Source organism: Chryseobacterium sp. HNCC26DJ241, from assembly GCF_057180505.1.
The window spans coordinates 1-57,671 of record NZ_JBXUGL010000014.1 but is presented as its reverse complement, the minus strand read 5'-3'; the positions used below and the strand labels follow the sequence as shown (position 1 = coordinate 57,671).

Annotated in this window: 53 protein-coding genes and 1 tRNA gene (1 of these 54 running past the window's edge); 37 read left to right on the top strand and 17 right to left on the bottom strand. The window is 33.2% G+C overall.

Annotated features, from left to right (window positions below; all coding sequences use genetic code 11):
* Positions 1-1,496, top strand: the 3' portion of a protein-coding gene (locus AC2A1C_RS08575) for a S46 family peptidase (RefSeq protein ID WP_484025283.1). The gene continues 649 nt to the left of window position 1, outside the view; 1,496 of the gene's 2,145 nt are visible here — the last part of the coding sequence; the start codon falls outside the window, past its left edge; its stop codon occupies positions 1,494-1,496.
* Positions 1,497-1,606: 110 nt separating this feature from the next.
* Positions 1,607-2,113 (top strand): transposase, encoded by a 507-nt coding sequence (locus AC2A1C_RS08570; protein WP_484025281.1) that lies wholly within the window; start codon positions 1,607-1,609, stop codon positions 2,111-2,113.
* A gap of 99 nt (positions 2,114-2,212) precedes the next feature.
* Here the strand turns inward: AC2A1C_RS08570 and AC2A1C_RS08565 are convergent, their stop codons facing one another.
* Both AC2A1C_RS08565 and AC2A1C_RS08560 read right to left on the bottom strand, forming a co-directional pair.
* A complete protein-coding gene (locus AC2A1C_RS08565; protein ID WP_484025279.1) occupies positions 2,213-3,427 on the bottom strand; it encodes an acetyl-CoA C-acyltransferase in 1,215 nt (404 codons plus the stop codon).
* Positions 3,428-3,490: 63 nt separating this feature from the next.
* On the bottom strand, positions 3,491-4,528 hold the full coding sequence (locus tag AC2A1C_RS08560; protein WP_484025277.1) for an MBL fold metallo-hydrolase: 1,038 nt from the start codon (positions 4,526-4,528) through the stop codon (positions 3,491-3,493).
* A 237-nt stretch (positions 4,529-4,765) separates the two neighbouring features.
* Between AC2A1C_RS08560 and AC2A1C_RS08555 the strand changes: the two genes are divergently transcribed.
* The 12 genes from AC2A1C_RS08555 to AC2A1C_RS08500 all read left to right on the top strand — a co-directional run bounded on the left by AC2A1C_RS08555 (position 4,766) and on the right by AC2A1C_RS08500 (position 13,441).
* Positions 4,766-5,191, top strand: coding sequence for an SRPBCC family protein (locus AC2A1C_RS08555; RefSeq protein ID WP_484025275.1), 426 nt, complete (start codon positions 4,766-4,768; stop codon positions 5,189-5,191).
* Between the two features lie 195 nt (positions 5,192-5,386).
* Positions 5,387-6,409 (top strand): glutaminyl-peptide cyclotransferase, encoded by a 1,023-nt coding sequence (locus AC2A1C_RS08550; protein WP_484025273.1) that lies wholly within the window; start codon positions 5,387-5,389, stop codon positions 6,407-6,409.
* A 60-nt stretch (positions 6,410-6,469) separates the two neighbouring features.
* On the top strand, positions 6,470-7,231 hold the full coding sequence (locus AC2A1C_RS08545) for a hypothetical protein (RefSeq protein ID WP_484025271.1): 762 nt from the start codon (positions 6,470-6,472) through the stop codon (positions 7,229-7,231).
* A gap of 100 nt (positions 7,232-7,331) precedes the next feature.
* Positions 7,332-7,946, top strand: a complete 615-nt coding sequence (locus tag AC2A1C_RS08540) for a deoxynucleoside kinase (RefSeq protein ID WP_484025269.1) — start codon at positions 7,332-7,334, stop codon at positions 7,944-7,946.
* 89 nt (positions 7,947-8,035) lie between these two features.
* Positions 8,036-8,383, top strand: a complete 348-nt coding sequence (locus tag AC2A1C_RS08535; RefSeq protein WP_484025267.1) for an ArsC/Spx/MgsR family protein — start codon at positions 8,036-8,038, stop codon at positions 8,381-8,383.
* Positions 8,384-8,443: 60 nt separating this feature from the next.
* Positions 8,444-9,655 carry a TCR/Tet family MFS transporter gene (locus AC2A1C_RS08530; RefSeq protein ID WP_484025265.1) on the top strand — a complete coding sequence of 404 codons (1,212 nt, stop codon included), beginning with the start codon at positions 8,444-8,446 and terminating at the stop codon, positions 9,653-9,655.
* Positions 9,656-9,749: 94 nt separating this feature from the next.
* Positions 9,750-10,508: a YHYH protein gene (locus AC2A1C_RS08525; protein ID WP_484025263.1), complete on the top strand. Its 759-nt coding sequence runs from the start codon at positions 9,750-9,752 to the stop codon at positions 10,506-10,508.
* Positions 10,465-11,055, top strand: a complete 591-nt coding sequence (locus AC2A1C_RS08520; RefSeq protein WP_484025261.1) for a toxin-antitoxin system YwqK family antitoxin — start codon at positions 10,465-10,467, stop codon at positions 11,053-11,055. The genes AC2A1C_RS08525 and AC2A1C_RS08520 overlap by 44 nt, the downstream gene beginning before the upstream one ends.
* A complete protein-coding gene (locus tag AC2A1C_RS08515) occupies positions 11,033-11,671 on the top strand; it encodes an SCO family protein (protein ID WP_484025259.1) in 639 nt (212 codons plus the stop codon). The genes AC2A1C_RS08520 and AC2A1C_RS08515 overlap by 23 nt, the downstream gene beginning before the upstream one ends.
* Before the next feature lie 70 nt (positions 11,672-11,741).
* A complete protein-coding gene (locus AC2A1C_RS08510) occupies positions 11,742-12,074 on the top strand; it encodes a Sec-independent protein translocase subunit TatA/TatB (protein WP_484025257.1) in 333 nt (110 codons plus the stop codon).
* A gap of 1 nt (position 12,075) precedes the next feature.
* Positions 12,076-12,639 (top strand): phosphatase PAP2 family protein, encoded by a 564-nt coding sequence (locus AC2A1C_RS08505; protein WP_484025256.1) that lies wholly within the window; start codon positions 12,076-12,078, stop codon positions 12,637-12,639.
* 58 nt (positions 12,640-12,697) lie between these two features.
* On the top strand, positions 12,698-13,441 hold the full coding sequence (locus tag AC2A1C_RS08500; RefSeq protein WP_484025254.1) for a tetratricopeptide repeat protein: 744 nt from the start codon (positions 12,698-12,700) through the stop codon (positions 13,439-13,441).
* A 3-nt stretch (positions 13,442-13,444) separates the two neighbouring features.
* On the opposite strand, the gene AC2A1C_RS08495 is transcribed toward AC2A1C_RS08500, so the two are convergent.
* The gene (locus AC2A1C_RS08495) at positions 13,445-13,918 is read right to left on the bottom strand and encodes a 23S rRNA (pseudouridine(1915)-N(3))-methyltransferase RlmH (RefSeq protein WP_484025252.1); all 474 of its coding nucleotides are present in this window, start codon (positions 13,916-13,918) and stop codon (positions 13,445-13,447) included.
* An 82-nt stretch (positions 13,919-14,000) separates the two neighbouring features.
* Here AC2A1C_RS08495 and AC2A1C_RS08490 point away from each other — a divergent pair, with 82 nt between their 5' ends.
* Positions 14,001-14,951, top strand: a complete 951-nt coding sequence (locus AC2A1C_RS08490) for a YihY/virulence factor BrkB family protein (protein ID WP_484025250.1) — start codon at positions 14,001-14,003, stop codon at positions 14,949-14,951.
* Positions 14,952-14,957: 6 nt separating this feature from the next.
* Here the strand turns inward: AC2A1C_RS08490 and nhaA are convergent, their stop codons facing one another.
* Together nhaA and AC2A1C_RS08480 are read right to left on the bottom strand one after the other, a co-directional pair.
* Positions 14,958-16,121 (bottom strand): Na+/H+ antiporter NhaA, encoded by a 1,164-nt coding sequence (gene nhaA / locus AC2A1C_RS08485; protein ID WP_484025248.1) that lies wholly within the window; start codon positions 16,119-16,121, stop codon positions 14,958-14,960.
* The gene (locus AC2A1C_RS08480; RefSeq protein WP_484025246.1) at positions 16,118-18,328 is read right to left on the bottom strand and encodes a RelA/SpoT family protein; all 2,211 of its coding nucleotides are present in this window, start codon (positions 18,326-18,328) and stop codon (positions 16,118-16,120) included. The genes nhaA and AC2A1C_RS08480 overlap by 4 nt, the downstream gene beginning before the upstream one ends.
* A gap of 863 nt (positions 18,329-19,191) precedes the next feature.
* Between AC2A1C_RS08480 and AC2A1C_RS08475 the strand changes: the two genes are divergently transcribed.
* Positions 19,192-21,150 (top strand): SPFH domain-containing protein, encoded by a 1,959-nt coding sequence (locus tag AC2A1C_RS08475; protein WP_484025244.1) that lies wholly within the window; start codon positions 19,192-19,194, stop codon positions 21,148-21,150.
* Between the two features lie 33 nt (positions 21,151-21,183).
* Here AC2A1C_RS08475 and AC2A1C_RS08470 read toward each other — a convergent pair whose 3' ends face one another.
* Positions 21,184-21,879, bottom strand: a complete 696-nt coding sequence (locus tag AC2A1C_RS08470) for an ABC transporter ATP-binding protein (RefSeq protein ID WP_484025243.1) — start codon at positions 21,877-21,879, stop codon at positions 21,184-21,186.
* Positions 21,880-22,028: 149 nt separating this feature from the next.
* On the opposite strand from AC2A1C_RS08470, the gene AC2A1C_RS08465 reads away from it, so the two are divergent.
* A complete protein-coding gene (locus tag AC2A1C_RS08465; RefSeq protein WP_484025241.1) occupies positions 22,029-22,217 on the top strand; it encodes a hypothetical protein in 189 nt (62 codons plus the stop codon).
* A 38-nt stretch (positions 22,218-22,255) separates the two neighbouring features.
* Here AC2A1C_RS08465 and AC2A1C_RS08460 read toward each other — a convergent pair.
* Positions 22,256-22,329 (bottom strand) — tRNA-Arg (locus tag AC2A1C_RS08460).
* 51 nt (positions 22,330-22,380) lie between these two features.
* Here AC2A1C_RS08460 and AC2A1C_RS08455 point away from each other — a divergent pair.
* On the top strand, positions 22,381-23,421 hold the full coding sequence (locus tag AC2A1C_RS08455) for an ABC transporter substrate-binding protein (RefSeq protein WP_484025240.1): 1,041 nt from the start codon (positions 22,381-22,383) through the stop codon (positions 23,419-23,421).
* Positions 23,422-23,475: 54 nt separating this feature from the next.
* Positions 23,476-24,132, top strand: coding sequence for a monofunctional biosynthetic peptidoglycan transglycosylase (gene mtgA / locus AC2A1C_RS08450; RefSeq protein WP_484025238.1), 657 nt, complete (start codon positions 23,476-23,478; stop codon positions 24,130-24,132).
* Here the strand turns inward: mtgA and AC2A1C_RS08445 are convergent.
* From AC2A1C_RS08445 to AC2A1C_RS08420, 6 genes are all read right to left on the bottom strand, one after another.
* Positions 24,122-24,415: a hypothetical protein gene (locus tag AC2A1C_RS08445; protein ID WP_484025236.1), complete on the bottom strand. Its 294-nt coding sequence runs from the start codon at positions 24,413-24,415 to the stop codon at positions 24,122-24,124. The two genes, mtgA and AC2A1C_RS08445, sit on opposite strands and share 11 nt — an antisense overlap.
* Positions 24,416-24,453: 38 nt before the next feature.
* Entirely contained in the window at positions 24,454-24,828 is a 375-nt protein-coding gene (locus AC2A1C_RS08440; protein WP_484025234.1) for a four helix bundle protein, read from the bottom strand.
* A 128-nt stretch (positions 24,829-24,956) separates the two neighbouring features.
* A complete protein-coding gene (gene recF / locus AC2A1C_RS08435; RefSeq protein WP_484025232.1) occupies positions 24,957-26,066 on the bottom strand; it encodes a DNA replication/repair protein RecF in 1,110 nt (369 codons plus the stop codon).
* Positions 26,063-26,371, bottom strand: a complete 309-nt coding sequence (locus AC2A1C_RS08430; protein ID WP_484025230.1) for a type II toxin-antitoxin system RelE/ParE family toxin — start codon at positions 26,369-26,371, stop codon at positions 26,063-26,065. Before AC2A1C_RS08430 ends, recF begins: the two co-directional genes overlap by 4 nt.
* Entirely contained in the window at positions 26,359-26,601 is a 243-nt protein-coding gene (locus AC2A1C_RS08425; protein ID WP_484025228.1) for a hypothetical protein, read from the bottom strand. The genes AC2A1C_RS08430 and AC2A1C_RS08425 overlap by 13 nt, the downstream gene beginning before the upstream one ends.
* Before the next feature lie 12 nt (positions 26,602-26,613).
* Positions 26,614-27,384, bottom strand: a complete 771-nt coding sequence (locus AC2A1C_RS08420) for a UbiA prenyltransferase family protein (protein WP_484025226.1) — start codon at positions 27,382-27,384, stop codon at positions 26,614-26,616.
* A gap of 86 nt (positions 27,385-27,470) precedes the next feature.
* Between AC2A1C_RS08420 and AC2A1C_RS08415 the strand changes: the two genes are divergently transcribed.
* The 7 genes from AC2A1C_RS08415 (at position 27,471) to dnaE (ending at position 40,724) form a co-directional block, all read left to right on the top strand.
* Positions 27,471-33,335, top strand: a complete 5,865-nt coding sequence (locus AC2A1C_RS08415) for an alpha-2-macroglobulin family protein (protein ID WP_484025224.1) — start codon at positions 27,471-27,473, stop codon at positions 33,333-33,335.
* Between the two features lie 88 nt (positions 33,336-33,423).
* A complete protein-coding gene (locus tag AC2A1C_RS08410) occupies positions 33,424-33,879 on the top strand; it encodes a DUF1569 domain-containing protein (protein WP_484025222.1) in 456 nt (151 codons plus the stop codon).
* Between the two features lie 11 nt (positions 33,880-33,890).
* A complete protein-coding gene (locus AC2A1C_RS08405) occupies positions 33,891-34,373 on the top strand; it encodes a hypothetical protein (RefSeq protein WP_484025221.1) in 483 nt (160 codons plus the stop codon).
* Positions 34,374-34,453: 80 nt separating this feature from the next.
* Positions 34,454-34,825, top strand: coding sequence for a VOC family protein (locus AC2A1C_RS08400; protein WP_484025313.1), 372 nt, complete (start codon positions 34,454-34,456; stop codon positions 34,823-34,825).
* Positions 34,826-34,914: 89 nt separating this feature from the next.
* Positions 34,915-35,361 carry a VOC family protein gene (locus AC2A1C_RS08395; protein WP_484025220.1) on the top strand — a complete coding sequence of 149 codons (447 nt, stop codon included), beginning with the start codon at positions 34,915-34,917 and terminating at the stop codon, positions 35,359-35,361.
* Between the two features lie 72 nt (positions 35,362-35,433).
* Complete coding sequence (locus AC2A1C_RS08390; RefSeq protein WP_484025219.1) at positions 35,434-35,850, top strand: DUF1801 domain-containing protein; 417 nt, start codon at positions 35,434-35,436, stop codon at positions 35,848-35,850.
* Between the two features lie 218 nt (positions 35,851-36,068).
* Positions 36,069-40,724: a DNA polymerase III subunit alpha gene (dnaE, locus tag AC2A1C_RS08385; protein WP_484025217.1), complete on the top strand. Its 4,656-nt coding sequence runs from the start codon at positions 36,069-36,071 to the stop codon at positions 40,722-40,724.
* Between the two features lie 65 nt (positions 40,725-40,789).
* On the opposite strand, the gene AC2A1C_RS08380 is transcribed toward dnaE, so the two are convergent.
* Entirely contained in the window at positions 40,790-42,085 is a 1,296-nt protein-coding gene (locus AC2A1C_RS08380; protein ID WP_484025215.1) for a DUF937 domain-containing protein, read from the bottom strand.
* Between the two features lie 143 nt (positions 42,086-42,228).
* Positions 42,229-43,704 (bottom strand): proline--tRNA ligase, encoded by a 1,476-nt coding sequence (gene proS / locus AC2A1C_RS08375; protein WP_484025213.1) that lies wholly within the window; start codon positions 43,702-43,704, stop codon positions 42,229-42,231.
* A gap of 143 nt (positions 43,705-43,847) precedes the next feature.
* Between proS and AC2A1C_RS08370 the strand changes: the two genes are divergently transcribed.
* Positions 43,848-44,894, top strand: a complete 1,047-nt coding sequence (locus tag AC2A1C_RS08370; protein WP_484025211.1) for a prolyl-tRNA synthetase — start codon at positions 43,848-43,850, stop codon at positions 44,892-44,894.
* An 18-nt stretch (positions 44,895-44,912) separates the two neighbouring features.
* Positions 44,913-46,322: an OmpP1/FadL family transporter gene (locus tag AC2A1C_RS08365; protein ID WP_484025209.1), complete on the top strand. Its 1,410-nt coding sequence runs from the start codon at positions 44,913-44,915 to the stop codon at positions 46,320-46,322.
* A 58-nt stretch (positions 46,323-46,380) separates the two neighbouring features.
* Here AC2A1C_RS08365 and AC2A1C_RS08360 read toward each other — a convergent pair whose 3' ends face one another.
* Positions 46,381-47,070, bottom strand: coding sequence for a ZIP family metal transporter (locus AC2A1C_RS08360; RefSeq protein WP_484025207.1), 690 nt, complete (start codon positions 47,068-47,070; stop codon positions 46,381-46,383).
* 14 nt (positions 47,071-47,084) lie between these two features.
* Positions 47,085-47,816 carry a class I SAM-dependent methyltransferase gene (locus tag AC2A1C_RS08355; protein ID WP_484025205.1) on the bottom strand — a complete coding sequence of 244 codons (732 nt, stop codon included), beginning with the start codon at positions 47,814-47,816 and terminating at the stop codon, positions 47,085-47,087.
* A 289-nt stretch (positions 47,817-48,105) separates the two neighbouring features.
* Between AC2A1C_RS08355 and AC2A1C_RS08350 the strand changes: the two genes are divergently transcribed.
* The 9 genes from AC2A1C_RS08350 to AC2A1C_RS08310 all read left to right on the top strand — a co-directional run bounded on the left by AC2A1C_RS08350 (position 48,106) and on the right by AC2A1C_RS08310 (position 57,638).
* Positions 48,106-49,260, top strand: a complete 1,155-nt coding sequence (locus AC2A1C_RS08350; protein WP_484025203.1) for a THUMP domain-containing class I SAM-dependent RNA methyltransferase — start codon at positions 48,106-48,108, stop codon at positions 49,258-49,260.
* A gap of 124 nt (positions 49,261-49,384) precedes the next feature.
* Positions 49,385-50,053 carry a hypothetical protein gene (locus tag AC2A1C_RS08345; RefSeq protein WP_484025201.1) on the top strand — a complete coding sequence of 223 codons (669 nt, stop codon included), beginning with the start codon at positions 49,385-49,387 and terminating at the stop codon, positions 50,051-50,053.
* Positions 50,054-50,055: 2 nt separating this feature from the next.
* Positions 50,056-51,180 carry a hypothetical protein gene (locus AC2A1C_RS08340; RefSeq protein ID WP_484025199.1) on the top strand — a complete coding sequence of 375 codons (1,125 nt, stop codon included), beginning with the start codon at positions 50,056-50,058 and terminating at the stop codon, positions 51,178-51,180.
* Positions 51,181-51,211: 31 nt separating this feature from the next.
* Positions 51,212-53,026: an OmpA family protein gene (locus tag AC2A1C_RS08335; protein WP_484025197.1), complete on the top strand. Its 1,815-nt coding sequence runs from the start codon at positions 51,212-51,214 to the stop codon at positions 53,024-53,026.
* 51 nt (positions 53,027-53,077) lie between these two features.
* Positions 53,078-53,848: an ABC transporter permease gene (locus AC2A1C_RS08330; protein WP_484025195.1), complete on the top strand. Its 771-nt coding sequence runs from the start codon at positions 53,078-53,080 to the stop codon at positions 53,846-53,848.
* Positions 53,849-53,851: 3 nt separating this feature from the next.
* Positions 53,852-54,682: an ATP-binding cassette domain-containing protein gene (locus tag AC2A1C_RS08325; protein ID WP_484025193.1), complete on the top strand. Its 831-nt coding sequence runs from the start codon at positions 53,852-53,854 to the stop codon at positions 54,680-54,682.
* Positions 54,683-54,694: 12 nt separating this feature from the next.
* Positions 54,695-56,212, top strand: a complete 1,518-nt coding sequence (locus AC2A1C_RS08320) for an AAA family ATPase (RefSeq protein WP_484025191.1) — start codon at positions 54,695-54,697, stop codon at positions 56,210-56,212.
* Positions 56,213-56,224: 12 nt separating this feature from the next.
* Complete coding sequence (locus AC2A1C_RS08315) at positions 56,225-56,626, top strand: branched-chain amino acid ABC transporter substrate-binding protein (RefSeq protein WP_484025189.1); 402 nt, start codon at positions 56,225-56,227, stop codon at positions 56,624-56,626.
* 4 nt (positions 56,627-56,630) lie between these two features.
* A complete protein-coding gene (locus AC2A1C_RS08310; protein ID WP_484025187.1) occupies positions 56,631-57,638 on the top strand; it encodes a glycosyltransferase family 2 protein in 1,008 nt (335 codons plus the stop codon).
* Positions 57,639-57,671: the final 33 nt, after the last annotated feature.

Genomic DNA, 57,671 nt, shown 5'->3' with positions numbered 1-57,671 from the left:
CCGGAGATTTTTCGATGTTCAGGATTTATGCAGATAAAAACAACAAGCCTGCAGAATATTCTAAAGAAAACATTCCGTACACTCCAAAATATTTTCTTCCGGTTTCTATTAAAGATAAGCAGGAAAATGATTTTACTTTTGTATTTGGATTTCCGGGAAGAACTACAGAATACCTTCCTTCCGTTGCTATCGAAAAAGTTATGAACGAAACAGATCCCGCAAAGATTGCAGTTCGTGATATGGCTTTGAAAACTCTGGATGAAAAAATGCGTGTTGATAATGAAACCAGAATCAAATATGCTTCTAAATATGCTACCGTTGCCAATTATTGGAAAAAATGGATCGGTGAAGTGGAAGGTTTAAAAAAATCCAATGCAATTGCAAAAAAGAAACAGTACGAACAGAGTTTGGCTTCCAAAAATCCGGCGATCAAAACGACATTGGACGAATTGACAAAACTTTACAATGAACAAGCGCCTTATGCTTTAAATAATGCATATTATGGAGAAGTTTTTAGAAATGCGGAAACTCTGACTCTGGCCAATCTTTATCTGAATTTTTTGAATGCCTTAGAATCAGGGAAAGCTGATGCTAAGATGATAGAGAATTTTCGAAATAGGCTTTCTGGATTTTATAAAGATTACAGTGGCGAGTTGGATGCGAAAGTAACTGCAAAACTTTTGACACTTTATGCAAACAAAACTCCACAACAATTTCTTCCTGAAAATTTCAAACAAAATTTTGCAAATGAAGCCAAAAATCTTCAAGTTATTGAAGACTGGTCTAAAAATTCAATAATTACAGGGAGAGCTTCACTGAACGGAGCTACCGTATATTCTGATATCAATAAGGTTTTTGAAAATCAACAGGAACTGATTAAAAATTTGAAAGCAGATCCCATTGTACAGCTGGCTTCTCAGTTGAAACAGGCTTATACATCCACGACTGATTCCAAATATATCAGCTTGCAACAACAAATTGATGCAAATCAGAAACAATATATGAAGCAACTGATGGAAACAGACAAAGAACGTAAATTTTTTCCTGATGCCAATTCTACATTGCGTGTAACTTATGGAAAAATAAAAGGCTCTAATCCGAGAGATGCGGTTTCCTATAATTATCAAACTCATATTTCAGGAATTATGGAAAAATACGTTCCCGGAGATTATGAATTTGATGTTCCGAAAAAACTAATTCAGCTTTATAATTCTAAAGATTATGGAATTTATAAGGATAAAAGCGGGGAAGTTCCGGTAGCTTTTACGGCAACTAATCATACAACCGGAGGAAATTCCGGAAGCCCGGCTTTGGATGCTTATGGGAATTTGGTTGGGTTAAATTTTGATAGGCAATGGGAAGGAACAATGAGTGATATCAATTATGATCCTAAACTTTGTAGAAATATTATGGTTGATACAAAATATATTCTTTTTGTCATTGATAAATATGCCGATTCTAAATGGCTGATTGATGAGATGAAGATTGTGAAATAATTTTTGATATTCTTTAATGTAGGAACGCGCCAAGAGGCGCGATCTTTTTTTGGAATTTTAATTATATTTGTTGAACACGCCTCTTGGCGTGTTCCTACATTTACACAAATATGAAATTTAAATATCACAAACAATATCGTCTTCCAGAATTTGACTATTCTTCTAATGGAGGTTATTTTATAACGGTATGTACAAAAAATAGGGAGCATTATTTTGGAGAAATTATCCACAATGAAATGTATTTTACGGAAATTGGATTAGAAGTTGAAAGACTTTTTATAACACCTAATGAAAAATTAAACCATATTAAAGTTTATCATTATGTAGTGATGCCAAATCATTTGCATTTTATAGCTGTAATCAATAACCCAGATCATGTAGAAAAGGAAGTTCCGAATAGTATCCATCCATTAGTTCCAAAATCTATTTCTTCTTTTACGAATCATTTTAAAGGGAAAATCAAACGTTGGTGCAATGAAAACGGTTTTGAAAATTTTGAATGGCAAAGCAGATTCCATGACAGAATTATCAGAGATAAAGAAGAATATCATGCAATACGTTTCTATATTAAAAATAATGTTGAGAATTGGGACAACGATAAGGAAAATCTAAAATAAACGATGTAAATGTAGGAACACGCCAAGAGGCGTGTTCAAAATGTAAAAACCGTATGCATTTAAAATCTGAATGTGCCTCTTGGCACATTCCTACAATTTTTAAAAATTTACATTCTCCAAAACCACCGCATATCCTTGTCCGACACCAATACACATGTTTGCCAAAGCATATTTTTTTCCGGTTTTCTGAAGTTCCAAAGCAGCAGAATATGTAATTCTTGTTCCGCTCATTCCGAGAGGATGCCCAAGAGCAATTGCACCGCCATTTGGATTTACACGTTCATCATTATTGGAAATTCCGAGTTCTTTCAGGCAGGCTATACTTTGTGCAGCAAAAGCCTCATTTAGTTCTATAATATCAATATCATTCAATGAAATTCCGGCTCTTTTTAAGGCTAATCTTGATGCTTCCACAGGTCCGATTCCCATAATTCTGGGTTCTACACCTACAACTGCGGAACTCACGATTTTGGCAAGAGGCTTTAAATTGTAATCATTCACTGCGTTTTCGGAAGCGATAAGAACAGCAGCAGCTCCGTCATTCAATCCTGAAGAATTTCCGGCAGTTACACTTCCGTTTTCTTTTAAAAAGGCAGGCTTTAATGCGGATAAAATTTCTAATGTAGTGTTGGGTTTTATGAATTCGTCTTTATTGACGATAATTGATTCTCCTTTTTTTTGCGGGATTTCAATGTTGGAAATTTCTTCGGCAAGTCTTCCTCTTTCCTGAGCTTTTTTAGCTTTCATTTGAGAATGATAAGCGAACTCGTCCTGTTCTTCTCTTGAAATTTTATACATTTCTGCAAGATTTTCGGCGGTTTTGCCCATAGCTTCAGTTCCGTACATTTTTTCCATTTTCGGGTTGATAAATCTCCATCCAAAGCTACTGTCATACATTTTTTGTCCCGTATCAAAAGATTTTTCCGCTTTTGAAAGAACGTAAGGACCTCTTGACATTCCTTCCACACCGCCGGAAATAAACAAATCACCTTCTCCGGATTTTATAGCACGATATGCCTGAACAATAGCACTCATTCCGGAAGCGCAAAGACGATTTACCGTTTCACCCGGAACAGAAACCGGAAGTCCGGCTAAAAGAAGTGCCATTCTTGCAATATTTCGGTTATCTTCACCGGCTTGGTTTGCACATCCGATAATAACATCATCTATTTTATCTAAAGGAATTTCAGGATTTTTTTCGATAAGATTTTTGATAATGGAAGCCATTAAATCATCAGTTCTTAACGATGCCAAACTTCCGTTGAAATTTCCTATTGCGGAACGAGTTCCACTTATAATAAATGCGTCTTTCATAGTACTTTCGGATAAATTCTGAATTTTACAGACTTCCCAAAAATACAAATTTAAATTCTTTAATTATGGATACTCTTCCCACCATTTTTTTGTGACGTGGTTTTCTTTGTCTAAAGGGAGCTTTTCTCCAATAGCAGGAGTTAGAATTTTGTAATTTCCTTTTTGATGTTTGAAAATGCTTTTCAAAGGTTCATCCCAAGAATGAGAAGCCAGTTTGAATTTGGAATTGTGAACCGGAACTAAAGTTTTTGCTTTCAAGTCGGTCATTGCTTTATCATGTTCTTCCGGAAGCATGTGGATATAACACCAGTCTTTGTTGTACTGTCCGTTTTCAAGAAAGGCGAAATCGACTTCAAACTGTTCCCCTATTTTTTTGAAATGATCGTCATATCCGGAATCTCCACCAATGTAAAGGGTTTTGGATGGTGTTTCCAAAATGAAACTTGCCCAAATTGCCTGTCCACGCTTAAATCCTCTTCCGGAAAAATGGCGAGAAGGTTTAGCTGTAATTCCGAATCCGTTTTCTAAATCTGTACTTTCATGCCAATCAAGCTCGGTGATAATTTTCGGATCATATTTCCAATGTTCAAGATGTTCTCCGGTTCCGAGTCCGGTAATTACTTGTTTTACTTTTGGTAGAATTTTAGTTACGGTTTGATGATCCAAATGATCCCAATGATCGTGAGTGATGATAAGATAATCCAATTCCGGAATATCATCTGTAGTATAAATATCACTTCCAGCAAAAGATTTCGTAGTAAAACGTACAGGTGAAGCTGCACCGCTTAAAACTGGATCTACCAGAATTTTTTTTCCGTCAATCTGAATAAAATAAGAAGAATGTCCCATCCAAACGTACACATTTTCCGAAGGATTTAGATTTTTTAAGTCTGTTTTTTTGAAATTAAAACTTTCTAAAGGTTTTGTCCTTTCCATTTGTTTGAAAAGAAATCGGTACGTCGTTCCCAAAAAAGTAGAATTTTCATTTATTTCAGGTGTATGATGGAGATTCTGGAATTTTCCATTTCTATAATTTGGAGATTTCAGTATTCGTTCCAGACGTTTTCCGGAGGGCGCTTTTCCAAATTGTGGCTGTTGCATGAAAAGATAAGTGGCAGTTATTATGAAAATTAAGATTAAAATAAAATAGATCATTCCTTCAGTAAACGGTATTTCAATATGTAAAAATAGACTTCTTTTTCTCCTTTATTTTGTTGAGACGGAAATATTATGATTTTACTTTAAAAAAAATGAAAAAATATGATAATTATCTATTCAAAATAATTTCTCATAAATGAAAAAATTTATACCTTTAAGTAAAACAAAAAACCTTCAATTATGCATGATAACATAATAGTTAAGCAGAGAGTAAGTGCATCTGTAGACAAAGTATGGAGTGCAATTACTGATAAAAGCAAAATGAAAGAATGGTATTTCGATATACCTGATTTTGAGCTAAAACAACACAACGAATTTAATTTTTATGAACCCGGTGATCAGCAAAAATATCATCATCATGGTGAGATTTTAGAAATTATTCCGGAGCAGAAACTGAAACACACTTGGAGCTATCCTGAATTTTCCAAAGAAAAAACCATTGTAAAATGGGAGCTAGAACCTTATGGAAATGAAACAGAGGTAACGCTTACCCATAAAGGAATCGAAAATTTTGAACATCTCGGAAATGACTTTTCGAAGCAGAATTTTGAAGAAGGTTGGAACGAAATTGTCAAACAATCTTTAAAAGACTATATTGAAAAATAGTAATCAATAAACATAGGAAGCATTTCTATACAGAGAAGTTGCCTTTTGCATTCAATCCCGCTCTTTTTAATGTAGTCGGGAAGTTGGATTATTTTTCAGAAAAGTGGAATTATCAATGCCAAATTAAAAATTTGTAATGATTTTGTTTTCAGCAGAATGCTAAAAAAACGTATTTTTGAAAAATTTTTAATCCAGATGAAAAACAAACTTCTGATCTTTTCTGTTGCGCTATTGCTTTTGAGTTCCTGTAATAAGGATGAAAAAATTCTTAATTCCTTGAATGACTATAATACATCAATGGAATCCACAGGTTATCATTTTGGAGACAAACTTCAGCTTCCGAAAGAAGTAACAGAAAATGCGGAAAGTATTTCCATAAGTTTTGGAGATAAGGAAACAAGCGATCTTACTATTGACCCTAAATTTTTTACTTTAGGAGATAATGCAGTAACATTCAATATCAAAAAGAAAAATGGGGAAGTCCTAAATCAGGATGCAACGATCAATATTTTTGCAAAAAATCCCGAAGCCAAATTGTCTTATCAGTTAGTAAAGGAATATCCTCATGATCCTAAAAATTTTGTTCAGGGGTTTCAGTTGGAGGGCAATACAATTTATGAAAGTGATGGACAGAGAGGAAGTTCCAGAATTTTGAAATATAACTTGGGAGATACCAATCCGATAGTTTCTGTAGCACAACCAGATGATGTTTTTTCTGAAGGTTCTGCAATTGTAGGAAACCAAGTTTTTCAATTGACGTGGCAAAATAAAAAAGGATTTGTATATGATAAAAGTTCTTTGAAACTTTTAAAGGAATTTGATTATCCAAATCTTATTGGTGAAGGTTGGGGTTTGACTTATGATGGAAAATATCTTTTGGTTTCTGATGGAACCAAAAATGTTTATTTTCTTGATCCTGCAAAACCTTCTGAAGTGGTAAAATTTATTTCTATAGCAAGTAATAAAGAGGTTTATGATAGCATAAATGAACTTGAATACCACAAAAACTACCTTTATGCAAATGTTTGGCAAAAACCTTATATTTTAAAAATTAATCCTAAAAATGGGGAAGTAGTAGGTAAATTTGATTTTTCTGCTTTGGCAAAAGAAAATACAAAAGGAGATGATGATGTTTTGAATGGTATTGCTTTCAAGGGAGATAATATGTTGGTTACCGGAAAATACTGGTCAAAAATTTATGAGGTACAAATAAAATAATTAGATAATAAAATCTGTTTTAAAGATGTGGATTCCCACATCTTTTTTTATTTTTATGAAATGAAAATCTTGCGTTTTATTTTTCTGTTTCTTTTCTGTTTGCTTTCTGCACAGAAAAATTTTCCTTTTGATTCTCTGAAATTAAAGGAAACACAGGATTTTTTTGCAGACGATTACGGAAATATCTACCTCTATAAAGACAAGGATTTCAGTTTTACAAAGTATAATTCCTCCGGAAAATCGCTGGGTAGAGTGATGATGACGGTTCCGTTTCGTGTTCAAAGTGTACAGAATCCGCTTAATATTATTCTTTTTTCAGAAAATGCACAAGAATTGAAATTGCTGGATCAAAACCTGAACGAAATACAAAAAATAGATTTTCGTCAAAAATTTGGATTTGTAAAAGCCGCTTATACTGAAGATCTTCAGCAGATCTGGCTTTTGGATGAAAGCACTAAAAGATTAATTCAATACAACTACAGACAAGATGTGATGATTAATTCTTATCCGTTCAATTTTGATTTCGGGGAAATTATTGCGATGCTTGTTTTTGAAAATAATTTGTACACCATTACCAAAGATTTTTTCTCAGTATATAATTTCAAAGGTGAAAAGCTAAAGGAATTTGCTGTAGAAAATCCCAAAAAACTCTATCGTGAAAATGAAAATATTTTTGTGATCTCTCAGAGTAAAATTCAGAAATTCCGTTTTCCTTCCGAGCTGGAAATGGTTTTTGATAAAAGAAATTCACAGATTGTGGATAAAAACTCTTCCTCATATTTTGAATTGAAAGCAGGTAAACTCTATATTTACACACCATAAATGATTATTGATGAACGATGACTGATAATTGATTTTCAGTGTATTAAAAATTCTGATATTCTCATTTATCTTTTATACATCACAATTATAACAGAAATTCATGCACATCGCCATCACAGGAAATATCGGAGCCGGAAAAACCACTCTTACCACAATGCTTTCTAAACACTATGGTTGGGAAGCGCAATTTGAAGACGTAGATGAAAATCCTTATTTGGGAGATTTTTATGCAGATATGAGCAAATGGAGCTTTGCACTTCAGATTTATTTTTTGGGAAGCCGTTTCCGTCAGGTGAAAGAAATCCGTGAAAGTGGCAGGAATATTATTCAGGATAGAACAATTTATGAAGACGCTCATATTTTTGCAGAAAATTTATTCGACATGAAATTGCTTTCTGAAAGAGATTTTAACAATTATTTTTCAGTTTTTCAATTGATGAAAGATTTTGTTTCTGCTCCGGATTTATTGATATATTTAAAATCTGATGTTCCGAATTTGGTGAAAAAAATCTACAAAAGAGGTCGTGAATACGAAACTTCCATTAGTATCGAATATCTCTCCAAGCTGAACCAAAAATATGAAAAATGGATATCCAACTATGATGAGGGCAAACTCTTGGTGATCGAAGTAGACGATTTAGATTTTGTGGAAAAACCTCAGGATTTCGGATACATTTTGGAAAAAATTGAAGCTGAGCTTCATGGTCTCTTTTAGTCAGGAAAGGAATAAAAATTGATGCATATATATACATTGTATTTTGAAAATAACATTTTCAAAATAATGCAAATCAAATTCTTAGTAAAATGATCAAAGTCTTACATAATAACAATTGTTCCAAATCCAGAGCTATTTTGGAATACTTGGATGAAAACAACGTTCAGTTTGAAATTATTGATATTGTAAAAGATCCTTTGTCTAAAACGGAAATCAAAACGTTATTGAAAAAACTAGGAGCAGAACCTTTGGATATAGTTCGGCAAAATGAAACGCTTTATCTTTCTAATTTTAAAGATAAAAATTTATCAGAAGAAGAATGGATTAACATTCTTGCAGAAAATCCATCTCTTATACAAAGACCTATTCTGATAAAAGGCTCTGTCGCAATGATTGGAAGACCGATAGAAAATGTAAAATTTTTCATTGAAAAGTAAAGAATATTTTTTCAAATAAATTTGAATATCTAAGCCGGTAATTCGATTATCTTTGTAGACATGGAGAAATCAAAAAAATCTGCGGCTATTGGTTTTATTTTCATTACGCTTCTTATTGATATTACAGGTTGGGGAATTATCATTCCGGTTATTCCTAAATTAATTGAAGAACTGATCCATGCAGACGTTAGCGAAGCTGCAAAATATGGAGGTTGGCTGAGTTTTGCGTATGCTTTTTTTCAATTTATTTTTTCGCCTTTGGTAGGAAATCTGAGTGATAAATTCGGAAGAAGACCTATAATTCTGATTTCGCTTCTTGGTTTTGCCATAGATTATATTTTTCTTGCACTTTCTCCAAATATTTGGTGGCTTTTTATCGGTAGAATTGTTGCCGGAATTACCGGAGCAAGTGTAACGACTGCAAGTGCTTATATTGCAGATGTTTCTACAGATGAAGACCGTGCTAAAAATTTTGGACTTATTGGAGCAGCTTTTGGTTTAGGTTTTATTATTGGTCCCGTTATTGGTGGAGTTTTAGGACATTATGGTTCCAGAGTTCCTTTTTATGCGGCTGCAGCTTTATGTTTACTGAATTTCTTATATGGATTATTTATCCTTCCGGAAAGTTTATCAAAAGAAAATCGTCGAGAATTTGATTGGAAACGGGCAAATCCAGTTGGATCTTTAAATTTATTACGAAAGCATCCGGAAATTTCAGGATTGGTCATTTCTCTGATTTTGATCTATATAGCCGGACATGCTGTACAAAGTAACTGGAGTTTTTTCACGATGTATAGATTCGATTGGGACGAAAAAATGGTCGGAATTTCTCTTGGAGTTGTGGGTGCTTTGGTTGGTTTGGTTCAGGGATTATTGATCAGATGGATCAATCCGAAAATCGGAAACGAAAAAAGTATATATTTCGGATTGGCGTTGTATGCATTCGGAATGTTGCTGTTTGCTTTTGCAACACAGAGTTGGATGATGTTTGTATTTTTGATTCCGTATTGTTTAGGCGGAATTTGCGGCCCTGCTTTGCAGTCTATTATTTCGGGGAATGTTCCTGCGAATGAACAAGGTGAATTGCAAGGAGCATTAACAAGTTTGATGAGTGCTACTTCCATTGTTGGTCCTCCGTTAATGACCAATTTATTTTTTTATTTTACTCATGATGAAGCACCTTTTATTTTTCCCGGTGCACCGTTTTTTCTGGCAAGTTTATTAATGATTACGAGTATTGTTTTTGTGTATATCAATTTCAGAAAAAAATAATTTTTTTTAATGTTTAAGTAACTGTAAAGAATTTTAGGATAAAACTAATAATACTGATTATTTTTTATACATTTGATAAGAAATAATTTGTTCTATGGAAATTACTAAAATGCTAATAAGCGTATTGATGATAGGCTTATTTATTGGTTGTGGAAGTGATGACAACGATTCAAATAATGATAATACCAATACTGCAGAAGTTCCGGCTATTTATAAAAAAATTTACGGGGCATCAAGTATTACCTCAGATGGAACGTATGTTTATATAAAAACCATAGGTTCTCCAGATCATAAAAGTGTATATTACCCGACAAGTAACAGTTTATATGAAAATTTTTCAGGAACTACTTTTGGAGGACATACTTTTTCAAAAAATCCAAACAGTATTTCTTCTAAAAATTATACTTTTAAAATTCCGGTAAATCCTGCCGTTGCTTCTACACATGCTGCAACACCTTTAGGCCCGATTGGTGTGTCTTTGAACGGAGTTCCTTTTTTTAATCAATATGCAGGTCCAAATCAGCCACTTTCCGGTGAAATAGTTTCTTTTGACCAATGGTGGGGTCATCCTGCACAAGGTGGAGATTACCATTATCACGTAGAACCAAAATATCTTACAACTGTAAAAACTTCAAAATCTGCTCTTTTAGGATTTTTGCTGGATGGTTTTCCTGTTTATGGTCCAGAAGAAAATGGGGCTGTTGTAAGCAATAGTTCTTTGGATGAATATCACGGCCATATTTCTGCAACTGCGGATTATCCGAATGGTATTTATCATTATCATATCACTGATACAGATCCTTATATTAATGGAAATGGTTTTTACGGAACAGCAGGTACGGTTAGTTATTAGTTTCTTATTCTTTATACTTATCTTTTCTTGTCAATCTTCTGAAAAAGAGGAAAAATCGAAATATTATAATTCTGAAAATTTATTTTTAGAAAATAGAAATGGCATATTGGTTAATCACGACAAACCTTTTACCGGAATAATTTATACGTTATTTCCCAATAAAAAAGATACTTTGGAAATAATGAGTTTCCAAGATGGAAAGGAACATGGAGTATGGAAACAATTTTTTGCCAACAAAAAATTGCGCCAACAAAGATATTTTGAAAAAGGCTCAAAAATCGGAACATTAAAAGAATGGTGGGAAAATGGAAAACCAAAATTAGAATGTTCTTTTTACAAAGGAGAAAATCATGGAATATACAAAGAATGGAATCGGGCAGGATTTTTAGTAAAAGAAATGCATTACAATCTTGGATATGAAGAAGGAAGCCAAAAACAATTCTATGATAATGGAAAAATAAGATCCAATTACGTTATGAAAAATGGAAAACGTTACGGACTTTTAGGAACAAAAAATTGTGTAAATGTTAAGGATAGTATTTTCTAGCATCATTTTCTTTTTAATAATATTTTCCTGTAAAAAGCAGGAGAATATTGAGCTTCCGTATTATAACACACCGGATTTTAGTCCTCATTTTATATCAAAAAAAGAAGCGGGAATCCAAATTACACATACAATTTCACCTTTCTCATTTATTGATCAGAATAAAAAAAACATTACGGATAAAGATATAGAAGGAAAAATTCATGTAGCAAGTTTTATTTTTACATCATGTGGAAATATATGCCCAATTATGATTAAAAATCTTGGTTTGGTCAGCAATGTTTACAGTAAAAATCCAAATGTAGTCATGCTTTCTTTTTCCGTCACACCATGGATAGATACTCCTGAAAAGCTCAAAAATTTTGAAATTTCCAATAAAATTAAAAACCCGAACTGGCATTTTTTAACAGGGAAAAAGGGCGAAATTTATAAACTTGCCCGTCAATCGTATTTTGCAGAAGAAGATTTGGGATACACGAAAGACAGCACCAAATTCCTTCATACGGAACATATTATTTTGGTAGACAAAAACAAAAAATTGAGAGGGATTTATAACGGTACTTTACAAACGGATATGGAACAGTTGGTAGAAGATATTGCAATTCTTGGCAAAAACTAATTTTAAGATTATGAAAAATTTATGACTAAAATCTGATTCTGCTTATCATAATCTTTGTAATTTTGCAAACATGGAATTGAGTATTGGAGAAATGCTGATGATTGCAGTCGTGATCATTGTTCTTTTTGGCCCGGATAAACTTCCGCAGATTGCCCGTGAATTGGGACAAGGCGTGAGAAAAATGCGTGGCGCAGTGGAAGATATTAAAACCGAAATTCTGAAAGAAACTGATAATCCTGTTTCCGAAATCAAGAAAGAAATTGAAAAAGTAAAGGAAGCGGCAAAAGATGCTAATCCTATCAATTCCTTGAAAGATGATCTTCTTTCTACAAATTCTAAACCTGAAATTCCGACTGTAAAACCTTCCGAAGACGAAAACTACGAAGGACCAGTAAGCAGATAATATGCACGAACTGATTCAGGAAGATAAAGAAGTGTTTCTTTTTCTCAATAATTTGGGAAGCGCACCTTTTGACCAATTTTGGATTATGGTTTCAGGAAAATGGGTGTGGATTCCGTTGTATATTATTTTTTTGTATTTGCTGTACAAAAACTATAAACTGAAATCCCTTATTTTCATCCTTATTTTTGTTGCAATCGGAGTTACCGTTTCGGATCAGATTTCACAAATTTTTAAATTTGGAATAGCACGTTTGCGTCCTTGTCATGATCCTTCATTAGACCATTTGATGCGGGAAGTACAATGTGGCGGACAGTTTGGGTTTTATTCTGCGCACGCTTCCAATACGTTTTTCATTGCCACTTTTATGAGTTTTATGCTAAAGAAAAGATACCGATTTCTTCCATTTCTTATATTTTTCTGGGCGGCATTTGTTTCCTATAGCAGAATATATTTAGGAGTGCATTTTCCTTTGGATGTTTTATTTGGAGCAATGGTCGGTTTTCTGTTGGGTGGATTTTTTAGTACCTTGAGCTTAAATGTTAATAAAAGAATTAACAATGAATAAAAATTTCTTTTTCTTTTTCTTTTTCTTTTTTTTAAACTATAGTTTTTCACAAGATTATTTGAGTCTAAGTAATGATTGCTATGTAAAAGAAGATTATGCTTGTGCAGAAATCTATGGGCTTAAAGCAATTAAAGTTGAAAACGAAATAAAAAAACTGCCTAAACTTTATTCAAATATGGGTGTTATTTATAGAAGGATGGAAAAATATGCTGATGCAATTAAGTATTTCGAAAAAGCAATAGAGTTAGATACTCAATTTGTATTTGTTTACATTAATTTGGGAATTGTTTATGAAGAATTAGAAGTTCCAAAAAAGTCATTAGAAATGTACACAAAAGCGATAGAATTGGATAAAGAAAATAGTGATATTTACCTTTTTAGAGCAGGCATTTATAGGAAATCGGATAAAATTGAATTAGCAGAAAAAGATATTGAGACTGTTTTTAAGTTATCACCAAATAACAGAAAAGCTTTATTTGAAGCAGCAAGGATTAAAACCAAAAAAGGAGATTTAGAAGGAACTTTGAATTGTTATAATCAATTGATTTCTAAAAAGAAAGAAGCCTATTTGCTAAACAATAGAGCAGATGTTTATTTCAAAATGAAAAAATATGATGAAGCACTTTTGGATATAAATAATGCAATATCAAAGGATAAAAAATATTCAACATCTTACATTACTAAAGCTGAAATACTTTTTGAAACCGACAAAAAAAGTGAAGCATGCGAAAATCTGAATAAGGCAATATCTTTAGGCTTTGATAAAAATAAAATAAAAGATTTGATAGCTAAATGTGAATAATTTTCAATCATTATGATAAGGTTTTCCCTGCAAAATCTGGTCAGCGCGATAGATTTGTTCCACAAAAAACAGACGGATCATCTGATGTGTAAATGTCATTTGGGAAAGCGATAGCTTTTCATTGGCTTTAGTATATATTTCTTCTGCAAAACCATACGCTCCGCCAATCAGAAAATTTACTTTTTTCACGGAAGTATTTTGCCAATTGTCAATTTTTGAGGCAAATTCACGACTGGTAAATTGTTTTCCTTTCTCATCCAGAAGAACATTATGATCCGAATTTTCGATATGGTTGAGAAAAAGTTTTGCTTCTTCTTTTTTTAATAATTCGGGGGAAAGATTTCGTGCATTTTTCACATCCGGAATTTCTATCAGTTCAAAATTCCAGTGTTTTGGTAAACGATTTTGATAATAGATAATCAGATTTTTGATTTCCTTGTCGTCAGTTTTTCCTATGCAGAGTAAATTGATTTTCATGTGGATTTTACAATAAGATTTTTAAAGGTCACATGTAACCTTCAGTTTCATTTCATTATCTTTGCTTTGCAAATATAGATGAATGGTGCTACGAGTTCCTAAATTTCTGATAAAAATTAAGAATTTTCTGGATAATATACACATTCCTTTTTTGGGAATTTCTTTGTGGAAAATGTTCGGAATCTACGGAAAAGGTGTATTCGGAAATCAGATTGGGAAACAGGCAGCCTCTATTTCATGGGCATTTTTTCTGAGTTTGTTCCCGTTCATCCTTTTTATGCTTTCATTATTGCCCTATCTTCCGCATTATGATAAACTTCAGTTTTATATTTTTGAAGTTTTGATGCCGAATATTTTGCCTGCTAATATTCTAAAAGATGTTACAGGATATATCCAAAACTACATTATCCCGAATCTGAAAGGAGTGAATAACCTTTCCATTATTCTGGCTTTGATTTTTGGAACAAACGGAACACATTCACTGATTAATGGCTTTAACGCTAATACAGATCTCAAAAGAAATTTTTTTAAAGAATATGTTGTTTCCATTGCGATTACTATTGCTTTCATTGTTTTGATTGTTCTTACAATTTTGGGAATCTATTACAGTGAAGTTGTTCTTAAATTATTTACGCCAAAATATAATATTTCGTGGTTTGTAGATAATCTTACAAAGATTATTGGGTATTTTTCATTTCCTTTTTTTTATTTTATTCTTTTAAGTCTTTTTTATTGGGTAGGCTGTTTGAAAATTACAAAATGGAAACAAGCAGTTCCCGGTGCAATTCTTACTACGGTACTTTTTATTTTGCTTACATATTTTTTTGCGATTTATCTCACCAATTTTGCCCGATATAATGTATTTTATGGTTCAATTGGCTCTATTATTATCGTAATGGTTTGGGTGAATATTAATATTATCCTCATGCTTTTGGGAAATGAGCTGAATCTCGCCATCAAAAAAATACGGATAGAGAAAATGATGGCCGATGAAATTGAGCATGATTTTGCTGATTTAAAAAAGAAAAAATAAACAGGGCTATAGTTTATTTTTAGTAAAAAATTTTAAAATTAAAAATCCTGTTGTTCCCGATAAAACAGACGATACAATAATGGCAAGTTTTGCTTCATCCTGAATTTCAATGGAGTTCCGAAACGAAAGCAAAGCAATAAAAATAGACATAGTAAAGCCAATTCCTGCAAGAAAACCAATGCCGATCATTTGCGTCCAGTTGCTTTTTTTAGGAAGCTGGCTGATCCTTAATTTTACGGCAAGAAAAGAAAACATATTAATTCCCAAAACTTTTCCTAAAAAAAGCCCCAAAATAATTCCCAAACCTAAAGTAGAAGAAAATGTACCTGAAAGATCAGATTTCAGAATAATGTTGGTATTGGCAAGTGCAAAAACAGGCATGATGAAAAAATTGACGGGTTTGTGCAGTCCTTGTTCAAGTTTTTCTAATGGAGAAATTTCGGATCTTGAGACGTTGGTAGGAATGGTAAAAGCCAGTAATACACCTGCGATTGTAGCATGAATTCCGGAATGATGCATGAAAAACCAAAGAAAAAATCCGGGAATCAAATAATAAATATGTTTTTTGACATTAAAAAAATTCAGGATTGAAAGCAAAATAACTATCAAAGCACAATATCCGAGATAATTCCAGTGAATTTCGCTGGTGTAAAAAATGGCAATTATAATGATAGCTCCCAAATCATCTACAATAGCAAGAGCTGTAAGAAAGACTTTTAACGAGGTAGGAACTTTTTTTCCGAGAAGCGAAATGACAGCAAGAGAAAAAGCAATATCTGTAGCCATCGGAATTGCCCAACCTTTGGAATATTCTGTATTGCTATTTAAGCATCCGAAAATTACAGCCGGGATAATCATTCCGCCAATTGCAGCAACAATAGGCAATGAAGCACGCCTGAAACTGGAAAGTTCGCCTTCCAACAATTCACGTTTGATTTCTAAACCGACAAGAAGGAAGAAAATTGCCATCAATCCGTCATTGATCCAGGTAGAAACTGAATATTTTAAATGAAGATTTTCCGAACCAACCTGATAGTTAAGAATATTCTGAAAAGAATTTCCCCAAAAAGAATTGGCAATAAATAAAGAGATGATTACACAGAAAATCAAAATGACCCCGGAAAATTGACTGCTGTGAAAAAATTTTTTAAAATATTGAGTCAGAATCATTTTTGAAGTCTTAATACTTTGGAGACACCATTTATATTTTTAAGCTGTTTAAAGGTTTCTTCAAGCTGTACCTTATTTTTAACTTCAAGGTTGATAGTTCCGGTAAAAATTCCGTCATTGGAAGCTATTGACATACTTTTCATGTCCATATTCATGGAGTTGGAAATTACTTGGGTAATATCATTGATCATTCCTAATCTGTCCAGACCTTCAATCTGTATTTTTACCCTGTTTTTGAAACTTTCCGCATTTACCCATTTTGCAGCAATTACCCGATAATCATATTGTGCACGGAGATTAATAGCATTCGGACAGTTATCATTATGTACTTTTATTCCGTCAGAAATAGTGATAAAGCCAAAAATTTTGTCTCCCGGAATCACGGTACAACATTTAGCATAAGAATAGTTGAGTTTTTCTTCATCTTTTCCAAAAACGATCATATCCAGATTGGTTTCCGGAGTTTCTTCAAAAGCAGTGTTTTTAGTTGGCGATTTTCGGAATCTGGAAATAAGATTATTGAAAACGTTTTTACTTTCTACATATTTTCGGATATCACCTGCATCATACGTTCCGTCCTGAAAACCAAGGAAAAGCTCTTGAGAAGTTTTGAGATTGAAAAACTTTTGCATCTTATTGATTTCCTCATCATTGTAGGTTAATTTGGCATGGCGAAGTTTTCTTTGAAGAATTTCTCTTCCTTCTGCTACCAAATTGTTTTTTTCAGAATTCAGATAGTTTTTAATCTTAGATTTTGCTTTGGAGGTTACCACAAAATCCAGCCAATCAGTTTTGGGTTTTTGGTTTTGAGAAGAAAGAATATCTACCTGATCGCCATTTTGTAGAGCATAAGAAATAGGGACTAGTCTGCCATTCACTTTTGCACCAAGACATTTCATTCCCAAATCGGTGTGCACGGAAAATGCAAAATCCAGCGCAGTGGAATTTACTGGTAGAATTTTAATTTCACCTTTTGGAGTGAATATGAAAACTTCTTTGGAATAGAGATTTAATTTAATATTGTCTAAAAGTTCTGTCGTGGAAAGATTTTGTTGATGTTCTAAAACTTCACGGATTTCTTTTACCCAGACTTCAAAATTTTTATCGTCGCTACTCTGTCTATATCCTTCTTTATATTTATAGTGTGCAGCAACACCTTTTTCTGCAATATCATCCATTCTTTCGGAACGGATTTGGACTTCGATCCATTTTTTGTCGGGACCAAGAACTGTTAAATGCAGACTTTCATATCCGGTAGCTCGTGGTTGTGTAATCCAGTCACGCATTCGGGAAGGATTGCTGTGATATAGATCGGTTACAATGGAATATATTTTCCAAGCCAAGAATTTTTCGTTTTTTGCATCTGATTTGTAGATGATACGAATGGCATAATTATCAAAAACTTCTTCAAAAGAAACTCCCTGTTTCAGCATCTTTCGATAAATGGAAGAAATAGCTTTTGCACGACCTTTTATGGTGAAATTAAGCCCTTCTTCTTTTAGTTGTTCAGAAACTTCTTTCTTAAATTCTTCAACGTATTTTTCCCGTTGTTCTTTTGCTAGCTCCAGTTTTGTTACAATTTCATTGTAAACTTCCGGATTGTTGAATTTCATCGAAAGATCTTCAAGCTCGGATTTAATATTATAAAGCCCAAGTCTATGAGCAAGAGGAGCATAAATGTAAACGGTTTCTGAAGCAATTTTTTTCTGCTTATCCGGAGCCATACTGTCCAGAGTACGCATATTATGAAGACGATCTGCAATTTTGATGAGAATTACCCTGAAATCTTCCGAAAGAGTAAGAAGTAGCTTTCTATAGTTTTCCGATTGAATCGAGATGTTTTGGTGATTCATAATCGAAATTTTCGTAAGACCGTTCACAATATTGGCTATTTTTTCGCCGAACATTTTTTTCAGATCTTCATAAGTGTATTCAGAATCTTCAATTACGTCATGCAAAAGAGCACATGCAATGGAAGTAGCACCCAAACCAATTTCTTCTGCAACAATTTTTGCAACGGCAATAGGATGATAGATATAGGGTTCTCCGGATTTTCTTCTTTGATCTTTGTGCGCATCCAAAGCTATATCAAAGGCTTTTCTGATAAGTTTGTTATTGTTTTCGTCAAGCGTTCGATAGGTGTTGGAAATCAGGTCTTTATATCTTGCGAGGATTTCTTTATTTTCTAATTCTAAATCGTAAACCATCTTCTAAATAAAAGCATTATAATCACGAAAATACTAAAAAAATAAGGAAAAAGCAATGATTTGGATTATGTTTTAGGAATTGGGTTCAATGTTTTTTTCAAATAATGCTAGTTTGAATTTAAGTGTACAAATGGAAATATTAATTTTTGTTCAAATACTTTGAAGGTGTAGAAATTTTTTATATATTTAATAGGAAAATAAATGATTAAATGCAAAACAAGTCTAAATCACAGAAAAGATTTAAAATCCGTGTGAAAATTGCTCCCAAAAGAATCCAAAAAAAACATTGATTTTTTAGTAAAGTTTGTCTGGAATAATTTTTTAGGGAATTTTTTCAACTATAATATCAGATAAAATGTCTTGAATTTCAAGACAAAGTTCTTTATCTCCATAAAAAAAGTATAGAAACAGAGGAGAAGAATTATCTGATTAAGGAATTACAGACATTATTTTTTGCATTTCTCAGCATCATAATAGTTTCATTAATTTCAGCATACTTTATTTGGGTTCTTTCGTATACTTATTCTTTTGGAGTTGCTGTTTTGATATTATTCATGTTAGAGGAAAAAAAATATTATTTTTTGTAACCAAAATATATTTCCTGGCGTATATATGTGTGTAAAGAGGAAAAATGTGCTTCTTTTTTATATTCAAAAATGAAACTAATAAATATTAAGTTTTTTCTATTAAAAGTGTCTGAAATTATTTTTACGATTTTCAACACGTCTCCACCTGCCTCATCATTGTACTAATTTTTTTGAAAAAATTAGGATTAATATTTCATGTACTCAGTTGATAAGAAAGATAAACTGAGCATATATTTTATTTGCATAATCAAATAATTATTATAAAATTTTTAAACTATGAATTTAGAATTTCAGGGCTGGATGATTCCTGCCGTTATTGCACTTTTGTGCATTGTTTTATACAAATTTGTGTTAAGAGTATTCTTCGGATTAGTCATTGTTCCGGAAGACAAGATTGGTCTTGTTACCAAAAAATTTGTTTTATTTGGTAAGCAGACACTTCCGGAAGGAAGAATTATTGCAACCAATGGGGAAGCCGGATTTCAAGCTCAAACGTTAGCTCCGGGAGTTTATTTTGGAAAATGGATATGGCAATATTCCATAGATTTTCAGCCTTTTACAGTCATTCCAACAGGAAAAATAGGATTGCTGCTTGCAAAAGACGGTATGGAATTAGAGACCGGAAGAATCCTTGGTAGAAAAGTAGATTGCGATTCTTTTCAGGATGCGGAGGCTTTTTTAAAAAATGGAGGAAGAAAAGGACGACAGACAGCCATTATTACACCAGGTTCTTACAGGATAAATACTTTACTATTTAATATAGAATTGGCGGATATGATGATGATTCCGGATAATGCAGTGGGTATTATTACAACATTAGAAGGACATCCTTTGGATGAAGGGCAAATTGCAGGGAAAATAGTGGAAGGACACAACAAGTTTCAAGATGTAGACGCATTTTTACAAAGTGGAGGATATAAAGGTCTTCAGGAACAAGTAATCCTTGCTGGTTCTTATTTCCTTAATCCTTGGTTTGCAAAATTGGAAATGGTAAATATGACCGAAATTCCTATTGGACATGTAGGTGTTGTAATTTCGTATGTAGGAGAAGAAGGAAAAGATCTGAGCGGAGCAGAATTCAAACATGGAAATATCGTGGAAAAAGGAAATAAAGGAGTTTGGGCAGAACCTCTTGGTCCGGGTAAATATCCTATCAATCCGTACATTATGAAAGTAGAATTGGTTCCGACTACTAATTTAGTGTTGAACTGGGCATCAGCTAGAAGCGAATCTCATCAGTTGGATAAAAATCTTTCCACTATTACTGTAAGAAGTAAAGATGGATTCCCGTTTAATCTGGATGTTTCACAGATCATTCATATTCCTACCAACGAAGCTCCGAAAGTAATTGCACGTTTTGGAAATATGGTAAATCTTGTAAGTCAGGTATTGGAGCCAACAATTGGTAACTATTTCAGAAACTCAGCACAAGGAAGTGACGTAATTGCTTTCCTCGGAACAAGAAAAGAAAGACAACAATCTGCAAAAGAACATATAGGGAATGTATTAGAACAATATAATGTAAATGGTGTTGATACTTTGATAGGAGACATTGTTCCTCCAGAAAGTTTGATGAAAACGCTTACAGACAGAAAATTGGCGGAAGAACAGAAAATAACGTATGAAACCGAAAAATTAGCACAGGAAACGCGCCAAACTCTGGAAAAAGAAACAGCAATTGCCGATATGCAGAAAGAGATTGTAAAGGCAGATCAAGGAGTGGTAATTGCAGAAAGAATAGCTGATGCAAGTGTGAAAAAAGCAACGGGTGATGCAAATTCTGTGCGTTTGCAAGCTACAGCGGAAGGAGATCGTTTAAAATTATTAGCAAATGGTGAAGCGGAAAAGACAAGATTATTAGCAAAAGCTGAGTCTGAAAAAATAGAACTTTTAGCAAAAGCAAATGCAGAACAGATTTCATTAACAGGTAATGCGGAAGCAGAAAAAATATTGGCAATTGGTAAATCTAATGCAGAGTCTTATAAACTTTCTGTAGAAGCAATGGGAGGAAACAACTTTACCCAGCTAAAAATAATGGAAAACATAGCTTCTCAAAATGTGAAAATAATGCCGGATATTTTGATTGGTGGAAATGGTGATTCTGCAAACGGAGGAATAAGTGGATTATTAGGATTGCAACTTTTAGAACAGCTTCAAAAGAAAAATATAGATATTTCTCAGTCTATTGAAACCAAACCAACGAATGAGACACCAAAAACGGATACACCACAATAAAAAATCAAATGCTCCAAAATTTTGGAGCATTTTTTATGTAGTATAGCTGCTAAACGCTTCTTCTAAAGTTTCAAACCTGCCTTTAAATTCATCAATAGGGCAGTCCTGTAAAATATTACCTTTATGAATTAAGATTACTCTGGAACAGAGAGCTTCTACTTCCTGCATAATATGAGTGGAAAGAATAACGATTTTTTCTTTTCCGATTTCTTTTATCACATTTCGGATTTCGATAATTTGGTTGGGGTCTAATCCGTTGGTCGGTTCGTCTAAAATTAAAAGATCAGGAGCATGCAAAATAGCCTGTGCTAAACCAACACGTTGTTTATATCCTTTGGAAAGTTGTCCGATTTTTTTTGATTTTTCGGGAGTAATACCTACAAGATCAATTACTTCATCGATTTTTTCTTTTGAAACTTTATGAATGTCAGCCACAAAACTTAGATACTCTTTTACATACATTTCATTGTATAAAGGGTTATTCTCCGGTAAAAAGCCAATTTTTTTCTTGCTTTCGGTTTCGTTTTCCGTAATATCGTTTCCATTGAACAAAATTTGTCCTTCATCAATTTTCAAAACACCAACTACGGACTTCATCAGAGTAGATTTTCCGGCACCATTTGGTCCAAGAAGACCAATGATTTCATTATTTTTAATGCTGATCGTAATGTCATTCAGAGCGGTTTGTTCCCCGAATTTTTTGGTAAGATGAATGATTTCTAAAGACATAGTAAAACCTTGAAGTTGAATGCAAAAATAATTATAATAATCTTACAGGAAAGAATGTTTTTATAAGAACGAAATTATTTTTCTATTTTAACAAAATTTAAGGCTTAAACGGCATTTTTCTTGTTGCTTAAAAAAGTAAACACATAATAATGACAACAGAAAAAAAATTAGAACAGGCTACTCAAAAAATTTACAAAAACGTAGAATATATATACCTATATTTTGAAGATGTTTTTGCTCCCGGACTGAAATGGATACGAGAAGGTAATATGATGCATCTTACAACTAACAAAAATCTGACGGTAAATTACGATCACAAAATATTCAAGGAGGTTTAGAATAAAAAAAGATTGAGAAATTTCTCAATCTTTTTTTGTGAACGCGGAAGGAGTCGAACCCTCAACCTTCAGAGCCGTAATCTGACGCTCTATCCAATTGAGCTACGCGTCCGTTTTTAGGTTTGCAAATATAGCATAAAATTATTTTCTTTGAAAGATGAAAATGAAAATCTTTTTATTATTTCCTGTTTTTTTTCTTTTTTCCTGCAAAAAGCAATCAAAAATTTCAGAAAAAAACTGGGTGATAATTTCCAATACTATTCATTATCAGCAAAATAAAGACTTTTTTGAATTTAAATCGGGAAAATTCAGTTACAAAATCCCAAACGCCAAATTACCATACAAAAAAGTAATGCTACTGAATGCAAGTTTGGTCGGGTATTTCACAGAATTGGGAGAGGAAAATAAAATTGTAGGAATTTCCAGCCCGGAATATGTGTATTCTGAAAAAATTCGCCAATATATTTCCGAAAAAAAAATTCAGAATATCGGAAATGAACAGAAATACGATATCGAAAAAATCATTGCATATAAACCGGATGCTGTTTTCACCAACTATATACAGAGTTTTGAGAATACATACAATATTCTGAAGAAAAACGGAATTGAAGTGATTTTTATTGATGAATATTTGGTTCAGAAACCTTTGGAAAAAACAAAAATTATTTTGCTTTTCGGAGAACTTTTAGGGGTAAAAGAAAAGGCGAGAAAAAAATATTTGGAAATTGAAAAAAACTATAATGAATTAAAAAATATAGTTTCAAAATCAAATGAAATTCCGGAAGTTTTGGTAAATGAAATGTATGGAAATCAATGGTTTTTGCCGGGAGGAAAGACTTTTGTAGCAGAATATATCAGGGACGCAAAAGCGAATTATATTTTAAAAAACAATGCTGATGAAAAAGCCGTTCCGATGAGTTTTGAAGAGGTTTTTACAAAATCTGAAAATGCAAAATATTGGATCAATGTAGGAAATCATAAAACTAAAAGCGAGCTTCTTTCCGTCAATCCCAATTATGCAAAAATGAAGGTTTTTCAAAATGGGAAATTATACACTGTTAATGCAAAAGAAAAAGGGAGCAGCAACGATTTTTTTGAAAGCGGAATTGTACATGCAGATTTGGTGCTGAAAGATTATATCAAAATATTTCATCCTCAGCTTTTTCCCGATTATCAGCTTACATATATGAAAGAGCTAAAATAAAAATTGTAGAAAACCGTTATCTTTGCACGAAATAAAATTTAATCATTCAAGCCTATGTGGAAGAAGATTAAGAAGATTGTCTACATTATCATTTTGGCAAATATTCTATTTATTGTTTGGGGAAAATTCTTTAACCCACCTATTACCATTACGCAAATCGAAGGAATTATCAAATACGGAAAACTTCAGCGAGATTATGTTTCTTATGACGAAATGGGAACCAATGTGAAAAAAGCGGTCATTGCTTCCGAAGACCAGAAATTTTTTGAACATAATGGTTTTGATTATGAAGCCATTCAGAAAGCATACGAACATAATGAAAAAGGCAAAAAAGTAAGAGGAGGAAGCACAATTTCCCAGCAAACAGCAAAAAATGTATTTCTTTGGCAAGGAAGAAGTTGGATCAGAAAAGGTTTTGAAACGGTTTATACTTTTATCATAGAATTGATTTGGGGAAAAGATGTGATTCTTGAAAGATATTTGAATTCCATAGAAATGGGACAAGGTGTTTTCGGAGTAGAAGCGGCTTCTGAATATTATTTCGGAAAAAAATCAAAAGATCTTACAAAAAGTGAGGCGGCTTGGATTGCAGCCATTCTTCCGAATCCTCAAAAATATGACCCGAAAAATCCGTCTTCATATCTTAATAGAAAGCATAATTGGATTATGAGACAGATGAAAAATGTATCACTGGAAGGCTCTATAAAATAAGAAGATCGGTAAATTTTTCTTCTCCGAATTTTTCCTGAAATTTTTTCAGAAAGAATGTTTTCCGCATTCTGAAATCATTTTTCAGCAAGGGTGAATGTATTCTGATTTCGAGGATTTTATCTTTAAGATTTACGCTTTCAATTTCATTAAAAAGAGTTTCATCCAAATAATCTTGAAGAAAATCCTTAACTTCAAAAGCCAAAAGTTTATCTTCAAATCCATAGATTCTGGCAAACGATTTTACTAATTCGGAAGATTGAAATTCGCGTTTCTTTTTTTTCATTTTGAGTTTCGGGTTTCGAGTTTCGAGTTTTTGTTTTTTTAGGGTTGATTGTTATTCCAATTTTCTCTTACCCATTTCAGGTAATTGTTTATTTTTCCTCCAAGCAAATTATAGCTATTTTTAAGTTGGTCAAATTCCGAACTTATATCAGGATATAGAATGATGATTTTTTCTAAATGATTAATGGTCTCATCACAACTGGAATGACTGAAAATTAGAAATCGTTCATATTCTTTTTTGTAAATTCTTCTTCCGTAGCCTTCAACAATATTGGTAACGACAGAATCTGAAGATCTTCTTAATTGGCTTCCCAACTCATACAATTCATATTTTGGCAGAAAAAAAGAAATTTTGTGTGTTTTGATAAATAATTCAAAACTGATTTTATAAATATCAAGACTTCGATAGCTCATTAAAATATTTTTATAAAATTACTCAAACCATTCTAAATCCCAAATCCCAACCCCCAAACCTCGCACCTCGCAACCCGAATCTCACCTCTCGAATCTCGCAACCCGCACCTCGTATCTCACAACCCGAATCAAATTTCAAAAATTTTACTTTCTTCATTTATCCGTTTCACTACATTTTCTGTACGTTCTTTGTGAGTATCGGTAATGAACATCTGTCCGAAATTTTCTTTGTTCACCAATTCTATTAATTGTGAAACTCTTGTATCATCCAGTTTATCAAAAATATCGTCGAGAAGAAGAATCGGAGATTTTCCTGTAAGTTCTTTAATTCGGTTGATTTGTGCCAGTTTCAAAGAAATCAAAAATGATTTTTGCTGACCTTGAGAACCAATTTTTTTGAGAAGATTTCCATTCATTTCAAAAAGCAGATCGTCTTTATGAATTCCTTTGGAAGTGTAGGTTAATTGCCGGTCTCTTTCCAGATTTTCTTTCAGTAAATTTTCAAAAATATCTTTTCCGGAGCTTTCAGCTTGGGCAAAATCGTCTAAAAGATGAGACTCATAAATGACTGAAACTTTTTCTTTCCCTCCCGAAATGATTTCATAAAAATACTGAACGGTTGGATTTAGTTTTTCTACAAATTCTTTTCTTTTTTCAAAAATTTTGGCACCGAAAGAGGTAATGGGTTCATCATAAATTTCAAGAGAATCTTTATCGAATGTTCTGTTTTTGGCAAAATATTTTAAAAGGGCATTTCTTTGTTGTAAGGTTTTTTGGTACTGAATCAGATTAAAAAGATAGTCTGAATCAGTTTGTGAAATCATCGCATCCAAAAATTTTCTTCGGCTTTCTCCGGAATCTGAAATCAGATTGGAGTCATAAGGAGAAATAATGACACTCGGCAAATATCCAATATGATCGGCAATTCGGTTATACGTTTTGTCGTTTTTTTTGATGATTTTTTTGGAATCTTTAGGCTGAAGAATTTTAATGATTTCTTCCTTTTCTTCATTTCGGATTTCAGATTCTATGCTGAAAAAATCTTCATCAATGAGAATATTATTGAAATCGGAATTTCCGAGAAAACTTTTCCCGACGGAAAGATAATGCAGTGCATCCAGAATATTGGTTTTTCCGACTCCGTTATTTCCCACAAAACAGTTGATTTGCGGAGAAAAGTCAAACGATTTTTCCGGATGATTTTTAAAATTGATAAGCGAAAGTTTTTGCACCATCATAAGCCGAGAATGGTTTTTAGTTTTTCAGGATTTTGCCGGGTATCCCAAAAAGATACAATGTAAATTATTTGTAAATCAATTTTATAAACTAATCCATAATTATCAAAATGCAAAACTCTGTAATTTTTAAAATCAGTTTCAACACCTGCATAAGGATTAGATTTCAGCAGATCAATTTTTTTATAAATCTTTAGATTTAATTTTTTAGAATAAGAATTGGTTTTATTTCGGAGATTCCAGTATTCAAAAATTTTATTTCTCTGTTTTATAGCAAGAGATGCCCAGATTATTTTTATTTCATCCATTCTTCATCCATTTTTCTCAAGTCTTCATCAGAAATCACCCTGTTGTATTGTATATCTTCTTCTGCTAATAAAATCATTTGTTTTTGAGATTCTGAAAGAAAAAAATCCTTGTCTTTTTCTTCTGTTTGTACAGAAGAAAATATGTTTTCAATAGCTTGTAATAAGTCAATATTTTTTGTTGAAAAAATTCTCTGAACAAGTTTGCTTCTTAAAATTTCTATATTTTCCATCGCTCAAAAATTTTAGTAAAGATAAAACTTTTCCAAAACAATTAATGCCAAAAACGGAAGTCCGCAGCAACTTTCCACCCAAAAAGAAAAATAGGAATCCTTGTTGGAATTTTCCGAAAAATGAATCAAAATAAAGGTAATAACCGAAGTAAGAAAAAAAGCAATGGCAAATTCTGTTTTCAGATAAAAAATACTTACCAAACAAGCGGCAAAAACCATTAAATAAGCCAGATATTTTGTATTCTGAATACCGATTATTTTTGGAAACGTTATCACATTTTCATGATCCTTATTCATGTCTCGAATGTCAAAAGGAAGAACCAAAGCAGTCACAAAAAGAAATGAGATCAGAAAAATAGGAACATCTAAACTGGGAAAACCAAGCCAGGAATTCATCAAAGCCCAAACAAAACCGACATAAAAAACTTTCAGAAAAGGAATTTTACGAATATAATTTTCCAGAAAAAAACTATTGTACAACAAACCCAATACTGAAATAATCAACCATTTGTAAAGTAGTGAAACGGCATGATTTTGAATAATAAAAACGACACAAATAATTCCCACTAAAATATTCAGGATGAGAATTTTTTTCAAATTTTTAGAATGCTGGTACTTGGTGTACAAATATCCGCAGAAATACGTTGCGAAAATCAGAAATAATGTAGAAAAACGGAACGTATTTTGTTCCAGCATAAAAAATGTTGCCAGCAAAGTTCCCATCAAGGAAACAAAAAGCTGACTGTCAATTATATATTTTTTTAGTAAATTTAAAAAGTTCATTTCAGAGCGTTGTTTGAGCTTTAAGCTCTAACAACGCTTACCAAAAATATAAAATCAAAGACGTATAAACACAAAAAATCAATAAAATGGTTCATAAAAAAATTATTCTCATTCTCATCTTTTTACTTTCTATTCCTGCTTTTTCGCAGAATTATTACGAGCAGCAATGGAAAAAAATTGAAGACAATTACAAAAAAGGAGAATATAAAAGCAACCTTTCTATTATTTCAGATATCCAGAATCAAGCTATGAAAGACAATAATGCGATGCAAATTATCAAATCGCTGAAAGCGGAATTCAGTATTATTAATCTTACTCAAGACGATACACAAAATGATACCGCTTCCAAAACATTTGCAAAACTAAAAACTATTGAAAACCAACTGAAAGGCGAAGAAAAACTTTTATATAAAGTGCTTCTCGGAGAATTTTTCAGGGAATATTACGAGAATAATTCTTGGGAAATAGACGGAAGAACCAATATTAATAATCAGGATTTTTCCCAAATTGAAACGTGGAGCAAATTGGATTTTAAAAATTTCCTGTCTGCAAATTATTCAGAATTAGAGAAAGAAAATGCAGCTTTGAAGAAGATCCAAATGCAAAAATATAAAGAAATTTTTGAAGGCCACGAAGATTTTGAATATTTCCCGACTTTATTTGACTGGAATTCTTATCACCAAATTGCTTTTCTGCAAAATGGGCAACTTTTTACACCCAATGAACTGAAAACCAATCATGCAAAAATTAATTCTGTTTATGATGATTTGATTGCTTTCAATTCCGGAAATCCCAAATTGTATTTTCAGCAGGAAAAAATTAATTACAATTGCGAATTTACGCTTTGCAAAGACCGTTTTGCACAATTGGAAAAATTGGTGAATAACGAATCCAAAGGCGATTACAAAGTAAAAATCATTGCTGACATGATGAATCTTTTGCTGGAAAAAAAAGATTTTAAAACTGCTTTGGTTTGGGCAATTAAGGCTCGTGAATTGTATCCGAAATCTAAATTTCAGGGAAATATTTCCAATGTTGAAAATTCCATAAAAAATCCGCTTCTTGTCTTGCATTATGAAAAACAAACTCAAAATAATAAGCCGATTCATATTGTGGCTGAAGCAAAAAATGTAAATCGGTTTTCGCTAAATATTTATGAAGTAAAAGACGATTTGCAAGGGTTCATGAATTTTGCATTTGATGAATACCGATATCCTTTCAAAACGGTGAAGAAGAATTTAGTTCGGAAAGATAATTTTGATCTTAAAAATACGGGCGATTATAAGACGTATAAAACCTCTCTTGAGCTGAAACCACTTCCTTCCGGAATTTATCTGGCAGAATATGTGGTGGAAAATTCGGTTCAGACTAATTTTTATTTTATTGTTACCAATTCTAAAATTATCTATCAAAAGAAAAACGATAGAGATTCTAAAGGAGATTTACTGAAAATTGTAAACAATGAAAACGGAAAAGCAATTCCCAACCAAAAATTGGAATTGTATGAATATTTAAGAGACGGAAAACTTACAAAACTGGCTGCGACTACAGATGCAAATGGTGCTTTCAAATTTCCGGATAATAAAAGTAATGAGTATTATCGCTATTATTTGATTAAAAATTCGGAAGGAAATTACAATCTGTTGGATTTCTATGGAAGAGATGCGTATTACGAACCTCAGGAAAATAATTTTAGAAAACAAGTGCAGATCTTTTTGGATAGGGCAATTTACAGACCCGGACAAACCGTTTATTTTAAAGTAGTAAACACCAAAATTGAAAACCAGAAAGAAATTGTACATCCGAATTATAAGCAGGAAATTTCTTTATTTGATGCCAATGGTGAAAAAATTTCTTCGCAAAGTTTTACAACTAATGAATTCGGTTCTTATAATGGAAACTTCATTTTGCCAAAAGGAAAATTAAACGGAAGTTTTGCTTTACGAATTGATGACGGTTCCGAGAATGGTTACAAAAATTTTCAGGTGGAAGAATACAAACGTCCGAAATTTGAAGTGACTTTTGAACCTGTAAAAGATGAATACAAATACGGACAAACCATTGAAATAAAAGGAAAAGCAATGATGTTTTCCGGAGTTGCGCTCAGTAATTCCAATGTAAATTATGAAATTAAAAAACAAAATATTCGTTGGAAATATTTTTGGTGGTTTCCAAGAACATACGATAATGAAAATTCTATTTTAGGTGTTGTAAAAACCAATGAAAAAGGAGAATTTACCATAAAAGTAAACTTGGAAAAAGATGAAAATTTGGAAGGAGTTCAGGTAGATAATTACAATATTAATGCTTCAGTTACGGATATTAACGGAGAAACGCAATCGGCAGAAACCAATGTAAGAGTAGCTTCGGTTTCTCACTACATTCAGGCTGAAAATATCGGTGATATTTTCGCAGATGAAAATGTAAAAATAAATGTTGATACCAAAAATTATAACGATCAGAAGCTGAAAAAATCCTACAACGTAAAACTTTCCAAGCAGGAAGAGCCGAAACGTGTTTTCAGAAATAATTTCCAAAGCGTAATCCAAGATTTGCCGGTACTTTCCAAAGACGAATTTGTACAAAAATTTCCGCATGATAAATTGGATAAAAATGATAATCAAGAAAACTGGAAAGCTGAAAAAATTCTTATCGAAAAAATCCAACAACCATCAACCGACAACCAACAACTATCAACTAATTTAGATTTAGGAAAACTTGAAGCAGGAACATACAAGCTCGAACTTTTTAACATTGAGGGAAAAGACACTATAAAAGCAGAGCAATACTTCAATGTTTGGGATAAGAAATTTTTGAAAGACTCCCAACATCCATTTCTGAAAGTAGTACAACCGAAAAATGAATTCAAACGTGGCGAAAAAGCAAAAATTTATGCATATTCTGCAATTCCGGATGCTTTGGTAAATATTTTCGTGCAAAACGGAAAAGGCGAAACTATCACCGAAACTAAAAAATTCAATAACGGAATTTTGGAATATGAAACTGCAATTCCGCAAGATGAAAGCATTTCGCAAATCAATGTACAATTTCAGTTGGTTGCCTTTAATGATGTGCAAACAGAAAGTGCAGATTTGAAAATTTCTGAAAACAAAAAGCCATTAAGAATAGAGACCGTTACTTTCCGTGATAAGCTCCAACCCAACCAAAAAGAAAAATGGACAGTAAAAATTCTCGGTGATGAAAAAGAAAAAATAAATGCAGAAGTTTTGGCGAATATGTACGATAAATCACTCGATCAGTTTTCGGTGAATACCTATTCTTGGCAAAAACTTTTTGTGAATCCATATTTTGTTTCGTGGTATATTATCAATCAAAATCTTGCTCAGGAATATTATAATAAGCAAATTCCGTATCAGCAAATCAAAGAGGTCTATATTCCACAATTTTATTGGTTTGGTGGAGGAATTTATGCTGCGGGAAATGCTGTAATGTATGATATGGCTGTACAAACAAATGTTCCAGCTCCAGCTGCAAAAGTAGCCATGAAAGCAGAAAGTGTAGTTGTATCCGGAATGGAAAGAGAAAAACGTAATGCAGCCGATTCAGTAAAAACAAAAGATATTGAAGAAGTTGTAGTTAAGGAAAATTTAGAAAAAGTTCCTGTTCGCCAAAATCTGAATGAAACGGCATTTTTCTACCCGAGTTTATTGACTGATTCTGAAGGAAACGTTTCATTTGAATTTACTTCACCTGAAGCTCTTACACAATGGAAACTGATGTTTTTGGCTCATACAAAAGATGCGAGAGCGGCAATTTTGGAAAAAGAAGTGGTGACACAAAAAGAGTTTTCCGTAACTCCGAATTATCCGAGATTTTTACGAGAAGGTGATGAGTTGAATCTTCAAACCAAACTCAGCAATTTAACGACTCAACAACTGAACGGAAATGCACAATTACAAATTCTGGATGCTTTCACCAATGAAGATATTTCTTCAAAATTCAATTTAAATGAAATTCAAAAATCCTTTACTTTGGACGCAAACGGAAATACAGTTGCCAATTGGAAAATCAAAGTTCCGAACAATGTTTCGTCTATTATTTTGAAAATTGTAGCCAAAGCCGGAAATTTTTCAGATGGCGAACAAAAAGCAATCGCTGTTCTTCCGAACAGAATGCTGGTTACGGATGCACTTCCGATTTTTGTAAAAGAAGGACAAACCAAAACATTCACACTAGAAGATTTGAAAAATTCAAATTCTTCTACATTGACGAATGTTTCCAATACGTTGGAACTGACCACCAATCCGATTTGGGAAATTATGTTTGCACTTCCAAGTTTGAAAAATGATACCAATAATTCTGCTGATGTGGTTTTCAATAAATGGTTTGCTGATGTTTTGGCTTCCGAAATTTTCAAAGCCAATCCTAAAATGAAAACTGTTTTTGACGAATACCAAAACAAAGGATTATTAGTTTCAAATCTTGAAAAAAATCAAGAACTGAAACAATTGTTGCTGGAAGAAACACCTTGGGTTTTGGAAAGTAAAAATGAAGAGGAACAAATGCAGAAACTTGCTCGCTTATTTGATGCAAATAATATGAGGAATTCTATTCATAGTGATTGGGCAGAATTGGTGAAATTGCAAAATCCTGATGGTGGATTTAGTTGGTATTCCGGTTATCCGAGTTCCTATTATACTTCGCTGTATATTTTGAAAAATTTAGGAAAAATCAATGAATGGCTGAAAGGAAACGTTGCGGATTATCAAAATTCTGAACAGAAAGAAATGGTTTCCAAACTGGTTTCATATGTTGATAATGAAGTGAATAAATATTGGAGTTCTTCGACTTCGCTCAGAATGACAAAAGATAATGTGTGGAATAATTTTGTTTTGGATTATTTGGATACCCGTCATTACTGGGAAAAAGAATATGCGCTGAAAAATAAAGGAGCAACTTTAAAATCACTGATTATTAGTAAAGCGAAAAAAGCTGCTATCAAAGATTTTACATTTTTTGGTTTGCACAGAGCAGCTTTACTTTTCGATAATTACGGATTGAAGGATGTTTCCAAAAAATTGATGACATATCTGAAAGAAACTTCCACACAATCAGAAACTCAGGGTGTTTATTGGAAGCAAAATCTGAACGATTGGGGTTGGTATTCTTCAAAAACGGTAAATCATGCAGGTGCTTTGGAAGCATTCCAAAAATTAAATCCGACCGATCAACAATTTATTGAAGAACTGAAAATCTGGCTGGTTACTCAGAAAGAAGTGAACTCTTGGGGAAGTTCCAGAGGAACAACAGAAGTGATTTACACAATTCTGAATTCCGGAAAATCATGGACTTCCAATGAAAGCGACAAAGCCGAAATTTCGTGGGGCGGAAAAACTCTAAATCCTCAAACTCAGGCAACCGGTTATGTAAAACAAGCTGTAAAATCTGAAAATTTGGATAAAAATCTTGCTACAGTTACTATTAAAAAAGACAGTCCCGGAATTGTGCAGGGAGGTTTATTCTGGCAGTATTATGAAGATTTGGATAAGATAAAATCATCCGAAAGCTATATTTCCATTACAAAAGAATTGTACAAAAAAATCAAAACGGAAAATGGAGAAGAATTGCTGAAAATTTCTGAAAATTCACCATTGAAAGTAGGGGATAAAGTAACGGTAAGAATGATTCTGAACACCGACAGAAGCATGGAGTTTATCCATCTGAAAGATATGAGAGCAGCAGGTTTTGAACCTTTGGATGTGATTTCCGGCTATCAATGGAAAAATAATCTTGGATATTATCAGAGTACAAAAGATGCATCCACCAATTTCTATATTGAATATATGCCGAAAGGAAAATATGTTTTTGAATATGATTATGTTTGCAATGCATCCGGTACTTTCAGCAACGGAATTTCGACGCTTCAAAATTATTATGCTCCTCAAATGAATGCTCATACTAAAGGAAGGAAAATTTCAATTTCTGAATAAATGTAGGAACGCGCCAAGAGGCGCGTTCAAAAAATAAAAAATTGAAATTCATTAAAAAAAATTAAATTTGTTCATTAAAAAAATTTCGATGGAAAACATATTCGATGCAAAAACTGCCCAGAATTATATTGATAGAATTCATCATCTAACACCGGAAACCCAAGGAAAATGGGGGAAAATGACAGTAGACCAAATGTTGGCGCACTGCAACGTATCGTATGAACTTACTTTTGAACCTGAAAAACATAAAAAACCGGGTGCAATTGCAAGGTTTATCCTTAAAAGTTTTGTGAAGAAAAAAGTAGTTGGCGAAGTTCCGTATAAACAGAATTTGCCTACTGGTCCACAATTCATAATTCCTGCAAGAAAAAATTTTGAAGAAGAAAAGAAAAGATTGATCGGTTTTATCCAAAAAACGCAACAATTGGGAGCAGACGCATTTGAAGGAAAGGAAAATTCTTCATTCGGAAAACTTACTTCTCAGGAATGGAATAATATGTTTGCAAAACACCTTAATCATCATCTCGCACAATTCGGAGTTTAAATATAACAGATATGAAAAAGCTTTTTTTACTTTTTATTCTGATTTCTTCATTTGCTTTTTCTCAGATGCCGAATATTTCAAAAATTTGGCTGAATCAGGGAAAACCGTATATTGGTACTATTGGAAATGATGTAGATAAAAATGTTTTGAAGATGAAGATCAGTACTTCTGAGCAGGACAAAAAAAACGATCAGGAATATTTCATTTCCGGAACTTCTTTGGTGGAAAAATCGGTTGCCAATTTTGAAGGGAAGATAAAAATTACAAAATACAAGGACGGTAAAAAAAGTGGAACTGTTTTCGGAGAATATGAGATTGTAGAAGAACCAAAAGGAAAGCATTCCGGTACTTTTACAGGAAAATTTATTTATACATTCAAATGGAATAGAAAAACGGAACAGGTTGAAAATCAATACATAGAATTTATTGGAGACTGGAAAAGCTATGACGGAAATTTACAATACAGAACAAATTGGAAAAATATAGCACAATGAAAAAACTGATTCTTTTTCTTCTCGTTTTGCCGGTTGTAGCTTTTGCTCAGAATATTCAGCCACAAAACAAAAATAAGGATATGAAATTAGGTGTATTTTCAGTGAGTTTGAACGTAAAGGATTTGCAAAAATCGAAGGAATTTTATGAAAAATTAGGGTTTTCCCAAATGGGAGGAGATATGAAGCAAAACTATCTCATCATGAAAAACGGAACTACCATAATTGGTCTTTTTCAAGGAATGTTTGAAGGAAATATTCTGACATTTAATCCGGGTTGGGATGAAAACGCAAAAGAAGTAAATCCTTTCACCGATGTCCGTGAAATTCAGCAAAATTTAAAAAAAGAAGGAATTGCATTGGACAAACAAGCCGATGAAAAAACCAAAGGTCCGGAATACATTATGTTGAAAGATCCGGATGGAAATTCAATTCTTATCGACCAGCATAGATAGTTTTTTATATTCATCAACTATCAAGAAAAAATATTCTGCATCGAAGATTCTGAAAAAAAAGATTATATCAATAAATTAAACTAAAAATTATGGCAACAGTAAATATTTACTTAACATTCAACGGAAATTGTAGAGAAGCATTTGATTTTTACAAATCAGTTTTCGGAGGAGAATATCCGTATATCGGAACTTTCGGAGAAATGCCTCCAATGGAAGGAAACGAAACTACAGAAGAAGACAAAGACAAAATTATGCATGTCTCTCTTCCTATTTCTAACGAAACCGTATTAATGGGAAGTGATACAGGAGGAGCATGGGCTTCACATTATAAAGAAGGAAACAATTTTTCAATTTCTGTAAATACCGAATCTAAGGAAGAAGCAGATAAATTATTTTCAGGACTTTCTACAGGAGGACAAGTAACAATGCCTCTTCAAGATACTTTCTGGGGAGCATATTTCGGAATGTTTACGGATAAATTTGGAATTAATTGGATGGTAAACTACGATGATCCTTCTAAAATGCAACAAAACTAAAATTTAAATACTATAAAAACTGTTCGAGATTCGGACAGTTTTTTTATTTTTAGATTTTCTAAAAATGCTGAAATGTCACAAAATAAAACGATTAAAACAGAAGCAAGTGTAGAAGATTTCATCCGCAATTCTGATCCCAAAAAAATAGACGACAGTTTCAAGTTGGTGCAGATCATGGAAAAAATTTCCGGTGAAAAGGCCAAAATGTGGGGATCTTCCATTATAGGTTTTGGAAGCTACCATTACCAATATGAAAGTGGGAGAGAAGGAGATATGTGCAGAATAGGTTTTTCGCCGAGAAAAGATAAATTTTCTTTATATGTATTGAGTTGTAATGATGAAAAAGATGAGGAAATACTTTTGAAATTAGGTAAAATTAAAAGAGGAGCTTCTTGTATTTATTTCAAAAAATTGGAAGACTTAAACTTGGATGTTTTGCATCAGCTTATCAAAATTTCTTTGCAAAACACAAAGAAAAAATGGGGTTGATCTTTTTTTGAATTCAGAATTGGAAGTATATTTTCATTTTTCGCAAAAGCAAATATACATACACTCAGTAAAATCAGGAATATATTAGGATTTGCAGTAACATAATCACTATTGTTCTTATCAAAAAAATTGCGGTTCTAATGAAGTTGCAGAAGTATTCTCCAAGACGGAAGAACTCACTATATTTGTACTATCTTTTATACTAAATTTTTTCTTGAATGTTTTTAGTTTTTGATACGGAAACCACTGGGTTACCAGTGAATTTCAATGCCCCGCTTTCAGATTCCGACAATTGGCCTAGAATGGTGCAAATTGCATGGCAGCTGCATGATGAAGAAGGGAATCTTGTGGAAAATCAGGATTATATTATCAAGCCGGAAGGTTATGATATTCCGTTCAATGCTTCCAGAATTCATGGGATTACTACAAAATTGGCCAATGAAGAAGGTCGGGATTTGCAGGAAGTTTTGGAAGAATTTAATGAAGTATTGAAGAGAGCAAAATTCGGAGTCGGGCAAAATGTAGAATTCGATTATAATATCATTGGTGCCGAATTTTTCAGGAAAAATATAGAAAACAATCTTCAGCAACTTCCGAAAGCCGACACTATGATTTTCGGAACGGATTTTTGTGCGATTCCTTCAGGAAAGGGAAGATTCAAACCTCCAAAACTGGAAGAAATCTACGAAAAACTTTACGGCGAAAAATTCGATGAAGCTCACAATGCTGCTGCGGACGTAAATGCAACGGCTCAGGTTTTTTTCGAACTTTTGAGAAGAGATGTCATTGCAGCAAAAGACCTAAAACTTGAGGAGTCATTTATCCAAAATTTTAAAGCTAAAAACCCGAATCCGATTCAACCTTTCGGAATTATTATCCGAAGACAGGTTGCTGCTTCAAAGCATAAAAAGAAAACCGATTTTGGAGATGTTGCCGAAATTGAAATCGGAGATTATTTCCATTTCCACAATCACAGTATTTTCTCTTCATTACAATCGTCTACAGATATTTCGGAACTTGTGAAAAAAGCTCTTTCAGAAAATTTTTCTGCGGTCGGACTTGTAGATTTGGGAAATATGATGGGTGCTTTCAAATTTGTTTCCGAAGTAGAAAAAGCAAATGGAAACATCAAAAAAGAATACCAAAACTGGCTTGAAAATAAACAAAAAGCTGAAGAGGAAAACACTCCATTTAACGAAAATGAACCTCGTAAAAAGGAACTGATTCCGGTTCTTGGCTGCGAATTTTACATTTCAGATCGTCCGGAACAAAAGCAATTTACCAAAGACGATCCTGATAGAAGAACGAATGTCGTTCTTTTAGCTAAAAATTTCAATGGGTACAGAAATCTTGCAAAACTTTCCAGTTTAGGATTTTTGCATGGGTTTTATTTCGGAGTTCCCAGAATTTCCAGACAGATGATTGCGGAATATAAGGAAGACTTAATTGCTCTCACAGCTGGAACAAGCGGAGATATTCCCAATACTATTCTTGAATTCGGAGAACAGAAAGGTGAGGAATTATTCAAATGGTGGAAAGATACTTTTGGAGAAGATTTTTATGTTCAGATCCAAAATCATAATATAGATGAAGAAGAGCATATCAATGATGTTCTGCTGGAGTTTGCGGATAAATACGACGTTAAAATTTTAGCCCAAAACGAAACCTATTATACTGGAAAATCGGATGCTAATATTCAGGATATTTTATTCTGTATCAAAGATGGAGAAAAATTGTCTTCGCCAATTGGTAAAGGTTTTGGAAAAAGAAGAGGTTTGCCAACTCAGGAATTTTACATTAAAAATTCGGAGGAACTAAAGCAGACATTCAGAAATTATCCTGATGCTTTTGAAGCGTATACCGAATTTTTAGGAAAATTTGAACCGTATACTTTAAAACGTGATGTTTTGCTTCCTGCTTTTGAAATTCCCGAAGAATTTCAAAGCGAAGAAGATCTGAAAGATGGAGGAAAACGTGGAGAAAATACCTATTTGAGATATCTTACGTATGAAGGTGCGGCAAAAAAATATAAAGAAATTACAGATGAAATTCGGGAACGCTTGGATTTTGAGCTGGAAATTATTGCAAAAACAGGTTATCCCGGTTATTTCCTGATTGTTCAGGATTTTTGTAATGAAGCTCGGAATATGGGAGTTTGGGTGGGTCCCGGTCGTGGTTCTGCAGCTGGTTCTGCAGTTGCATATTGTATCGGAATCACCAATGTAGATCCTATTGAATATGACCTCCTTTTTGAGAGATTTCTGAATCCGGAACGTATTTCCATGCCTGATATTGATATTGATTTTGATGATGAAGGTCGGGACAGAATTATCAAATGGGTAATCGACAAATACGGAAAAATGAATGTCGCCCAAATTATTACCTATTCCGTTCTCGGTGGAAAATCGGCAATTAAAGATGCAGGAAGAGTTTTGGATGTTCCCATTCCGGAAACCAATAATATTGCAAAACTGGTTCCTTCCACTCCGGGAATGAACATTGCCAAAGCATTTGCAAAATTTGAAAAACTCGCTCCTGAAGATAAAATGCTTGCGGAAGAAATGAAAGCTATTCTGGAAAATCCGAATGACGGAAGATATCCGGTTCTTTCTTCGGCTCAGAAAATGGAAGGATGTATTAGAAATACAGGAATTCACGCTTGTGGTGTAATTATCACTCCGGAAGATATTTCCAATCTGGTTCCGATTACTACGGCTGCAAAAGATGCGGATATTCTGGTTTCCCAATTCGATAATTCGGTTGCGGAAAGTGCAGGTTTGCTAAAAATGGATTTTCTTGGTTTACGGACTTTGACGATCATCAAACACGCCATTAAATTAATTAAAGATCGTCACGGAATTGATATTGATCCGGATCAAATTCCATTGGATGACGAAAATACATACAAACTTTTTCAGGAAGGACGAACAGTAGGGATTTTCCAATACGAAAGTCCGGGAATGCAAAAATATATGCGTGAACTGAAACCTACGGTTTTTGCCGATCTTATTGCCATGAATGCTTTATACAGGCCGGGTCCTATAAAGTACATTCCGAATTTCATTAATCGTAAACATGGAGTGGAAGAAATCGTTTATGATCTTCCTGAGACTGAAGAATATTTAAAGGAAACTTACGGAATCACAGTATATCAGGAACAGGTAATGCTTCTTTCACAAAAATTGGCAAATTTTACGAAAGGTGAAGCCGATACTTTGAGAAAAGCGATGGGGAAAAAGCAGATCGATGTTCTGAATAAAATGTACCCGAAATTCATTGAAGGTGGTAGAAAAAATAATCTGAACGAAGAAAAATTAGAAAAAATCTGGAATGACTGGAAAGCGTTTGCCGAATATGCTTTCAATAAATCTCACTCTACCTGTTATGCTTATATTGCGTATCAAACTGCGTATCTGAAAGCCAATTACCCTGCCGAATATATGGCAAGTGTGATGAGTAACAACATCAACAATACCAAGCAAATCACTATGTTTATGGAAGATTGTAAAAATATGGGAGTGGATGTTTTAGGTCCTGATGTGAACGAAAGTCAGTACGAATTTGCGGTGAATGAAAAAGGACAAATTCGTTTTGGTTTGGGAGCAATCAAAGGAATTGGAGAAGGCCCGAGTGAAGCTATAGTATATGTACGAAAGCAACAAAAATTCAGCAATATTTTTGATTTTTTTGAGAGGATTCCTTCCGGTCAGATCAATAAAAGGGTAGTGGAAAGTTTGGTGGTTGCAGGTGCTTTTGATGAAGTAGATCAGTATCACAGAGCTCAGTATTTTGATATTGATAATACGGGAAGAACAAACATTGAAAAACTTTTGCGCTACGGACAGAGTTTTCAAGATACTAAAAACGAAGTAGAAAACTCACTTTTTGCTGATTTTGCCGATGAAGTGAAAATTGAACCACCAAAAATAAATCCTGCTCCGGAATGGCCGAATATGTATAAACTCAATAAAGAGAAAGAAATTATCGGATTCTACCTTTCTGCACATCCTTTGGATGAATTTAAATATCAGTATAGATTTTTGCAAGGAGCATTAAGCAGGAAAGAAATTCTGGAAGGAAATAAAGAAGAATTTCCTGAAACTGAAAAAGTAATTCTTCCTTTGGAAAATTCTGATGATAAAGATGTTGATGATGATTTGGTGGATATTCCGTCTGATGTTTTAGCGGATTCTGAAGAGGAAATTTTAGTGGAAGAAATTACCAAAAAAGCAGAGCCAAAAGGAAGTTTCGGATTCCTGAATCTGGATGAGGTGGAAGCATTCCGAGATATTGCTTTTCAGGGAGAACAACCGGAATTGTTTAATAATGATAAACTTTCTTGGAAAGAAAAACAGGCACTTCGTGATAAGGGAAAAGAATACATGGTTGCAGGTTTAGTTACGGAATATTCGGTTCGTGATGGGAAAAACAGTGGCGAAAAAATAGCTTTTGTTACCATGGAAGATTATAGTGGAAGTTGTAGTTTTCGATTGGGAGACCGAGATTATATGAAATTTCGTGATCGTATTGATATTCAGAGGTTTTTAATTTTTAAAATAAAATTTGTTCAGGTTTCGGATGGGCGAGTTTTTATTAATGTTTCTGATGTTATTGATCTGAAAGATGCTTTTGAAAAATTTGCACGAAGCATCACTGTTGTCATGGATGTAAATGATCTGCGGAAAGATGATCTGGAATTTTTCAAAGAAAATCTCTTTCAGCCGGAAGGAAAACAAAAACTGAGTTTCTTTGTGAAAAATCCTGAAGACGGAAGCCACATTGAACTATATTCTATGAAAAGTTTCGTAGACTTGAATGGGAATTTAATGGAAGTCTTTAATCAGACTCAGAAATATGAGGTTTTCCTGAATTGATAGGAGAAGCATAAAAAACAAAGGTCGCCTTTTTGAGACGACCTTTTTTGTTTTTTTATTTGTAATTATTTTGCAAATCTTACAGACATTTTTCTATCAGCAGCTCTTTCAGAATCAGAGGCTTCTTTAGGAACTTTTGCAAATTTGCTTCCATATCCTTCAGCTCCAAGAACCTGAGCGCCAACTCCTTTATCAGTAAGCCATTTTTTTATGAAATCAGCTCTTCCTTTTGATAGTTTTACATTGGCAGCTTCATCGCCGGTTTTATCAGTGTAGCCACCTATTTTGATTTTTGCATCTGGGAAAGCCTTTAGAATAGCTAACAGATTTTCTAACTGACCTTGAGATCCGGCTTCCAATTCTGTAGCAGATCCCGTTTTAAAATTCACATGGTCAAAATCATACCAGATATCTTTAAGAGCAGCATCATCTTTTGCATTTTTATAACCATCAGATTTTAGGAAAGCAATCATTTTGTCTTCCATTCCACCTTTGTAGCCTTTAAGAGCAGTACCATTCAGGTCTATATTTTCATCTACTTTTTTAGTAGTTGCAGTTGCAGCTGAATCTTGAGGCACTGCAGCAGAATCTTGGACAACCATAGTTGAATCGGTAGTTCCGGAAGTTGTAGTCACTTCTTTTTTCTGACATTGCTTCCATAAAAACCATCCTGCTAATAATAAAAGTAATAATGGCAACAACCATTTCCAAATAGAACCACCACCATCATCGTCATTATTTCTATCTGTATTTACATGAGTAGTACCACCTCTGTTTACATCCACTTTTGGCTCGTCATAAGAAGAGACGGTTACTTTTTCCGATTCTACATGAGGAGTAGCCGCTCCAAACCAATTTCCAAACCCTAAAGATGCTAAAGAAAGACCAGCAGGTAATAAAGATGAAAGTACTCCTTTTTGTTCTGAAAGCAAGTTGGAAACTCCGGAAGCTCCCAAATTGTTATCTGTTGAATATTTTCCGAGAATACCTAATGCAGCTCCGGTAACTAAATTCAACAAGGAATTGGAAGAAGTATTGCTGATTCCTGCATAACTTGAAACTGCATTTACCAAACTTCCGATTTTATCTCCAAAAATAGCTGAAAGTACAGCGGTAATTAAAGAATTGTTAGAAGAATTTCCTAATAAATTAGATAATAAACCGCTATTACTTGCTGTTGTAACAGCATCTATAACAGTAGGGTTGTCAGAGTTATTGGCTAAACCACCTACAATAGCCGGCAAAAATCCGCTAATTGCTTTTGAAATCCCTGATTCACTTTCTCCTAATTGAGAAGCTGCCTGAGAAACAAGTGCAGAACCAAGCTGCCCTTTGATCAGATCAATAATGTTTAATGACATAATAGTTTATTTAAAAAGTTAGATAAACAAATATACCAATTTTGGTATGCAATGAAAATAATAATGAAAATTTTATTAAAATTTGCGGTTTATTTATTAAATTTTAAATAATGCTATTTTTTTATACCATTAAAAAGTCTTTTTTAATAGGCTTTCGCGAATATCACTCTCTGTTTTGATGGTTTTCCGGAAATCAAGGAAATCCCTTCTTCCATTTCATTATTCAATGGGATACAACGGATGGTTGCTTTTGTTTCATCCTTTATTTGTTCTTCTTCTTCAGCTGTACCGTCCCAATGTGCAGAAATAAAACCTCCTTTTTCTTCTAAAACTTTTTTAAATTCTTCATAAGAATCTACTTTGGTAATATTTTCTTCACGGAATGAAAGAGCTTTGTTGAAAATGGATTTCTGAATAGTCTGAAGCAATTCTTCAATATAAATATCTAAATTTTCAAGAGGTTTTACTTCTTTGGAGAGATTATCTCGTCTTGCAATCTCTACCGATTTATTTTCTAAATCTTTTGGTCCGATTGCAATTCTTACAGGAACGCCCTTCAGTTCATATTCTGCGAATTTCCAGCCTGGTTTGTTTTCAGTTCTGTTATCATATTTTACCGAAATTCCTTTTGCTTTTAATTTTGCCTGAATATCAAATGCAACATCATTAATTTGTTTTAATTGCTCTTCTCCTTTGAAAATAGGAACAATAACAACCTGAATTGGAGCTAAAGTTGGAGGAAGAACCAAACCGAAATCATCAGAATGTGCCATAATAAGAGCTCCCATCAATCTTGTGGAAACACCCCAAGAAGTTGCCCAAGCGTATTCTATTTTTCCTTCTTTATTGGTAAATTTTACATCAAAAGCCTCTGCAAAATTTTGCCCTAAAAAGTGCGATGTTCCTGCCTGTAATGCTTTTCCATCTTGCATCATTGCTTCGATACAATAGGTTTCATCTGCTCCTGCAAATCTTTCACTTGGTGTTTTAATTCCCTTAATTACAGGTACAGCCATGAAATTTTCTGCAAAATCAGCATATACATTCAGCATTTTTTCAGTTTCTTCCAATGCTTCTTCTTTTGTTGCGTGTGCAGTATGACCTTCTTGCCACAAAAATTCAGCGGTTCTTAAAAATAAACGCGTTCTCATTTCCCAACGCACAACATTCGCCCATTGGTTGATAAGGATTGGAAGATCTCTATAAGATTGAATCCAATTTTTGTAAGTATTCCAGATAATTGCTTCAGAAGTTGGACGAACGATAAGTTCTTCTTCCAGCTTTGCTTCCGGATCTACAATTAATTTTTTTGGATTTTCCGGATCTGTTTTTAGACGATAATGGGTAACTACGGCACATTCTTTAGCAAAACCTTCTGCATTTTTTTCTTCTGCTTCAAACAGGCTTTTGGGTACAAATAAAGGAAAGTAAGCATTTTCATGTCCGGTTTCCTTAAATTTTTTGTCCAACTCGTCACGCATCTTTTCCCAAATTGCATAGCCGTATGGTTTTATTACCATACATCCGCGAACTCCGGAGTTTTCAGCCAAATCTGCCTTCACTACGAGTTCATTGTACCACTTGCTGTAATCTTCAGATCTTGAAGTAAGTTTTGCCATTATTTTTTATATTTAATTTAACTTTTTGAAAATTATTTTATCTAAAACAAAAAGAGTATTTTTACCTGAATTTTACCTTTAAAATTGGTATAATTTTGGTATAGTTTGCAAATATAATTTAAATAAAATTTTAAACCTTCATTATGAAAAAAAATATACATAAAAAAATCTTTGAAATGCTAAAATCTAAAGGAATTTTAGCCATTTCTGTTGGTTTGCTTGCCGTTTCTTGCGGAATTCAACCGGGAGCATATAGTGAAACAGATGGAGTATACTATGATCCTAATAAAGATACACTTCCTGAAGGTGTGGATATGTATGGCGGTGGAAATAGAGTAGGAGAATATTACAATTATCAGGATTCTGCTTATGTAGAGCCAGACCAGGAAGATATTGTATATGACCGTTACAAAAATTGGAATGGTAATAATAATTCACAAAATCAATATTCGGATTGGGGAAGTTATGCAGGATCCGAAACCAACTATTATGATTGGGGATGGAATTATCCTTATGGATTGTATTCCGGATTTGGAGGATGGGGATTTGGTTCCGGTTGGGGAGTAGGATTTGGATGGAGTGGCTATTACAGTCCGTATTGGTATAATCCATATTGGGATTTTGGATGGAATTCACCTTGGGGATGGTATGGATATAATCCTTACTGGTATGGTGGTTATAATCCTTATTGGTATGGAGGTTATAATCCATATTGGGGAAATAATGGGTATTATCCTTATCATTATCACAACGGATATAACTCATACAATGCTCCAGGTTTCATCAATAGAAGAAGTGGCGCAACAGGAGGGTTTGGAAGAAATTTTGGTAAAATACAGAATTCTGGCTTCAGATCAGGAAATACCAGAGTAGGAAATATTCCAAGAACAAATACCAATGGTACAAGAACTGGAACACAAGGTACATTAAATAACGGAGGTCGTTATAGAAGTATGTCACAACCTAGAAATAATAACAATCCTCGAAATTATAATACACCGAATCCACGTCCGAATAATAATTATAGAAATGATAATGGAGGTTATACACCTTCAAATTCCGGAAGTAATAGTGGCGGTTTCAGATCAGGAAATGGAGGTGGTGGTTTCAGATCTTCAGGAAGTAGTGGAGGTTTTAATTCCGGAAATTCTGGAGGAGGTTCAAGATCAGGAGGAGGTTTCAGAAGGTAAAATTAATTACATTTAAAAATGATAAAAAAGACTTTAGTAGTTTTGAGTATTTCTGCTGCTTATTTTGCGCAGGCTCAAAATATATCCACAATTAAAAATACAGTAGAAATATATTCCAATTCATCGCTCAATGGTTCTTCTAAATATCAGGGAATGGCTAGATCAATGGGAGCTTTAGGTGGAGATTTTTCAACAATGAATTCCAATCCTGCGGGAATCGGAGTGAGTATTGCAAATGATTTTTCAGCTACTTTAAGTGTTGAAAGTAATAAAAATGCTTCTAGCTATGCCGGAAAAACCATAGATTATAAAATCAATAATACTGATTTGGGAAATATCGGCGGTGTAGCTGTATTTGGGGTTGGCGAATCCTCTCCTTGGAAATTTGTAAATATTGGAGTAAACTATTCTTCTCAGTCTATTGAAAATTATGTAGAAACTCCGGAAAATAATAATCTGGTTTACGGAATTGAAGACGAAAATGGAGACCCAGTTGATAATCTTACCTTTAAAGGTCATGCATACAACCGTTATGGTCATTTGTCCAAAACAAGTATTGGTCTCGGAGCAAACTATGATAATAAAGTTTATGTAGGAGCGGGGATAAATATACATTCCGCAAATATTGACCAATATGATACTGCTGCTTTTGCATCGGAAACTTTTGGAACAACGGATACCTATGAGAAACAAGATACTCCTTTTTCAGAATCTTCAAGAGGATTTTCAGCTTCTGTTGGAGTTATAGGAAAAGTAAATCAAAATTTTAGATTAGGTGCTGCAATTGAGACTCCAACTTGGTGGGATATATCCAGAGCTTACAATTTTTATGGAGATTCTGAGTTTGGAGATGGTGTAGGTAATGAAGATCGTAGACTTACAACGCCTATGAAAGCTACTCTAAGTGCAGCTTTTGTTGCCAATAAAAATTTTGCTATTAATGTGGATTATAGTTTAGGCATTACAAAACCTAAATACAAAGTATATGGACCAGCAGAAACAGAATTGAATAATTTCTTTAAAGATAATTATAAAAATCTATCTGAAGTAAAAGTGGGTGCAGAATACAGAATTTCAGATTTCCGATTGAGAGGAGGTTACGGATTTGCTTCAAATCCATTCAACTCAATGTCAGTGAGTTCACTTACAGATAGCGGAAATACGGAAAATAGATCATATAACAATCTTTTCCTTGGAAAAAGAAATACTTTAGCTTTCGGTTTAGGATATGATTTTAAATCTTTTTATGTTGATGCAGCGTATCAAAATATAAAATCAGAATACAGCAATCCTTTCTTACAAGGTTCAGCTGATTACAATTCAGGGTATTTTTCACCTGATTATATCGTAGAATCGGATGCGTCAATCGTATCGAAAGTGAAAAACACACGAGATAATTTCTTTATTACGCTGGGCTGGAAATTCTAATTCAGCGCATAGAGTAATGAGTGATTAATAGAGGCTCCGGAGAAATCCGGAGTTTTTTTTAATCATTATGGAAAAAATGACTTACAACTGCAAGAAGAACACCTGTAATTACAAGAACAATTTTTGTCCAGTCCATTTTGTGATTTTTATTGCTTTCAAAAATAATTACGGATGAAATGTGAAGAAAAATTCCACCGACAATTGCGAGGAAATAAGATTGTAAATTTGGATCAAAATATTTTCCTAAAACCATTCCTAAAGGCGAAGAAAGAGCAAATAAAACGACAATAAGAATTGCAGGAAACGTAGTTTTATGCTTGAACAAAAATACCCCTAAAACAAATGAAATTGGAAGATTGTGAAATAAAATTCCCAACAAATAAGGTGAAAAAATCTGTTTTTCATTAGCAAGAGGAATTCCTTCAATAAAAGCATGGATAAACATTCCCGTCATTAAAGCAAGTGGCAGAATATTTTGATTTTCATGTTCATAATGGAAGTGACCGTGTTCAAAACCTTTGGTAAGATTTTCCAAAAACATCTGCAAAAGAACACCACCAATTACAAAAAGTCCAATACTTTTTTTTTCTCCGGAATACACTTCAGGAAAAACTTCATTTACACAAATAGTGATGAGAAAACCAGCACTTAAAACCAAAAGATTTTTAGCAAATTTTTCTTTGTTTCCGAAATATTTTCCAAGAAAAACTCCTGCAATCACACTCACTACAAGTAAAAAAATAATCATACTTAAATTTTGAATTATAAATACTTGATTTTAAAAAGATTGATGCATCTTGTGGATGTTTCTTCATCAAAATTATTCAACTGATAATCTCCCCAAATTTTCACTCTTTCAAAACCGGCTTCTTCGGCGTATTGCTTTATTTTTTCTGGAGTGTGTAGTTTTACCTTTTCAAAGAAATGAAAATCTTGTCCATTATGTTTGAAATCAATTTTTTTGATGATATAATTATTTTCAATTTTTTTATTAATCTGAAAAATAATACCATCTTTAATTACCGAAGAATTTTGCATTAGATTTTTTCGGATAAAATTCTGGTTCAGATAGTCCAAAACAAAATAGCCGTCGTATTTCAAAATATCGGCAACAGAGCGAAAAACCTCACGATCTTCTTCTTCACTTTCAAAATATCCAAAACTTGTAAATAGATTGAAAACGGCATCCACTTTTTTTCCTTCAATAGGTTTTCGCATATCATGGACGTGAAATTTCAATGTTTCATTTTCGAACTGCTTGTTATGCTCTATACTTTTTTTAGAAAGATCAAGTCCTAAAACATCATACCCGAGTTTGTTCAGGAAAACAGAATGTCTTCCCTTTCCGCAAGCCAGATCTATAATTTTTGAGTTTTTGGGAAGTTTCAGCACTGTTGTTAGTTTTGAAATAAAATCTTCGGCTTCCCTAAAGTCGTGATTTTGATAAAGTATATGATAATAAGGTGTGTCAAACCAAGTTTCGAACCAATCCATTTTGCAAAAATAACTAAATTTGTGCGGTTAGAGGCAAACTGCCTTAAACATTAAAGCATTTAAAGATTTAATTTATTGAAATATTGGTTTCTTCTTTATTTTTAATTGTTGAAACGTTAAATTGTTAAAACGTTAAATTGTTAAATCGTTAAATCGTTAAATCGTTAAATCGTTGAAACGTTAAATTGTTAAATTGTTAAATTGTTGAATCTTTAAATTTTTAAATCGTTGAATCTTTAAATCTTTAAATCTTTATAATTTTTAAATCATAAAATCTTTTAATAAAAAAATGAACACAGAAAACCTATCCATACAGATCAAAACTTTTTTCGGACTGGAAGAAATTTTAGCTAATGAAATCAAAAAACTTGGAGGCAAAAATGTGGAAATTAAAAACCGTGCCGTGAATTGTGAAGGAGATCTGGGTTTTCTGTATAAAATCAATTATTCTGCAAGAACAGCGTTGAAAATTCTCGTTCCCGTTCTTGAATTCAAAGCGTTTAACGAGCATAAATTTTACGAAAAATTGTCCCGATTTCCTTGGGAAGATTATCTGAATCTCGATCAGACTTTTGCAATTGATGCCACTGTAAACTCAGAACGTTTCAAGCATTCACAATTTATGACCCTGAAAATGAAAGATGCAATTGTGGATTATTTTCAGTATAAATTCCGAAAACGTCCTGATATTGACACCAAAAATCCGGATATTAAATTCCATTTGCATATTGATCGCGAATTGGTCACCATTTCTTTAGATTCTTCGGGAGATCCTTTGTTTAAACGTGGATACAGAAAAGAACAAGGTGAAGCTCCGATTAATGAAGTTTTGGCTTCCGGAATGCTGCAAATTGCAAATTGGGACGGAAAAGGAAATTTTCTGGATCCGATGTGCGGAAGCGGAACCTTATTAATAGAAGCCGCAATGATTGCGATGGATCTTCCGGCTCAGATTTTCAGAAAGAAATTTGCGTTCCAAAACTGGAGAAATTATGATGAAGAATTATTCAAAAAAATTAAAGAATTCCGAATCAATAGGGTAAAAGAATTTGATGGAAAAATCATAGGCTACGATATTGATCCCAAAATGCTTTCCATTGCAAAAAAGAATATAGAATCTGCCGAAATGGAAGACGTGATCGAAGTGAGAAAGCAAAATTTCTTTGATTCCAAAAAAGAGCTTTTTCCGTTACTGATGGTTTTCAATCCACCTTACGATGAAAGAATTTCGATAAATCAGGAAGATTTTTACAAAAAAATAGGCGATACCTTCAAACAAAACTATCCGAATACTTTAGCATGGCTCATTTCCTCCGATCTGGAAGCTGTAAAGAAAATCGGGCTTCGTCCTTCCAGAAAGATAAAATTATTCAACGGAAAGCTGGAAACACGTTTTTTACAATATGAAATGTATGAAGGAACGAAGAAAAATAAAGATCAGTAAAGTGTATTTATGATATTCATAAAATACATTATAGTTCTTTCCACTAAAAAACATTTTTATTAAATTAGTAACCTTTAGGATAATCGTTCGTATAATAAGTAGAAAACAAAATATTTAATAAATAATGGGCAAAGAAAATTTTAGTTGGAAAAGCCTTTTTATCAATGAAAATGATGAAAAAGAACAAGCACAATCATCAGTACAAAATACATCTTCAGAACCACAGAATGATAATAGATTTCCAAATTCTACAGCTTCTACTACTATAAACACCAGTAATAATCCTTTTATTGGTGAGATTTTAGAAGTCTACGAAAAAGGATTTGAGGGTCTTAACAATGAAGGGTTTGATTTTTTTGAATTGTATAAATCTGTGACAGCTGTTGGTGTCAATAATCCGCAAAGCTATCAAATGGCTTTTGCTATGGGAAAATCATTGAGACCGGAAATAAGCAAACAATTCCTTCTGGATAAATCACAATATTACATTTCTGAAATTGAAAAGGTATATCAGAACTATGATGTTATCGGAAATTCTAAGCAAAAAGAACTGAACAATGATATTGTAGCCAAGAAGAATAATCTCAGTAAACAAATAGCCGATTTGCAAAGTCAAATTTCAAAATTGCAAAGTGATTTGCAGGCTAAAAGTATGGAACTGGAAAGAATTGATATAGACAATAAACAGGCTTTCCTGGAAATCCAACAAAAAATAGAAGCCAATAACTTAGCAAAACAAAAATTATTAGAATCAATCAATACCGTTGTTGCAGGTATTAATCAATATTTATAAAAATGGATACAAAATTCGAACAAGAAAAAACAGCTTTATCAGAATTACCTATACTAAAACATTTCGACGAATCTAAAGGTGAAATAGCTCTTAGTAAAGATACTTTAAAAAAAGGTGAAAAAGGACTTTTTTATGCTCTTTTAGCAGGATTATTAGGAGTTGGAGGATATCTGGTCTGGACTTTTATAATCCCACCATTATTCACAATGTTAGGACAAGCGATTGCGCTTTCGGCAACAGCTGTATTTCTAGTATTTTTGGTAATGATGTACCCTGTGATAATGAAAGGACTACGATTTCTTACCCGAAATATTCACAGAGCGTTAATACAAAGCAATCCTTTTAATGAACTGGAAGAGCAAAAGCAGAAAATGCTCAAAAACCGTGAAATTTTCAAAAGTACAAAAGCAAAACTAAAAGGCTTAAAAAATGAAATGGAAATTGAAGCGGCTAAATCTGAAAAAGAAGCGAAAGATTTTCAAGAACAGGTTTTAAGTCTTCAAAGACAATCGGAAAGACTAAAATCTGCAATGGATGAAATGGTGAAACAACACGGAATTGCAGCCAAAGATACAGATGAATATGTAGCCTTACAAAGCGAATTAGCAAAGAAATTAAGCGATTCTCAACGGGTTTCTAACCAATATGAGCAAAGCAAAAACTTTATACAAAAATATGGAGTTCGTGCCAATGTTTTAGGAAAAATGGATCGTAAACTTACTCTTGCAGGAACGGCCATAGATATAAAAATTGCTGATTTTGATACTACGGTTACCATGTTGAGAAAAGAATATGAATTTGCTAAAAATGCGAAAGCTGCTACAGAATCTGCAAAAAGCGCCATGATGTTTACCAAGGATTGGGAACTTGAGTATGCACTGGAAGTAGTAACATCTACCATTGCGCAAGATATTGCCAGAACATCTGAAAATCTGATTGATATAGATGCTCTCACCTCTCAATATTCTGTAGACAATGATGAATTGTATACAAAACTCGATACTTTGGCAGATAAAATAAAAACCGGAGATAACGTGATTCCGGACTCTACAAAGTATACAAGTCCGAACTATAAAATGTCTAAAGAAGACAAAATCAATGCAGGTGGTTTCGGTAATATTTTCTAATAATTTAAAACATTAAAAAACAAACTATAAAATGGGAAAAATTTTAAAAATTAATAAACTGACTACGCTTTCAGAATTATTAATTGTAATTGTGGGAATCGGTGCTGTTTTAGGCTCAATTTATGCCTTATCTCCCGGTTTGAAGACGGCTGTTTCTAAACAGCTTAACGGAATGGATCTTAATAAAACTGATGTAAATAACGTAACGAATGCTGAAAAAATAGAACTTCCTTCAAAGGATCTATCTACAGAAGTTTCAGGGAAACCATTAGTAAGGATTGCAGGGTATGCTTGGAATGCACAATCCGGAATTATTGCATCAAACGGTGGTCCGAAAACCACAAAAGGATCTTTGATGGAAAAAAATGGAGTAAATCTTGAAATTATCCGTCAAGACTGGTTATCAGAGCTTAGAAATATGCAGATGAAATTTATTGAAGATTTTGATAAAGGTGAGGCTTTTCCATCTTCAGACAAAAGTGCTTTTGCAGTAATGATAATGGGTGATGGTGCTCCTTTCTACATTAGTTCTGCTCAGAAAGCATTAGACGAAAAATATGGTAAAGACAAATATCATCTTCAAGTAATGGGAGCAGTTGGTATGAGTTATGGGGAAGATAAATTGATAGGATCTCGAAACTGGAAAACAGATCCTAAATCTATGAAAGGAGCTGTAATTTCTGCGGTTTTGGGAGACGGAGACTGGGTAACAACTGTTAATTATTGTTTTGCAAACGGTTTGAAAGTAAATCCGGATCCTGCAACGTATGATGCTGATGCTGTAAATATCTATCCGTCTGAAAATGATGATTATATGAAATCTGCGGAAGAATTGATAAAATCTCAAACAACAGGTTGGACAGTTAGTTTAAAAGAAGTTTACAACGGAAAACTTACAGGAAAAACAGTCTCTAAAAAAATTGATGGTTGTGCTACTTGGACTCCGGGAGACAAACAAGTTTTTGATAAACTTTCCGGTTTTGTGGATATTGTTTCTACAAAAGAATTTAACAATCAAATGCCTGCAGTTTTAATTGGTGTGAAAGAATGGGCAACCAAAAACCCTGAAATTGTTTCTAATATTCTAAAATCGGCTCTTACAGCTTCTAACCAAATGAAAAATTATGAAGACTGGAAAGTAAGAGCTTCTGAAGCTGTTGCAGAAACATACAAGTTAGAAACTCCGGAATATTGGTATAAAATGTTTAAAGGACAACAAGGATCTAAAAACGGACTTACTTACAATATGGGTGGTTCTAAAGTATTCAATTATGCAGATGCTATGCAATATTTTGGTATGTCAGATGGAGTGAACAGATACAAATCGGTTTACAATCAGGTTTCAGGATATTTAACGGAGCTTAATCCATTTGGATTTAATGAAAATGTAGGAAAAGTAACTCCTTATGAAGATGCTGTAAATTTATTCTTCCTGAAAAATATTAATGATATTGAATCTACATCAGCGGATCATGCAGATTACAGCAAACAATCTACTGAAGTTATGGCTTCCGGAGAATGGAAAATTAATTTTAATTCCGGTAGTGCATCTATTCAGAATAATTCTACTAGTGATTTGGAAAAAATTTATAACCTGCTTATTCAGGCTGAAAATTCTAAACTTACTATTGTAGGTCACACAGATAATGTTGGTAATGCAGACAAAAATCTCACTTTATCCAAAGATAGAGCACAAGCTGTAGTAGATTATTTGAAGAAAAAAGGAGTTCCGGAATCCCGTTTCCAACTTATTGACGGAAAAGGATCTAATGAACCTGTTTCTGATAATACTTCTGAAGCCGGAAAAGCACAGAACAGAAGAGTAGTAATAACGTTCTTAAAATAATATACAATAAATAAAATACAGGCTGCTTTCGTAAGCAGCCTTTTTTCAGTTATGCTAAAATTAGTAACCCCTTTCGAAAATGTATCAAAAACTACCAAAACTATTATTTTGGTTGGTTGGATTGTCGTATTATTTGTATTGTGGTTTGTGATCACAATGGGAGAAAAACATTTGTTTCCTTCACCGGCTCAGGTTTTAAAAGGATTTGAAGAACTTTATAAAGAAGGATTGGTTGTGCATATTTTCAATTCTTTGAAGCTGTGTTTTATTTCAATTATTTTGGCGGTTATTTTATCTATGTTATTTGCCTACAGTTGGCCATTACCATTGTTGAAACCAATCTCAGAATTTGTTACGAAACTAAGATTTTTGCCATTTACAGGATTGTCTTTTTATATTACAATGGTCATTCATGATGCCAGAAATATGCAGGTTTGGATCTTGGTAATATTTTTAACGACCTTTCTTACTACATCACTTATTTCGGTAATTTCTGCTATTCCGCAAGAAGAATTCGATCATGCAAAAAGTTTAAAATGTTCCCGATTTGAAGTGCTTTGGCAGGTAATCGTTTTAGGCAGAATAGATTATGTGATAGATGTTATCAGACAAAATCTTGCAATCACTTGGATGATGTTGGTTACAGTGGAATCAATTGTTGTGGCTTCCGGAGGATTAGGATTTTTAATTAAAAATTCAGATAAATTTATGAATCATGGAAGAATCATTGCTTTGCAGATCATTATTTTGCTTATTGGTTTATTTTTAGACTGGTTCATCAATTTTTTAAGAAAAGCTCTTTTCAGATATTCAAAAATATAAACTATGGAATTTCATTTTGAAGAAACGTTATTGTATATAGAAAATTTAAGTGTTGCTTATGACAAAGACGTTGTTATAAAAGACATTAGCATTATAGAAAAAAATGTAGTAAGACCCTCTGTAGAAAATACAGGGCAGATTATTGCCATAGTTGGAAGATCGGGAAGAGGAAAATCCACTTTTTTTAAAGCACTTACAGGTTTGGTTTCCCCTAAAACCGGAAAAATTATGATTAAAGATTTTACCAAAAACGAAATAGATGCTGCTAAAAATGTGGAAGAAGGAGATATAGGTTTCGTAGATCAAAAATATACTCTTTTCAGGCATAAAACTGTGAAGCAGGCTTTTGAATATGCTTTGAGAAAAACAAATTTGTCTAAAGAAGAGAAAAGTAAAAAAATACAGGAATACGCAGTAAAATGGGGAATAGAAGGTTGTATGGATAAATATCCGAATGAACTTTCCGGTGGGCAAAGACAAAGAACAGCCATTATTGAGCAGCTTTTTTCTTCAGACAGGTATATAGTTTTGGATGAACCATTTTCTGGATTAGATGTCGGAAATATCGAAGAGGTAAAAAAAACATTTAATATGCTGAGTGATGAATCGGAGCATAACACTATTATGTTTTCTACACATGATATAAAACTAGCGATAGAAATTGCACAATCTATTTATGTTATTGGTCATCCTGTTGTGGATGGAGCCAAAAAAAATTATGGAACCATAATTGCAAAATACGATCTGAGAGAAATGGGACTCGCCTGGAAAGAATATGGAGATAAGCATAGAGAATTATACAAAGAGATTGTACTGCAAATGATGAATTCTTAAAACTAATGTATTGTGAAAAATTTTGATCCATTTTTGGTTTTTGAAAATTCTGTAAATTCTCTCAGAAATTTCATCAGTGATGAGCTATTAAACGACAGCAAGGAAATCATCACAAAAGATTTTTTTAAAAATATCGAAAAAGAAAACCTAAAGCTATTGCAATTGTGCAAATCATTGAATAGTGATGCACAATTTATTCAGCATGTCAATAAAAAATTGAATATTTCAGAAGACATTCTTTACAAAGCTGAACATATTTTTCTTTCGGATAGTATATATTTATACAAACAGTATAAAAGTTCGGATACGGCTACTGCAAAATTTGTTTTGGCGTATTATTACGATGTATTGCGAAACGATCATTTTGCTTCCGAACAAGATTTGCCCAAACTCAACCAATTGATTCAGGCAAAAGATTTTGAAGCAGTTATTGATAATATTATTCAGAAAAATCAGCTCCAAAATAATGGTGGAATTATACTTTCATCACTTAAAGAACTGAAAAATCCGAATTTTTCTGCAATGGAAGAGCATTTCAGGAATTTTGCAACTTTTGCCACATTGGAAAATGTAGAACTAAAAGTAGAAGAAGCCAATCCGGTTGAAAACAAACCTGAACAGCAAAATAACGCCATTTCTTTTCTTCCCGAAAACGATACGCTGGAAAAAGCAATGGATGAGCTGAACGGACTTGTTGGTCTCGAAAAAGTAAAAAAAGATATTACTGAACTGATTAATCTTTTGGAAATTCAGAAGAAAAGAGAAGCAGAAGGTTTGAAAAATATTGATATTGCTTTGCATACCGTATTTTTAGGACCTCCCGGAACAGGAAAAACCTCAGTGGCAAGACTTTTGGGAAGAATTTTTAAACATTTAGGATATTTATCCAAAGGACAATTATACGAAACGGATAGAGAAGGATTGATAGCAGGATATGTTGGGCAAACCGCCATAAAAACCGATAAAGTGTTGGACGAAAGTATTGGTGGTGTACTTTTTGTGGACGAAGCCTATTCACTTTCTCAGAATCAGATTAATGATTTTGGTGCAGAAGCGGTGAATACCATTATAAAAAGAATGGAAGACAACCGAGACGATTTGGCAGTAGTTGTGGCAGGATATATGAAGCCTATGGAATATTTTATAGATTCTAATCCGGGTTTACGTTCCCGATTCAACCGTTATTTTTATTTTGAACATTTTACCAGTGATCAGTTGGTTTTAATTTTTGAAAATTTTTGCAAAAAATCAGATTTTGTACCATCGGAAGATGCTGTAGAAAAATTGAAAGATATATTTTCCTCAATTGATGGGATAAAAACAGAAAGTTTTGGTAATGCAAGAGTAGTGCGGAATATTTTTGAAAAATCGGTACAAAATCAGGCAAATCGTTTGATCCATTGGTCTGCTCCAAAGAATGAATTTCTCCGAACTATTCATGCAGAAGATATCCCAAATCCTGAAGAAGTTTTAAAAACAATTGAGGTGAAAGAGGAAGAGGAAAATGAGGAAGAAAGCAATGAAAATTAGAAAATAAAAATTATGAATTTTGATTTTTTTGATGGTTTAGATTTTTTTTTGAATTTATTGAGTTTGGGATCTTCTTCAGATTCAACTTCTTTTGAGTCTGACAAAAAAAATAAACGACCAAAAGAATTTAAATATATTGTAGAGAAGATAAGTGGTTTTTTAATACTATTGGCAATCATTTTTTTATTAATTACTTTTGGTGATCCGTTGCCAAAAGAAAATTTTACTTTAACTATAATAGTTTGCTCATTAATAGGACTTTTTATATCATTTTTAATTTTTTTTGCTCTTTATCATTCGAGATTATTTTATTTTAAAAATGTTTTTAAATTTTTACTTTTTAGTATTTCTCTCATTTTATTTTCGGTAGCATCTGTTTTGTATTTTTATTTTAAATCCAACATATTTATATAGAATTTTGAATCCAACCATTTCCATTATTATCGCCATTTTCAATCGAAAAGACGAACTTTTCGAACTCTTGCAGTCGTTTTCTTTTCAGACGGATAAAGAATTTGAGATCATTATTGTAGATGATGGCTCTCAAATAGATTTAAAACCAACCATCGAAGTTTTCAAAGAAAATCTGGAAATTCAATATTTTAGAAAAGAAAATTCCGGTCCCGGATTGACACGGAATTACGGAGCAAGAAGTGCCAAAAATGACTGGTTGGTCTTTGTGGATTCGGATGTGATTGTGGAGAAAGGCTATATCGAAAATATTAAAAAAAATATTCTTACTACATCTTGTGATGCATTTGGTGGTGCAGATAAAGCGCATAAAGGTTTTAACATTATCCAGAAAGCGATTTCTTATTCCATGACTTCGGTTTTTACAACGGGCGGAATTCGGGGTAGTAAAAAAGCGGTTACAAAATTTCAGCCGAGAAGTTTCAACATGGGAGTCCGAAAATCGGCTTTTGAAAAAGTAGGCGGTTTTTCCAATATGCGGATCGGCGAAGATCCAGACTTGTCCATGACACTTTGGGAAAACGGTTTCAAAACAGCTTTTTTTGAAAATATTGGAGTCTATCACAAGCGTCGTGTAGATTTCGGAAAATTCTCAAAACAAGTCTATCAGTTCGGTTGTGCAAGACCTATTCTTAATCAGCGACATCCCGATTATGTAAAGATTTCCTTTGCATTTCCGTCATTATTTATGATAGGATATATTCTCGGATTTGCAGAATATTTTGCATTCCACAAAGGATTTATTTTGGTGATCTTTGGATTGTACACTTTTCTCGTATTTTTCCATGCGCTTTATAAAACCCGCAACATCAGCATTGCTTCCATGGCAATTATGGCGACGTATATCCAGATGTTTTCGTACGGATATGGCTTTCTGAAATCGTGGATTTTGCTCAATATTTTCAGGACGAAACCGGAAGAAGCATTTCCTACGCATTTTTATAAAAACGAATAATTAACGTGAACTCGATGTAACAAAAAAATAAGC

Bases quoted from the DNA above. Each gene is read 5' to 3' on its own strand.
- AC2A1C_RS08315 (WP_484025189.1), top strand. From the start codon at position 56,225: ATGAATTTTGATTTTTTTGATGGTTTAGATTTTTTTTTGAATTTATTG.
- AC2A1C_RS08565 (WP_484025279.1), bottom strand. From the start codon at position 3,427: ATGAAAGACGCATTTATTATAAGTGGAACTCGTTCCGCAATAGGAAAT.
- AC2A1C_RS08510 (WP_484025257.1), top strand. From the start codon at position 11,742: ATGGAATTGAGTATTGGAGAAATGCTGATGATTGCAGTCGTGATCATT.
- AC2A1C_RS08400 (WP_484025313.1), top strand. From the start codon at position 34,454: ATGAAATTAGGTGTATTTTCAGTGAGTTTGAACGTAAAGGATTTGCAA.
- AC2A1C_RS08405 (WP_484025221.1), top strand. From the start codon at position 33,891: ATGAAAAAGCTTTTTTTACTTTTTATTCTGATTTCTTCATTTGCTTTT.
- AC2A1C_RS08415 (WP_484025224.1), top strand. From the start codon at position 27,471: ATGGTTCATAAAAAAATTATTCTCATTCTCATCTTTTTACTTTCTATT.
- AC2A1C_RS08330 (WP_484025195.1), top strand. From the start codon at position 53,078: ATGCTAAAATTAGTAACCCCTTTCGAAAATGTATCAAAAACTACCAAA.
- AC2A1C_RS08475 (WP_484025244.1), top strand. From the start codon at position 19,192: ATGAATTTAGAATTTCAGGGCTGGATGATTCCTGCCGTTATTGCACTT.
- AC2A1C_RS08505 (WP_484025256.1), top strand. From the start codon at position 12,076: ATGCACGAACTGATTCAGGAAGATAAAGAAGTGTTTCTTTTTCTCAAT.
- AC2A1C_RS08550 (WP_484025273.1), top strand. From the start codon at position 5,387: ATGAAAAACAAACTTCTGATCTTTTCTGTTGCGCTATTGCTTTTGAGT.
- AC2A1C_RS08395 (WP_484025220.1), top strand. From the start codon at position 34,915: ATGGCAACAGTAAATATTTACTTAACATTCAACGGAAATTGTAGAGAA.
- AC2A1C_RS08495 (WP_484025252.1), bottom strand. From the start codon at position 13,918: ATGAAAATCAATTTACTCTGCATAGGAAAAACTGACGACAAGGAAATC.
- AC2A1C_RS08345 (WP_484025201.1), top strand. From the start codon at position 49,385: ATGGGCAAAGAAAATTTTAGTTGGAAAAGCCTTTTTATCAATGAAAAT.
- nhaA (WP_484025248.1), bottom strand. From the start codon at position 16,121: ATGATTCTGACTCAATATTTTAAAAAATTTTTTCACAGCAGTCAATTT.
- AC2A1C_RS08525 (WP_484025263.1), top strand. From the start codon at position 9,750: ATGGAAATTACTAAAATGCTAATAAGCGTATTGATGATAGGCTTATTT.
- AC2A1C_RS08530 (WP_484025265.1), top strand. From the start codon at position 8,444: ATGGAGAAATCAAAAAAATCTGCGGCTATTGGTTTTATTTTCATTACG.
- AC2A1C_RS08470 (WP_484025243.1), bottom strand. From the start codon at position 21,879: ATGTCTTTAGAAATCATTCATCTTACCAAAAAATTCGGGGAACAAACC.
- AC2A1C_RS08365 (WP_484025209.1), top strand. From the start codon at position 44,913: ATGATAAAAAAGACTTTAGTAGTTTTGAGTATTTCTGCTGCTTATTTT.
- AC2A1C_RS08490 (WP_484025250.1), top strand. From the start codon at position 14,001: ATGGTGCTACGAGTTCCTAAATTTCTGATAAAAATTAAGAATTTTCTG.
- AC2A1C_RS08390 (WP_484025219.1), top strand. From the start codon at position 35,434: ATGTCACAAAATAAAACGATTAAAACAGAAGCAAGTGTAGAAGATTTC.
- AC2A1C_RS08370 (WP_484025211.1), top strand. From the start codon at position 43,848: ATGAAAAAAAATATACATAAAAAAATCTTTGAAATGCTAAAATCTAAA.
- AC2A1C_RS08410 (WP_484025222.1), top strand. From the start codon at position 33,424: ATGGAAAACATATTCGATGCAAAAACTGCCCAGAATTATATTGATAGA.
- AC2A1C_RS08380 (WP_484025215.1), bottom strand. From the start codon at position 42,085: ATGTCATTAAACATTATTGATCTGATCAAAGGGCAGCTTGGTTCTGCA.
- AC2A1C_RS08430 (WP_484025230.1), bottom strand. From the start codon at position 26,371: ATGGATGAAATAAAAATAATCTGGGCATCTCTTGCTATAAAACAGAGA.
- AC2A1C_RS08355 (WP_484025205.1), bottom strand. From the start codon at position 47,816: ATGGATTGGTTCGAAACTTGGTTTGACACACCTTATTATCATATACTT.
- AC2A1C_RS08535 (WP_484025267.1), top strand. From the start codon at position 8,036: ATGATCAAAGTCTTACATAATAACAATTGTTCCAAATCCAGAGCTATT.
- AC2A1C_RS08455 (WP_484025240.1), top strand. From the start codon at position 22,381: ATGAAAATCTTTTTATTATTTCCTGTTTTTTTTCTTTTTTCCTGCAAA.
- AC2A1C_RS08360 (WP_484025207.1), bottom strand. From the start codon at position 47,070: ATGATTATTTTTTTACTTGTAGTGAGTGTGATTGCAGGAGTTTTTCTT.
- AC2A1C_RS08350 (WP_484025203.1), top strand. From the start codon at position 48,106: ATGAACACAGAAAACCTATCCATACAGATCAAAACTTTTTTCGGACTG.
- AC2A1C_RS08480 (WP_484025246.1), bottom strand. From the start codon at position 18,328: ATGGTTTACGATTTAGAATTAGAAAATAAAGAAATCCTCGCAAGATAT.
- AC2A1C_RS08465 (WP_484025241.1), top strand. From the start codon at position 22,029: ATGACAACAGAAAAAAAATTAGAACAGGCTACTCAAAAAATTTACAAA.
- AC2A1C_RS08335 (WP_484025197.1), top strand. From the start codon at position 51,212: ATGGGAAAAATTTTAAAAATTAATAAACTGACTACGCTTTCAGAATTA.
- AC2A1C_RS08555 (WP_484025275.1), top strand. From the start codon at position 4,766: ATGCATGATAACATAATAGTTAAGCAGAGAGTAAGTGCATCTGTAGAC.
- AC2A1C_RS08440 (WP_484025234.1), bottom strand. From the start codon at position 24,828: ATGAGCTATCGAAGTCTTGATATTTATAAAATCAGTTTTGAATTATTT.
- mtgA (WP_484025238.1), top strand. From the start codon at position 23,476: ATGTGGAAGAAGATTAAGAAGATTGTCTACATTATCATTTTGGCAAAT.
- dnaE (WP_484025217.1), top strand. From the start codon at position 36,069: ATGTTTTTAGTTTTTGATACGGAAACCACTGGGTTACCAGTGAATTTC.
- AC2A1C_RS08560 (WP_484025277.1), bottom strand. From the start codon at position 4,528: ATGCAACAGCCACAATTTGGAAAAGCGCCCTCCGGAAAACGTCTGGAA.
- AC2A1C_RS08340 (WP_484025199.1), top strand. From the start codon at position 50,056: ATGGATACAAAATTCGAACAAGAAAAAACAGCTTTATCAGAATTACCT.
- AC2A1C_RS08540 (WP_484025269.1), top strand. From the start codon at position 7,332: ATGCACATCGCCATCACAGGAAATATCGGAGCCGGAAAAACCACTCTT.
- proS (WP_484025213.1), bottom strand. From the start codon at position 43,704: ATGGCAAAACTTACTTCAAGATCTGAAGATTACAGCAAGTGGTACAAT.
- AC2A1C_RS08425 (WP_484025228.1), bottom strand. From the start codon at position 26,601: ATGGAAAATATAGAAATTTTAAGAAGCAAACTTGTTCAGAGAATTTTT.
- recF (WP_484025232.1), bottom strand. From the start codon at position 26,066: ATGATGGTGCAAAAACTTTCGCTTATCAATTTTAAAAATCATCCGGAA.
- AC2A1C_RS08515 (WP_484025259.1), top strand. From the start codon at position 11,033: ATGTTAAGGATAGTATTTTCTAGCATCATTTTCTTTTTAATAATATTT.
- AC2A1C_RS08520 (WP_484025261.1), top strand. From the start codon at position 10,465: ATGGAAATGGTTTTTACGGAACAGCAGGTACGGTTAGTTATTAGTTTC.
- AC2A1C_RS08445 (WP_484025236.1), bottom strand. From the start codon at position 24,415: ATGAAAAAAAAGAAACGCGAATTTCAATCTTCCGAATTAGTAAAATCG.
- AC2A1C_RS08570 (WP_484025281.1), top strand. From the start codon at position 1,607: ATGAAATTTAAATATCACAAACAATATCGTCTTCCAGAATTTGACTAT.
- AC2A1C_RS08325 (WP_484025193.1), top strand. From the start codon at position 53,852: ATGGAATTTCATTTTGAAGAAACGTTATTGTATATAGAAAATTTAAGT.
- AC2A1C_RS08545 (WP_484025271.1), top strand. From the start codon at position 6,470: ATGAAAATCTTGCGTTTTATTTTTCTGTTTCTTTTCTGTTTGCTTTCT.
- AC2A1C_RS08420 (WP_484025226.1), bottom strand. From the start codon at position 27,384: ATGAACTTTTTAAATTTACTAAAAAAATATATAATTGACAGTCAGCTT.